General features: G+C 59.5%; 60 protein-coding genes and 1 tRNA gene (1 of these 61 cut by a window edge). 17 read left to right on the forward strand and 44 right to left on the reverse strand.

Going from position 1 to position 55,519, the window contains the following annotated elements; genetic code table 11:
* Positions 1-189: 189 nt before the first annotated feature.
* The 8 genes from tadA to V7773_RS23580 all read right to left on the reverse strand — a co-directional run bounded on the left by tadA (position 190) and on the right by V7773_RS23580 (position 8,619).
* Positions 190-687 carry a tRNA adenosine(34) deaminase TadA gene (gene tadA / locus V7773_RS23545; protein WP_336075462.1) on the reverse strand — a complete coding sequence of 166 codons (498 nt, stop codon included), beginning with the start codon at positions 685-687 and terminating at the stop codon, positions 190-192.
* Complete coding sequence (locus tag V7773_RS23550; protein WP_336075463.1) at positions 687-2,063, reverse strand: multicopper oxidase family protein; 1,377 nt, start codon at positions 2,061-2,063, stop codon at positions 687-689. The genes tadA and V7773_RS23550 overlap by 1 nt, the downstream gene beginning before the upstream one ends.
* Before the next feature lie 196 nt (positions 2,064-2,259).
* Positions 2,260-2,652: a DUF6632 domain-containing protein gene (locus V7773_RS23555; RefSeq protein WP_336075464.1), complete on the reverse strand. Its 393-nt coding sequence runs from the start codon at positions 2,650-2,652 to the stop codon at positions 2,260-2,262.
* Positions 2,653-3,036: 384 nt separating this feature from the next.
* Positions 3,037-3,555, reverse strand: a complete 519-nt coding sequence (locus V7773_RS23560) for a helix-turn-helix transcriptional regulator (RefSeq protein ID WP_336075465.1) — start codon at positions 3,553-3,555, stop codon at positions 3,037-3,039.
* A gap of 282 nt (positions 3,556-3,837) precedes the next feature.
* Positions 3,838-5,415, reverse strand: a complete 1,578-nt coding sequence (guaA, locus tag V7773_RS23565) for a glutamine-hydrolyzing GMP synthase (RefSeq protein WP_045155136.1) — start codon at positions 5,413-5,415, stop codon at positions 3,838-3,840.
* A 79-nt stretch (positions 5,416-5,494) separates the two neighbouring features.
* Positions 5,495-6,964, reverse strand: coding sequence for an IMP dehydrogenase (gene guaB, locus V7773_RS23570; RefSeq protein WP_092143865.1), 1,470 nt, complete (start codon positions 6,962-6,964; stop codon positions 5,495-5,497).
* A 268-nt stretch (positions 6,965-7,232) separates the two neighbouring features.
* Positions 7,233-7,781 (reverse strand): hypothetical protein, encoded by a 549-nt coding sequence (locus tag V7773_RS23575; protein WP_063325161.1) that lies wholly within the window; start codon positions 7,779-7,781, stop codon positions 7,233-7,235.
* A gap of 70 nt (positions 7,782-7,851) precedes the next feature.
* The gene (locus V7773_RS23580) at positions 7,852-8,619 is read right to left on the reverse strand and encodes a sulfite exporter TauE/SafE family protein (protein ID WP_336075469.1); all 768 of its coding nucleotides are present in this window, start codon (positions 8,617-8,619) and stop codon (positions 7,852-7,854) included.
* A gap of 212 nt (positions 8,620-8,831) precedes the next feature.
* Between V7773_RS23580 and xseA the strand changes: the two genes are divergently transcribed.
* The 3 genes from xseA (at position 8,832) to leuA (ending at position 13,205) form a co-directional block, all read left to right on the forward strand.
* Positions 8,832-10,211 carry an exodeoxyribonuclease VII large subunit gene (gene xseA, locus V7773_RS23585; protein WP_336075471.1) on the forward strand — a complete coding sequence of 460 codons (1,380 nt, stop codon included), beginning with the start codon at positions 8,832-8,834 and terminating at the stop codon, positions 10,209-10,211.
* 3 nt (positions 10,212-10,214) lie between these two features.
* On the forward strand, positions 10,215-11,036 hold the full coding sequence (locus tag V7773_RS23590) for a peptidoglycan DD-metalloendopeptidase family protein (RefSeq protein ID WP_092143859.1): 822 nt from the start codon (positions 10,215-10,217) through the stop codon (positions 11,034-11,036).
* 489 nt (positions 11,037-11,525) lie between these two features.
* Complete coding sequence (leuA, locus tag V7773_RS23595; protein WP_336075474.1) at positions 11,526-13,205, forward strand: 2-isopropylmalate synthase; 1,680 nt, start codon at positions 11,526-11,528, stop codon at positions 13,203-13,205.
* Positions 13,206-13,399: 194 nt separating this feature from the next.
* Here leuA and V7773_RS23600 read toward each other — a convergent pair whose 3' ends face one another.
* From V7773_RS23600 to trmJ, 22 genes are all read right to left on the reverse strand, one after another.
* Complete coding sequence (locus V7773_RS23600; RefSeq protein WP_336075477.1) at positions 13,400-13,813, reverse strand: hypothetical protein; 414 nt, start codon at positions 13,811-13,813, stop codon at positions 13,400-13,402.
* Between the two features lie 63 nt (positions 13,814-13,876).
* On the reverse strand, positions 13,877-14,671 hold the full coding sequence (locus V7773_RS23605; protein WP_092144298.1) for an amidohydrolase: 795 nt from the start codon (positions 14,669-14,671) through the stop codon (positions 13,877-13,879).
* Entirely contained in the window at positions 14,659-15,807 is a 1,149-nt protein-coding gene (locus V7773_RS23610; RefSeq protein ID WP_336075478.1) for a pyridoxal phosphate-dependent aminotransferase, read from the reverse strand. The genes V7773_RS23605 and V7773_RS23610 overlap by 13 nt, the downstream gene beginning before the upstream one ends.
* A gap of 270 nt (positions 15,808-16,077) precedes the next feature.
* The gene (gene der / locus V7773_RS23615) at positions 16,078-17,550 is read right to left on the reverse strand and encodes a ribosome biogenesis GTPase Der (protein WP_063322847.1); all 1,473 of its coding nucleotides are present in this window, start codon (positions 17,548-17,550) and stop codon (positions 16,078-16,080) included.
* Positions 17,551-17,684: 134 nt separating this feature from the next.
* Positions 17,685-18,836, reverse strand: coding sequence for an outer membrane protein assembly factor BamB (gene bamB, locus V7773_RS23620; RefSeq protein ID WP_092349020.1), 1,152 nt, complete (start codon positions 18,834-18,836; stop codon positions 17,685-17,687).
* Complete coding sequence (locus V7773_RS23625) at positions 18,829-19,470, reverse strand: YfgM family protein (protein WP_003198017.1); 642 nt, start codon at positions 19,468-19,470, stop codon at positions 18,829-18,831. The genes bamB and V7773_RS23625 overlap by 8 nt, the downstream gene beginning before the upstream one ends.
* Positions 19,471-19,510: 40 nt before the next feature.
* Positions 19,511-20,800: a histidine--tRNA ligase gene (hisS, locus tag V7773_RS23630; RefSeq protein ID WP_014336698.1), complete on the reverse strand. Its 1,290-nt coding sequence runs from the start codon at positions 20,798-20,800 to the stop codon at positions 19,511-19,513.
* A gap of 22 nt (positions 20,801-20,822) precedes the next feature.
* Entirely contained in the window at positions 20,823-21,932 is a 1,110-nt protein-coding gene (gene ispG, locus V7773_RS23635; protein WP_003185136.1) for a flavodoxin-dependent (E)-4-hydroxy-3-methylbut-2-enyl-diphosphate synthase, read from the reverse strand.
* Positions 21,933-21,935: 3 nt separating this feature from the next.
* Complete coding sequence (locus tag V7773_RS23640; RefSeq protein ID WP_336075483.1) at positions 21,936-22,955, reverse strand: RodZ family helix-turn-helix domain-containing protein; 1,020 nt, start codon at positions 22,953-22,955, stop codon at positions 21,936-21,938.
* Positions 22,955-23,713 (reverse strand): type IV pilus biogenesis/stability protein PilW, encoded by a 759-nt coding sequence (gene pilW, locus V7773_RS23645; protein WP_063322851.1) that lies wholly within the window; start codon positions 23,711-23,713, stop codon positions 22,955-22,957. The genes V7773_RS23640 and pilW overlap by 1 nt, the downstream gene beginning before the upstream one ends.
* Positions 23,714-23,725: 12 nt before the next feature.
* Entirely contained in the window at positions 23,726-24,874 is a 1,149-nt protein-coding gene (rlmN, locus tag V7773_RS23650; protein WP_063322852.1) for a 23S rRNA (adenine(2503)-C(2))-methyltransferase RlmN, read from the reverse strand.
* Positions 24,875-24,902: 28 nt separating this feature from the next.
* Positions 24,903-25,328, reverse strand: coding sequence for a nucleoside-diphosphate kinase (gene ndk / locus V7773_RS23655; RefSeq protein ID WP_003185145.1), 426 nt, complete (start codon positions 25,326-25,328; stop codon positions 24,903-24,905).
* 88 nt (positions 25,329-25,416) lie between these two features.
* On the reverse strand, positions 25,417-25,617 hold the full coding sequence (iscX, locus tag V7773_RS23660; protein ID WP_003198004.1) for a Fe-S cluster assembly protein IscX: 201 nt from the start codon (positions 25,615-25,617) through the stop codon (positions 25,417-25,419).
* Between the two features lie 13 nt (positions 25,618-25,630).
* Positions 25,631-25,972 carry an ISC system 2Fe-2S type ferredoxin gene (fdx, locus tag V7773_RS23665; protein WP_003198002.1) on the reverse strand — a complete coding sequence of 114 codons (342 nt, stop codon included), beginning with the start codon at positions 25,970-25,972 and terminating at the stop codon, positions 25,631-25,633.
* A 3-nt stretch (positions 25,973-25,975) separates the two neighbouring features.
* A complete protein-coding gene (hscA, locus tag V7773_RS23670; protein WP_336075487.1) occupies positions 25,976-27,838 on the reverse strand; it encodes a Fe-S protein assembly chaperone HscA in 1,863 nt (620 codons plus the stop codon).
* Positions 27,839-27,888: 50 nt separating this feature from the next.
* A complete protein-coding gene (gene hscB / locus V7773_RS23675) occupies positions 27,889-28,410 on the reverse strand; it encodes a co-chaperone HscB (protein ID WP_092223328.1) in 522 nt (173 codons plus the stop codon).
* Between the two features lie 8 nt (positions 28,411-28,418).
* Positions 28,419-28,742: an iron-sulfur cluster assembly protein IscA gene (gene iscA / locus V7773_RS23680; protein ID WP_030139597.1), complete on the reverse strand. Its 324-nt coding sequence runs from the start codon at positions 28,740-28,742 to the stop codon at positions 28,419-28,421.
* A gap of 24 nt (positions 28,743-28,766) precedes the next feature.
* Complete coding sequence (gene iscU, locus V7773_RS23685) at positions 28,767-29,153, reverse strand: Fe-S cluster assembly scaffold IscU (protein ID WP_003185157.1); 387 nt, start codon at positions 29,151-29,153, stop codon at positions 28,767-28,769.
* A 43-nt stretch (positions 29,154-29,196) separates the two neighbouring features.
* On the reverse strand, positions 29,197-30,411 hold the full coding sequence (locus tag V7773_RS23690; protein ID WP_063322856.1) for an IscS subfamily cysteine desulfurase: 1,215 nt from the start codon (positions 30,409-30,411) through the stop codon (positions 29,197-29,199).
* Between the two features lie 50 nt (positions 30,412-30,461).
* A complete protein-coding gene (gene iscR, locus V7773_RS23695; protein WP_003185160.1) occupies positions 30,462-30,953 on the reverse strand; it encodes a Fe-S cluster assembly transcriptional regulator IscR in 492 nt (163 codons plus the stop codon).
* 263 nt (positions 30,954-31,216) lie between these two features.
* A complete protein-coding gene (cysE, locus tag V7773_RS23700; RefSeq protein WP_072346750.1) occupies positions 31,217-31,993 on the reverse strand; it encodes a serine O-acetyltransferase in 777 nt (258 codons plus the stop codon).
* A 1-nt stretch (position 31,994) separates the two neighbouring features.
* Positions 31,995-32,765, reverse strand: a complete 771-nt coding sequence (trmJ, locus tag V7773_RS23705) for a tRNA (cytosine(32)/uridine(32)-2'-O)-methyltransferase TrmJ (protein ID WP_038856918.1) — start codon at positions 32,763-32,765, stop codon at positions 31,995-31,997.
* A 144-nt stretch (positions 32,766-32,909) separates the two neighbouring features.
* Between trmJ and suhB the strand changes: the two genes are divergently transcribed.
* Complete coding sequence (gene suhB / locus V7773_RS23710; protein WP_003185165.1) at positions 32,910-33,728, forward strand: type III secretion system regulator SuhB; 819 nt, start codon at positions 32,910-32,912, stop codon at positions 33,726-33,728.
* 309 nt (positions 33,729-34,037) lie between these two features.
* On the opposite strand, the gene V7773_RS23715 is transcribed toward suhB, so the two are convergent.
* From V7773_RS23715 to queA, 6 genes are all read right to left on the reverse strand, one after another.
* Positions 34,038-34,586 carry a glycine zipper 2TM domain-containing protein gene (locus V7773_RS23715; protein ID WP_003197986.1) on the reverse strand — a complete coding sequence of 183 codons (549 nt, stop codon included), beginning with the start codon at positions 34,584-34,586 and terminating at the stop codon, positions 34,038-34,040.
* A 117-nt stretch (positions 34,587-34,703) separates the two neighbouring features.
* Complete coding sequence (secF, locus tag V7773_RS23720) at positions 34,704-35,618, reverse strand: protein translocase subunit SecF (protein ID WP_092442203.1); 915 nt, start codon at positions 35,616-35,618, stop codon at positions 34,704-34,706.
* Positions 35,619-35,627: 9 nt separating this feature from the next.
* Entirely contained in the window at positions 35,628-37,496 is a 1,869-nt protein-coding gene (gene secD, locus V7773_RS23725) for a protein translocase subunit SecD (RefSeq protein ID WP_092143840.1), read from the reverse strand.
* Between the two features lie 63 nt (positions 37,497-37,559).
* On the reverse strand, positions 37,560-37,898 hold the full coding sequence (gene yajC, locus V7773_RS23730; RefSeq protein WP_007916913.1) for a preprotein translocase subunit YajC: 339 nt from the start codon (positions 37,896-37,898) through the stop codon (positions 37,560-37,562).
* 43 nt (positions 37,899-37,941) lie between these two features.
* The gene (gene tgt, locus V7773_RS23735) at positions 37,942-39,057 is read right to left on the reverse strand and encodes a tRNA guanosine(34) transglycosylase Tgt (protein ID WP_336075531.1); all 1,116 of its coding nucleotides are present in this window, start codon (positions 39,055-39,057) and stop codon (positions 37,942-37,944) included.
* A 14-nt stretch (positions 39,058-39,071) separates the two neighbouring features.
* Complete coding sequence (gene queA / locus V7773_RS23740; protein ID WP_028237240.1) at positions 39,072-40,121, reverse strand: tRNA preQ1(34) S-adenosylmethionine ribosyltransferase-isomerase QueA; 1,050 nt, start codon at positions 40,119-40,121, stop codon at positions 39,072-39,074.
* Positions 40,122-40,229: 108 nt separating this feature from the next.
* On the opposite strand from queA, the gene V7773_RS23745 reads away from it, so the two are divergent.
* The 5 genes from V7773_RS23745 (at position 40,230) to V7773_RS23765 (ending at position 43,966) form a co-directional block, all read left to right on the forward strand.
* Positions 40,230-40,314: transfer RNA gene (locus V7773_RS23745), tRNA-Leu, on the forward strand.
* Positions 40,315-40,602: 288 nt separating this feature from the next.
* Positions 40,603-40,932, forward strand: a complete 330-nt coding sequence (locus tag V7773_RS23750) for a hypothetical protein (protein ID WP_336075499.1) — start codon at positions 40,603-40,605, stop codon at positions 40,930-40,932.
* Positions 40,933-41,191: 259 nt separating this feature from the next.
* The gene (locus V7773_RS23755; protein ID WP_336075501.1) at positions 41,192-42,265 is read left to right on the forward strand and encodes a DNA cytosine methyltransferase; all 1,074 of its coding nucleotides are present in this window, start codon (positions 41,192-41,194) and stop codon (positions 42,263-42,265) included.
* On the forward strand, positions 42,252-43,295 hold the full coding sequence (locus V7773_RS23760; RefSeq protein ID WP_336075503.1) for a DUF262 domain-containing protein: 1,044 nt from the start codon (positions 42,252-42,254) through the stop codon (positions 43,293-43,295). The genes V7773_RS23755 and V7773_RS23760 overlap by 14 nt, the downstream gene beginning before the upstream one ends.
* A gap of 8 nt (positions 43,296-43,303) precedes the next feature.
* Positions 43,304-43,966 carry an MAE_28990/MAE_18760 family HEPN-like nuclease gene (locus V7773_RS23765; protein WP_336075504.1) on the forward strand — a complete coding sequence of 221 codons (663 nt, stop codon included), beginning with the start codon at positions 43,304-43,306 and terminating at the stop codon, positions 43,964-43,966.
* A gap of 253 nt (positions 43,967-44,219) precedes the next feature.
* On the opposite strand, the gene V7773_RS23770 is transcribed toward V7773_RS23765, so the two are convergent.
* Both V7773_RS23770 and V7773_RS23775 read right to left on the reverse strand, forming a co-directional pair.
* Entirely contained in the window at positions 44,220-44,663 is a 444-nt protein-coding gene (locus V7773_RS23770) for a hypothetical protein (RefSeq protein ID WP_336075506.1), read from the reverse strand.
* 234 nt (positions 44,664-44,897) lie between these two features.
* On the reverse strand, positions 44,898-45,257 hold the full coding sequence (locus tag V7773_RS23775) for a DUF6124 family protein (protein ID WP_336075508.1): 360 nt from the start codon (positions 45,255-45,257) through the stop codon (positions 44,898-44,900).
* Positions 45,258-45,748: 491 nt separating this feature from the next.
* Between V7773_RS23775 and V7773_RS23780 the strand changes: the two genes are divergently transcribed.
* Together V7773_RS23780 and V7773_RS23785 are read left to right on the forward strand one after the other, a co-directional pair.
* Positions 45,749-46,936 carry an S-type pyocin domain-containing protein gene (locus V7773_RS23780; RefSeq protein WP_336075510.1) on the forward strand — a complete coding sequence of 396 codons (1,188 nt, stop codon included), beginning with the start codon at positions 45,749-45,751 and terminating at the stop codon, positions 46,934-46,936.
* Positions 46,933-47,157: a hypothetical protein gene (locus V7773_RS23785; RefSeq protein WP_336075511.1), complete on the forward strand. Its 225-nt coding sequence runs from the start codon at positions 46,933-46,935 to the stop codon at positions 47,155-47,157. Before V7773_RS23780 ends, V7773_RS23785 begins: the two co-directional genes overlap by 4 nt.
* A gap of 84 nt (positions 47,158-47,241) precedes the next feature.
* Here V7773_RS23785 and V7773_RS23790 read toward each other — a convergent pair whose 3' ends face one another.
* Both V7773_RS23790 and V7773_RS23795 read right to left on the reverse strand, forming a co-directional pair.
* Positions 47,242-47,607 (reverse strand): DUF6124 family protein, encoded by a 366-nt coding sequence (locus V7773_RS23790; protein ID WP_336075512.1) that lies wholly within the window; start codon positions 47,605-47,607, stop codon positions 47,242-47,244.
* 512 nt (positions 47,608-48,119) lie between these two features.
* The gene (locus V7773_RS23795) at positions 48,120-48,686 is read right to left on the reverse strand and encodes a helix-turn-helix domain-containing protein (RefSeq protein WP_336075513.1); all 567 of its coding nucleotides are present in this window, start codon (positions 48,684-48,686) and stop codon (positions 48,120-48,122) included.
* 150 nt (positions 48,687-48,836) lie between these two features.
* On the opposite strand from V7773_RS23795, the gene V7773_RS23800 reads away from it, so the two are divergent.
* The 3 genes from V7773_RS23800 to V7773_RS23810 all read left to right on the forward strand — a co-directional run bounded on the left by V7773_RS23800 (position 48,837) and on the right by V7773_RS23810 (position 50,866).
* On the forward strand, positions 48,837-49,619 hold the full coding sequence (locus tag V7773_RS23800) for an aldolase (RefSeq protein WP_336075514.1): 783 nt from the start codon (positions 48,837-48,839) through the stop codon (positions 49,617-49,619).
* Between the two features lie 19 nt (positions 49,620-49,638).
* Entirely contained in the window at positions 49,639-50,526 is an 888-nt protein-coding gene (locus V7773_RS23805; protein WP_336075515.1) for a dihydrodipicolinate synthase family protein, read from the forward strand.
* Positions 50,527-50,599: 73 nt separating this feature from the next.
* Complete coding sequence (locus V7773_RS23810; protein ID WP_336075517.1) at positions 50,600-50,866, forward strand: Rho-binding antiterminator; 267 nt, start codon at positions 50,600-50,602, stop codon at positions 50,864-50,866.
* An 18-nt stretch (positions 50,867-50,884) separates the two neighbouring features.
* Here V7773_RS23810 and V7773_RS23815 read toward each other — a convergent pair whose 3' ends face one another.
* Together V7773_RS23815 and V7773_RS23820 are read right to left on the reverse strand one after the other, a co-directional pair.
* Complete coding sequence (locus V7773_RS23815; protein ID WP_123342658.1) at positions 50,885-51,115, reverse strand: DUF6429 family protein; 231 nt, start codon at positions 51,113-51,115, stop codon at positions 50,885-50,887.
* 153 nt (positions 51,116-51,268) lie between these two features.
* Positions 51,269-51,517: a DUF2442 domain-containing protein gene (locus tag V7773_RS23820; protein WP_336075519.1), complete on the reverse strand. Its 249-nt coding sequence runs from the start codon at positions 51,515-51,517 to the stop codon at positions 51,269-51,271.
* Between the two features lie 256 nt (positions 51,518-51,773).
* On the opposite strand from V7773_RS23820, the gene V7773_RS23825 reads away from it, so the two are divergent.
* Both V7773_RS23825 and V7773_RS23830 read left to right on the forward strand, forming a co-directional pair.
* Positions 51,774-52,967: a colicin E3/pyocin S6 family cytotoxin gene (locus V7773_RS23825; RefSeq protein ID WP_336075520.1), complete on the forward strand. Its 1,194-nt coding sequence runs from the start codon at positions 51,774-51,776 to the stop codon at positions 52,965-52,967.
* Positions 52,964-53,194 (forward strand): DUF7683 domain-containing protein, encoded by a 231-nt coding sequence (locus V7773_RS23830; RefSeq protein ID WP_063322870.1) that lies wholly within the window; start codon positions 52,964-52,966, stop codon positions 53,192-53,194. The genes V7773_RS23825 and V7773_RS23830 overlap by 4 nt, the downstream gene beginning before the upstream one ends.
* Before the next feature lie 71 nt (positions 53,195-53,265).
* On the opposite strand, the gene V7773_RS23835 is transcribed toward V7773_RS23830, so the two are convergent.
* Positions 53,266-53,631, reverse strand: coding sequence for a DUF6124 family protein (locus tag V7773_RS23835; protein WP_063322871.1), 366 nt, complete (start codon positions 53,629-53,631; stop codon positions 53,266-53,268).
* Positions 53,632-54,128: 497 nt separating this feature from the next.
* Here V7773_RS23835 and V7773_RS23840 point away from each other — a divergent pair, with 497 nt between their 5' ends.
* A complete protein-coding gene (locus V7773_RS23840) occupies positions 54,129-55,214 on the forward strand; it encodes a sensor domain-containing diguanylate cyclase (protein WP_336075522.1) in 1,086 nt (361 codons plus the stop codon).
* On the opposite strand, the gene V7773_RS23845 is transcribed toward V7773_RS23840, so the two are convergent.
* On the reverse strand, positions 55,198-55,519 hold the final stretch of the coding sequence (locus tag V7773_RS23845) for a TonB-dependent receptor (protein WP_336075524.1). Its footprint extends 2,030 nt past the window's final position; 322 of the gene's 2,352 nt are visible here — the last part of the coding sequence; its start codon lies off the right edge, out of view; its stop codon occupies positions 55,198-55,200. The genes V7773_RS23840 and V7773_RS23845 overlap by 17 nt on opposite strands.

Consider the following 55,519-nt stretch of genomic DNA (forward strand, 5'->3'; position numbering starts at 1 on the left):
GCTTTTGTGCTTTTGAGCTTTTAGGCTTTTAGGCTTTTAGGCTTTTGTGGCGAGGGAGCTTGCTCCCGCTGGGCTGCGCAGCAGCCCCCTCTCAAACTCACTCAATCAAGCTGATCCACCGCGTCGCCGGGTTCTAGGGCCGCTGCGCGCCCCAGCGGGAGCAAGCTCCCTCGCCACGGGGTTGTGTGTTCAATCTTGCGATTTGGCTCTTCGGGCCTTGAAGAACTCGCTCAACACCGCGCTGCACTCCTCGGCCAGCACGCCCCCTTCATACATCACCCGATGGTTCAGGAAACCCTGGCTGAAGAACTGCCCCTGACTCTGCACGATGCCAGCCTTGGGCTCCAGGGCGCCGTAGACGACCCGGGCGATGCGCGAATGGACGATGAGGCCAGCACACATGCTGCAGGGCTCCAGCGTCACATAGAGGGTGCTGCCGGGCAGGCGATAGTTGCTCACCGCCTGGGCGGCGGCGCGGATGGCGACCATTTCCGCGTGGGCACTGGGGTCGTGGCCACTGATTGGGCAGTTGAAACCGCGTCCGATGATCTCACCGTCCTGCACCAGCACCGCGCCCACGGGCACTTCGCCCAGGGCGGCGCCTTGTGCGGCAAGGGCCAGGGCTTCGCGCATGAAGTCCTGGTCACGGCTGCGGTCGATGATCCGGGCAGGGCGAATCTGGCGCATCAAGCCACCTCGATGGCGGCCATCAGGCCGGTTTCCATGTGGTCGATCACATGGCAGTGGAACATCCACACGCCTGGATTATCCGCCACCAGCGCCACCTGCGCCCGTTCGTTCTTGCCCAGCAAGTAAGTGTCAGTGAAATACGGCACGACCTTGTGCCGGTTCGACGCGATCACCTTGAAGCTCATGCCGTGCAAATGGATCGGATGCTGGTACTGGGTCATGTTCTTCAATTCGAAAATGTAGCTCTGGCCTTTCTTCAGCGTGGCGATCGGCCGATCGGCGCAGGTCTTGTCGGTGATGTCCCAGGCCTTGCCGTTGATTTGCCACAGGCTCGGCGGCTTGCCGTTGTCGACGTTGACCGACACCGAACCGACCCATTCGAAATTGAAGTTGAGTTTCTCGGCATTGGCCAGGTCCGGCTCGGACACCGGGTTGGGCGGCAGGGCCGGCGGCCATTGGCCCGGCGCATCCGTGTTGGCCACCGAGCGCAGCGTCCCCAAGCGAACCGGGCCATTGCGCAACGACAGCTCTTCCCCGGCCGGCGGCGCCTTGATCGCCAGGCAAATGCGCATGCCCGGGCCCAGCCAGTATTCCTTGCCCAACGGGCGCGGTTCGATGGGGTTGCCGTCCAGCGCATAGATCTGCGCTTCAACGCCTGGGATGTTGATACGGTAAGTCAGGGTGTTGTCGAGGTTGAGCAAGCGCACCCGGGTGATCTGCCCGGCCGGCAGGTCGATCACCGCCTGCGGCACACCGTTGATGGTCGCCAACCGCCCGGCCGTGCCGCCACGCGCCGCCTCACGGGGAATGCTGAACTCCACGAACTGGCCTTGCTCATCCACATGCCAGCTCTTGAGGCTCAGGGTCTGTTCATACTTGAAGCCAGTCGGCTCACGCTCTTCGATGATCAATGGTCCCACCAGCCCACGCCCGAGCTCTTCGCTGCTGTTGACGTGGGGGTGATACCAGTAACTGCCGGCGTCCGGCACGCGGAATTTGTAGTCGAAATACTCGCCCGGCAGCACCGGCAGTTGCGAGACATACGGCACGCCGTCCATCTCCAGCGGCAAACGAATACCGTGCCAGTGAATGGTGGTGGCGACCGGCAGGTGATTGATGAAGCGCACCCGCAACCACTCGCCCTGGCGCACCCGCAGCTCCGTACCCGGGGCCGACGGACCGAAAGCCCAAGCCTGGGTCTTGTGCCCGGCCACCAGCTCCACGTCCAGCGGTGCGGCGATCAGTTCATAGTCGTGACCAGCCTCGGCATCGGCGCGCTTGCCCAGCCAATACCGCGACGCACCGCCTGCACCCACACCAACGACAACAAGACCGGCCAGGCCACCGAGTATTTGGCGACGGGTAAAGGACATGAACACAACCACCTATTGAATCTGCGCGAACCGGTGGATCCGCAAAAGGCGAATACGATACACCCGCGGATGAGAAACAGTAAGGCCAGCGAAAATGAAAAAAACAAAATGAAAATGCCCTGGGGAAAGTTATCCACAGGGCATTCTTTGTGCACATCGAAGCAAGCCTTTTCGGCAGGATCAGTCCATTCGCGGGTTACGTATTGCTGCGCCGCGGCGTGAAAAAGGCCAACGCCGCCGCAACGATGAACAACGCGGGCACATCGCCCAGCAGATGGCCAACGTGGCTTGTCCCGTCCATATCGACGCCGAAGGACTGCACGGCCATGATCGCGCCGTGCACGACGCTCGACCACACGGTGAACCAGATCAGGCTCAAATGTTTCATCGGATCGCGCGACGCCATCAGCAAGAACACACCGAGTGTCGCGTAGATGCCGACGATCATCAGCGGGTACTGGGAATGGCCGCTGTGCCACGCCCAGCCGGACGGCCACAGGAGCATCAGCGGCCCGATCGCGAAGATGGCGATCAGGCCAACGACGATCAAAACAATGCGCAAGGCGGCGAGTCTTTGGGTGTCGTTCATGGCGGGCTCCTTATTGCGGCATGTGTGTCGCCGTAACTGGACGCCCGTGAGTATAGACACTACTCGGGCATGCCCCCCCGCAGGTGGCTTCGCCGCAACAGGCAGAGGGCTTCAACGGTCGACGGGCTTTCCCAGGCAATATCGATCAATCACAGCAGCACCTGCTCCGCCGTCCTCCTCGAACGCCCGCGAAACGGCATCAACGATTTCGGCCCATACCCCGACCTGTTGCAGCACAACCATTCCAGAAATGATGTCGTGCACCTGTTCCTGTCAGCTAACGGTTAAGGTTGTAAAAAAACGATTAGATAATAAGAGCCGCGCACAAAAACGATTACTCCTGACAACCGGCTCGCCAAACTGAGGAAAGGCTGAACACGGCCGTCACCCAACCAAAGCATCCAACTCTTTGGAAGCCATGCCAGGTAACCGTCGCCGTTCTTTCGCAACGTTGACCTGCAAGGCCACGCGAGCCACATCCAACACGTTCCTGGCAAGCGAATAGCTGCCCTTGGCCTGCAGCCAGGTCAGCACGTCTGCCAAATGCCAGATAGATGCACTCCCCTCATGCACGGGCGTTGGGAAGCTGCTCGGATGAGCCAACATCAGCTTGCGCATGTTCTGCCGAGATACGCCTACGATCTCGGCTACGTCGGTTAGCCCGACCAAGTCAGGAGCAACCTCGATCAGCTTGGCCGACGGCACCGCACGGCGGACGTCGCCCAGGGCGCTCAGCACGGCCTGAACCGCATCAGGAGCCTCGCGAGCGAACTCAAGCGCCAGCCGCCCCGGCTGACCAATGCCTACCAAGGCATCATCGCAGCCGGCGTTACCCAACCGCTCGACCAGTTCATCCGGGGCTTCATCAGCAAGCTGATATTTCAAGATAAAGGCAAATTCCATTGTTCAACTCCTCAGCATCACCCGTGGCATGAGTATTCGCATGACCCGCAAAGTTGTCAAATGACAACCAACACTCTTTCTCACAGTGGCACTCGGGCAACAAGGTCACGGACATGCCGTCTCGACTCTGCAACGCTGTGCCATTGCGGCTGGAGGCTTGATGGAGCTTGGAATTGGCCACAAAAATGAAAAAAGCCCTGTGAAAGTTATCCACAGGGCTTTTTTCAATGCAGGTGCAGGAGCCAATAACGGCCTTCAGCGGTCCCGATATTCAGGCTTGGCTCATTCCCACTCAATCGTCGCCGGCGGCTTGCTCGACACGTCATACGTGACGCGGGAGATGCCTTCGATTTCGTTGATGATGCGCCCGGAAACGGTTTCCAGCAGCTCGTATGGCAGGTGTGCCCAGCGAGCGGTCATGAAGTCGATGGTTTCCACGGCACGCAGGGCTACGACCCAGGCGTAACGACGGCCATCGCCGACCACGCCTACCGATTTCACCGGTTGGAACACCACGAACGCCTGGCTGACCTTGTGGTACCAGTCGGCCTTGCGCAGTTCTTCGATGAAGATGTGGTCGGCGCGACGCAGCAGGTCGGCGTATTCCTTCTTCACTTCACCGAGGATCCGCACGCCCAGGCCTGGGCCCGGGAATGGGTGGCGGTAGACCATGTCGTAGGGCAGGCCCAGCTCCAGGCCGAGGCGACGAACCTCGTCCTTGAACAGTTCGCGCAGCGGCTCGACCAGCTTGAGGTTCATTTCCTCCGGCAGGCCACCGACGTTGTGGTGGGACTTGATCACGTGGGCCTTGCCGCTCTTGGCGCCGGCCGACTCGATCACGTCGGGATAGATGGTGCCCTGGGCCAGGTACTTGATGTTGTCCAGCTTGCAGGATTCGGCATCGAACACGTCGATGAAGGTACGGCCGATGATCTTGCGCTTCTTCTCCGGGTCGGACTCGCCGGCCAGGTTGTTCAGGAACTGCTCTTCGGCGTTGGCGCGGATCACCTTGACGCCCATGTTCTCGGCGAACATGGCCATCACTTGCTCGCCTTCATGCAAGCGCAGCAGGCCGTTGTCGACGAAAACGCAGGTCAGCTGATCGCCGATGGCCTTGTGCAGCAGCGCAGCGACCACCGAGGAGTCCACACCGCCGGACAGGCCCAGCAGCACGTTATCGGTACCGACCTGGGCGCGCACCTGGGCGATGGCGTCTTCAGCGATTTTCGACGGGGTCCACAGGGCTTCGCAACCGCAGATGTCGAGGATGAAGCGCGACAGGATGCGGCCGCCCTGCTTGGTGTGGGTCACTTCAGGGTGGAACTGCACGCCGTAGTAACGGCGATCATCGTTGAACATGCCGGCAATCGGGCAGCTCGGGGTGCTGGCCAGGATGTGGAAGTCTTCCGGCATCTTGGTGACTTTGTCACCGTGGCTCATCCACACGTCCAGGCCGAACAGGCCGTCAGCGTCGACGTGGTCTTCGATGCCGTCCAGCAGGCGGCTCTTGCCGACGACGTCAACGCGGGCATATCCGAACTCACGCAGGTCGGAGCCTTCTACCTTGCCGCCCAGCTGTTCGGCCATGGTCTGCATGCCGTAGCAGATACCAAAGACCGGTACGCCCAGGTCGAACACGGCTTGCGGGCAGCGCGGGCTGTCGGCTTCGTGCACGGACTCGGGGCCGCCGGCGAGAATCACGCCTTTAGGCGCGAATTCGCGAATCGCTTCGTCATCCATGTCGAACGGATGCAATTCGCAGTACACACCGATCTCACGCACGCGGCGGGCGATCAGCTGGGTGTACTGGGAACCGAAGTCGAGGATCAGGATGCGGTGAGCGTGAATGTCGAGGGCCATGACTCATTCTCATGTAGTGAATCAGAAACAACTCGGGGCTGAATGAACAGCCCCGGTGATTAACGTTTTGCTGGAAGCCTTAACCTACGCGGTAGTTCGGCGCTTCCTTGGTGATCTGCACGTCGTGGACATGGGACTCGGCCATGCCCGCGCCGGTGATACGCACAAATTCCGGCTTGGTGCGCATCTCTTCGATGTTGGCGCTGCCGGTGTAGCCCATGGAGGAACGCAGGCCGCCCATCAGTTGATGGATGATGGCGCTCAGGGTGCCTTTGTATGGCACGCGACCTTCGATGCCTTCCGGTACCAGCTTCTCGGCACCCGCGGAGGAGTCCTGGAAGTAACGGTCGGAAGAGCCCTGGGCCTGGGACATGGCACCCAGCGAACCCATGCCGCGATAAGCCTTGTAGCTACGGCCCTGGAACAGTTCGATCTCGCCCGGTGCTTCTTCGGTACCGGCAAACATCGACCCCATCATCACGCAGGAGGCACCGGCGACGATGGCCTTGGACAGGTCACCGGAGAAGCGGATACCGCCGTCGGCGATCAACGGCACGCCCGTGCCTTCAAGGGCGGCGGCGACGTTGGCGATGGCGCTGATCTGCGGCACGCCGACACCGGCAACGATACGGGTGGTGCAGATCGAGCCAGGGCCGATACCGACCTTGACCGCGTCGGCGCCAGCTTCGGCCAAGGCCTTGGCCGCAGCGCCAGTGGCGATATTGCCACCGATCACCTGCACGTCAGGGAAATTCTGCTTGACCCAGCGAACGCGGTCGATCACGCCTTTGGAGTGGCCGTGGGCGGTGTCGACCACCACCACGTCAACACCGGCACTGACCAGGGCCGCGACGCGATCACCGGTGTCCTTGCCGGTGCCGACCGCCGCGCCGACGCGCAGACGACCTTGGTCGTCCTTGCTGGCCAGCGGGTAGGCCTTGGCTTTTTCGATGTCGTTGACGGTCATCATGCCCTTGAGAGCGAATTTGTCGTCGACGATCAGCACGCGCTCGATACGGTGCTTGTGCAGCAACTCGCGGACTTCGTCCTTGTTGGTGCCTTCCTTGACCGTGACCAGGCGCTCTTTAGGCGTCATCACTTGGCGGACGGTGGCATCCAGGCGGTTCTCGAAACGCACGTCGCGGGAGGTGACGATGCCGACCAGGTCGCCATCGTGCAGCACCGGAACGCCGGAGATGTTGTGCATACGGGTCAGTTCGAACAGATCCCGGACCGTGGCGTCAGCCTCGATGGTGATCGGATCCTTGACCACGCCAGCCTCGAACCGCTTGACCTTGCGCACTTCGGCGGCCTGCTGTTCGATGGTCATGTTCTTGTGGATGATACCGATACCGCCTTCCTGGGCCATGGCAATGGCCAGACGGGCTTCGGTCACGGTGTCCATGGCGGCGGAAACCAGGGGGATATTCAGTTCGATGCCACGGGTGAGACGGGTTTTGAGACTGACTTCGTTAGGCAGTACTTCGGAATAACCGGGCACTAGGAGAATGTCGTCGAAGGTCAGAGCTTCTTGGCTGATACGCAGCATCGCGGGGGCTCCCGAGCGGGAAAATGGAAGCGCGCCATTATACTCATGGACCCTGTCTGGCTCAATGTAAAACTCTGTCTATTATTGCCGGGCTGATTGACGGAGCTAATCACCGCGTTCCGGCCATACACCGAACCCCGTGGCGAGGGAGCTTGCTCCCGCTGGACGCGCCAGCGTCCCCTTGCGATGTCATGGCTGGAAACAGGGGGCCGCTTCGCAGCCCAGCGGGAGCAAGCTCCCTCGCCACGGGGGGGGGGTGTGCACCTCTCTACAACTCCACCCTCACCCAACTCACCGGCTGATCGAGCCAATCGGCGAATTCATCGAGAAAGTCCTGCTTGAACCCCGCCTCCAGCCAATTGTTGAAAATGAACCCCAGGTTGGAAAACCCGCAGGGCTGCAGGAACAGGAAGCCATTGATGTCGTCTTCATGACCGCATTCAGGGCAAGTGAAGTTGTCGGTGCGCGCCGGCATCCAGTCTTCCAGGCTTTCGAACAGCGCTTCGCCGACTTCCCTGCGGCACTCGGCGCAACCGGCTTCTTCGAGAAAGCCCTTGGCCGGTGTATAGATGCAGCGCTTGGTGATGATCTCCAGGCCATTGATCGCTTCACCGAACGGCAAGGCTTCGGGATGCAGGACCACCTCGCGAGCACCGGGGGCAATAGCGTGGGCCATGCGATTGCCGGTGCGCCCGCAGGTGGTCAGTTGTTCTTCGACGATATTCTTGCGCACCAGCCAGCGCACGATCGCCCGAGCCCGGGGCTCGTGGACCGGCAGGGTGGAAATTTTCGGAACGATGATGCTTTGCGAGTTCATGGCGAGGCCTGGCTGTTTCCCTGGCAGGGTCTGATCAAAGGCCGGCAGCTTAAGCCCTGGCGAGGCCAGGTCAAGCACTCAGGTAGCGCCCGATCAACGCAAGGCCGCTGGCAAGCACCAGCCAGGTGACCAGCCGCACGAATGCTTCTCGCGACATTTTCATGGTCAAGCGACGCCCTACCCACAACCCCAGCGCCATGGCCGGCAACAAACACAGCGCCAGTACCAACAAGGGTAGCTCGGCATAGACCCCGGCCACGATAAACAAGCTCAGGCGCACCACGGTGCTGCAACTGATCAGGGCACTTTGCGTGGCTCGGGCCGGGTCCTTGGGCAAGCGACTGTTCAGGTAGATGGCATATAAAAAGCCGCCACTGCCAAACAACGCGCCGAACATCCCGCCCACCGTACCCATCGGAACCGCCCACAGCGCCGACAACTGTGTCGGCCGGGTCTTGATCAGCAGGCTGTAGATCGCATAGCAACTGATGAACACCCCCATCAGCAGCAACAACAGATCGGACTTGAGGTTGAGCAGGAAAATCACCCCGAGGGTGCAGCCCAGCGCCATGCACGGCAACAACCGCAGCAGCTCCGGCCGGGACACGTCCCGACGCGATGGCAGCAAGTTGCCAAAGGCCGCGACAAAATCCAACAAGACCAGCAGCGGGACGATTTTCGACAGGGGCATGAACAGCAGCAGGATGGGCGCGGCCACCAGCGCCGTGCCGAACCCGGCAATGCCGAAGACGATGTAGGCCAGGGCAATGGCCGAGCCGATCACCAGCCATTGCGCGGGGGCAAATGCCCACTGGCCCAACCATGGGAGAAGATTCATCCGGCACTTCCTTGATGAGGAGAGCGGCGACTTTAGCCAGAGGTCGGGGGCTTATCCAGCATTTGTGGTGACAGGCCTGTCGCTATCGCGAGCAAGCTCGCACACATTTGATCTTCAGTGCGACATAGGTCCCCTGCGGGAGATTCCATGTCGCAGGGCAACCCGGTCTAATTGTCTGCACACCATTGGCGAATCCCCTTATCATGCCGCCCATGATTAAAGATCCCTTTGCCCGACTGGGCCTGGACCGTGAGGTCCTGACTGTCAGCCAGCTCAACGGCCGTGCGCGGGTGTTGCTCGAAGACGTGTTCAGCAACATCTGGGTCGAGGGCGAAATCTCCAACCTCGCCCGCCCGGCCTCCGGCCACGTGTACTTCACCCTCAAGGACAGCGGTGCCCAGGTGCGTTGCGCGTTGTTCCGGCAGAACGCCGCGCGGGTTCGCCAGGCCTTGAAAGACGGGCTGGCGGTGAAGGTACGCGGCAAGGTCTCACTGTTCGAGGGCCGTGGCGACTATCAACTGATCCTCGACACCGTGGAGCCGGCCGGCGATGGCGCCCTGCGCCTGGCCTTCGATGCCCTGAAGGAAAAACTCAGCGCCGAAGGCCTGTTCAGTGCCGAACGCAAGGTGCCGCTACCGGCCCATCCACAACGCATCGGCATCATCAGCTCGCCCACCGGCGCGGTGATCCGCGACATCATCAGCGTGTTCCGCCGCCGCGCGCCGCAGATCGCCCTGACCCTGATTCCCACCGCCGTGCAGGGCCGCGAAGCCACCGCGCAAATCGTCCGCGCCCTGAAACTGGCGGACGCCCGGGGTTTCGACGCGCTGATCCTGGCCCGGGGCGGCGGTTCGCTGGAAGATTTGTGGTGCTTCAACGAAGAAGCCGTGGCCCGGGCAGTGGATGCCTGCGTTACGCCAATCGTCAGCGCCGTAGGCCATGAAACCGACGTGTCCATCAGCGATTTTGTCGCCGACGTGCGCGCCCCGACCCCGTCCGCCGCCGCCGAACTGCTGGCGCCGGATGCCGGCGAACTGGTGCGCCGGGTCGAAAGCCTGCATCGTCGATTGGTGATGCGCATGCGCGACCGCCTGATGCGCGATCAACTGCGCCTCGAAGGCCTCACCCGGCGCCTGCGCCATCCCGGTGAACGCCTGCGCCAGCAAGCCCAGCGCCTCGACGACTTGGACATGCGCCTGCGCCGGGCCTTCGAGCGCAGCCTCAATACCCGCCGCGAACGCTTGATTCGCCTGGAAACCCGCCTGGCCGGGCAACATCCGGGCCGGCACCTGGCGTTGCTGCGCCAGCGCCTGGACAGCCTCGCCGAACGCCTGCCCCGGGCGATGCGCGAAGGCCTGAAAGCGCGACGCGTGCAGTTGCACAACCAGATGCAGACGCTGCACATCGTCAGCCCCCTGGCGACCCTTGGCCGCGGCTACAGCATTCTGCTCGACGAACGCGGCCAGGCGATCCGCAGTGCCGGGCAAACCCAGACCGGCCAGCGCCTGACCGCCCGCCTTGGCGAAGGTGAGCTGCTGGTACGGGTCGAAGACAATCACCTCACGCCGGTCACCCTTTCTTTACTGGATTGATTCATGCCGCGATATCTCGCCCCTTTGCTCTTGCTGTGCCTGGCCTTCAACGCCCATGCCGACAGTTACATCACCCGCCTGCTGAACAAACCGGTGCCCGGCGGCGTGGCCGTGGTGGACCTGGGCAGCGCCGCCAAGGCTCCGAAAGCCAGTTACCAGGGCAAGCCAGTGCTGGTGGTCAAAGAACAGGACAACTGGCTGGCGATTGTCGGCATCCCGCTGACGGTGCAGCCCGGCACGCAACAGATCAGCAGTGGCGGCGGCACCCAGCCGTTCGTGGTCGGCTACAAGAAGTACCCCGAGCAACACATCACCCTGAAGAACAAGCGCCAGGTCAACCCGAACCCGGCGGACCTCAAGCGCATCGATGCCGAGCTGGCGGTGCAACTGAAGGCCTACCGCAGCTTCAGCCCGAACATCCCCAGCAACCTGTTGCTGGACAAACCAGTCAACGGCCCACTGTCGAGCAAGTTCGGCGTGCGCCGCTTCTTCAACGGCGAAGAACGCAACCCCCACGCCGGCCTGGACTTCGCCGTGCCCGCCGGCACGCCGATCAAGACCCCGGCCGCCGGCAAGGTGATCCTCACCGGTAATTACTTCTTCAATGGCAACACCGTGTTCGTCGACCATGGCCAAGGCTTCATCAGCATGTTCTGCCACATGTCAAAGATCGATGTGAAGGTCGGCCAGCAACTGGCCCGGGGCACCGTGGTGGGCAAGGTCGGCGCCACCGGCCGCGCGACCGGGCCGCACATGCACTGGAACATCAGCCTGAACGATGCGCGGGTGGATCCGGCGATTTTCATCGGTGCGTTTCAGCCCTGAGATGTGTGCCAGGGCTACTGGCCTCGTCGCGAGCAAGCTCGGCTCCCACAGGTACAGCGCTGTTCTTAAAAGTACCTACTCCCACAGGTACAGCACTCTTTCACAAGTACCGAGCTACCCTGTGGGAGCCGCTTGCTCGCGATGGGGCCGGCAGTAGCACCGCCTCTTCCTGAATTGCCGAGCCACAAACATCGACGCAATAAAACTACAAATTTCCGAAAAACTCGCGATTAAATCTCGCAAAACCTCCCCAAAGCAAAACTTCTCTCAATTTTTCCCGACTGCTTGCGATCCTCTCCTCACGCGGTTAGGGTTGAAGGCATGAAAACCTCTCACACCCTCATTCAGCTTCGCCAGCACCGCAGCCTGTGCCTCGTCAGCGCACGACTGCCGGGCTGAATCGCGGCACCTCGTTCCGGCGCTCAAGCCACCCCATTCGAACCACCGGCAGGCCGCCTTTTCCCGGCCACGACAATAAGGATTCCCCTGATGAGCATGCTCAAAGACCCGTCTTCCAAATACCGCGCCTTCCCGACCATCAACCTGCCGGATCGCACCTGGCCGTCGAAGACCATCACCGCCGCGCCGATCTGGTGCAGCTCCGACCTGCGCGACGGCAACCAGTCGCTGATCGAGCCGATGGACGCGGTCAAGAAACTGCGTTTCTGGAAAACCCTCGTTGCGGTGGGCGTGAAGGAAATCGAAGCATCGTTCCCAGCCGCTTCGCAAACCGACTTCGACTTCGTGCGCACCCTCATCGAAGAAGGCCACATCCCGGACGACACCACCATCCAGGTGCTGACCCAGGCCCGTGAAGACTTGATCGCCCGTACGTTCGAGTCCCTGCGCGGCGCGAAAAAAGCCATCGTCCACCTGTACAACGCCACCAGCCCGTCGTTCCGCCGCATCGTGTTCAACCAGGATAAGGAAGGCGTGAAGGAAATCGCGGTGAACGCGGCCAAGCTGTTCCTCAAATACGCCGCGCAGCAGCCGGAAACCCAGTGGCAGTTCGAATACTCGCCAGAAACCTTCAGCGCCACTGAACTGGAGTTCGCCAAGGAAGTCTGCGACGCAGTGATCGAAGTCTGGAACCCGACGCCCGAACGCAAGGTGATCCTCAACCTGCCCGCTACCGTGGAAGTCGCCACCCCGAACATCTACGCCGACCAGATCGAGTGGTTCCACCGCAACATCAGCCGGCGTGACAGCGTGCTCATCAGCCTGCACACCCACAACGACCGTGGCACCGGCGTGGCCGCCACCGAGCTGGGCCTGATGGCCGGTGCCGACCGTGTCGAAGGCTGCCTGTTCGGCAACGGCGAACGCACCGGTAACGTCGACCTGGTGACCGTGGCGCTGAACCTCTACACCCAGGGCGTCAACCCGGAGCTGGACTTCTCCGACATCGACGGCGTGCGCAAAGTGGTCGAGGAATGCAACCAGATTCCGGTGCACCCGCGTCATCCGTACGTTGGCGACCTGGTTCATACCGCGTTCTCCGGCTCGCACCAGGATGCCATCCGCAAGGGCTTCGCCCAGCAGAAATCGGACGGTCTGTGGGAAGTGCCATACCTGCCAATCGACCCGGCCGACATCGGTCGCAGCTACGAGGCGGTGATTCGCGTCAACAGCCAGTCGGGCAAGGGCGGTATCGCCTACCTGCTGGAGCAGGAGTACGGCATCAGCCTGCCGCGTCGCATGCAGATCGAGTTCAGCCAGGTGGTACAGCGCGAAACCGATCGCCTGGGCCTGGAAATGACCGCACAGCAGATCCACGCCTTGCTGCAGCGTGAATACCTGCAAGCCAACACTCCGTACGCACTGGTCAGCCATCGCCTGCAGGAAGAAAACGGCAACAGCGCCGTAGAAGTGGAAGTGGCCAGCAAGGGCCAGGGCGAGACCAACCTGCACTGGCGCGGCAAGGGCAACGGCGCGCTGGAAGCCCTGGTGGCCGGCCTGCCGATTCCGGTGGAGATCATGGACTACAACGAACACGCCATCGGCGCCGGCACCAATGCCAAGGCGGCGGCGTACATCGAACTGCGAGTCAACGGCGAGCGTGCGGTGCATGGCGTGGGTATCGATGAGAACATCACTACCGCTAGCTTCAAGGCGCTGTTCAGTGCGCTGAACCGCTCGCTGAGCCAGCCGGAAGCCAAGGCGGCCTGATCTACAGCTGAAATGCAAAAAGGCCCTGGGGTGTGAACCCTGGGGCCTTTTTGTTTGGCTGATGGTTGGGTGCTGACTGTACTGGCCTCATCGCGAGCAAGCTCTCCACACTGGATCTTCAGTGGAGCCGAAATCCTGTGCCCCCTGTGGGAGCGAGCTTGCTCGCGATGGCGGCCTGTCAGACAACCAAAATGTCAGGCATGGGTATCGACAGAAACGGTCATGGCCTGCAACAACGACGCCCGCAGGGTTTGCAGCATCGCTTGGGTCCCCATGATCTGGGTCTGGATGGCCATGGCCTGCTGGGCCTTCTGCTCTTCGTTGGCCTGGCTTTTCTGGACTCGGGCCAACTGGGCTTGCTGCTGGGCCAGCAGTTTCTCGGCCTGCTCGATCTGCTTTTTCAGTTGCTCGATGATGTCCCCACCGCCGCTGGCGGGAGCGCCGGCGACATTCGCGCCACGGGTATCGACCTGCAGTGTCTTGTCTTTGTCGTCGGCGTCAGTCGATGCCGCTGGACTGACCGCTTTCTCTTCTTCAGTCCCGCGGATGGAGACTTTAGGGGCTGACAATGGATAAGGGTTTACGGTGGTTGCGCTGATACTGGTCATAGGGACTTCTCCTTGGCTGACCGGTTATCGGCATGCAACACCGTTCCTTGAGGCTGAATCGTTTCAATTCGTGAATTCGAAGCGATCGGCATCCAGGTTTGCCGGAAACCGCGTGCGATACGCCGCCAGGTCCGCTGCGTTCAAGCACACCTTGAACACACCATCCGCTTCACCGGCGCTGAGCAAGCTCTCGCCCTGGAAATCCAGCACCTGGCTGTCACCGGTATAGGCGAAACCCTTGCCGTCGGTACCCACACGGTTTACCGCGGCCACGTAGCACAGGTTCTCGATCGCCCGGGCCGGCAACAGCCGATTCCAGTGCAGACGCCGCGCCCCGGGCCAGTTGGCGGTGTATAGCAGCAGGTCGGTGTCCTCGGCGTCGCGGCTCCAGACCGGGAAGCGCAGGTCGTAGCAAATCAGCGGACGAATCCGCCAGCCCTTGAGCTCGAACAGCACCTGTCGCTCACCCGGGGTGTAGTGGTTGTGCTCCCCCGCCATGCGAAACAGATGGCGCTTGTCGTAATGCAACACTTCGCCATCCGGCCGCGCCCAGAGCAAGCGATTGCGATGGCTACCGTCCGCGGCCTGGATGATCACACTGCCGGTAATCACCGCGTCCAGCTTCGCGGCCTGGGCCTTGAGCCATTGGCGCGTCGGGCCGTTCTCCGGCTCCGCCAGGGTCTCGGATTCCATGGAGAAACCCGTGGTGAACATCTCTGGCAGGATGATCAGATCAGCCCCACGTGCCTGCTCAAGCAACGCTTCGAAATGCTCAAGGTTGGCCCGGCGGTCGTGCCAGGCCAGGGTGGTCTGGACCAGTGCAATGTCGAGGTCCGGTAACGTGCTCAGATCACGCATAGTTTTTCCGCCGCTTCGCGCAGCGTCTCCTCGCGTTTGGCAAAGCACAGGCGCACCAGGCGCTGGCCTTGGGGTGGGTCCTGGTAGAACACCGAGATCGGAATCGTCGCCACGCCATGCTCGCGGGTCATCCACACGGCCATGTCGACGTCATTCAGGTCCGGGCGAATCTGCGAGTAGTCCACCAACTGGAAATAAGTGCCGGTCACGCGCTTGAAGCTGAACCGTGACGGGGCGAGCAGATCGCAGAACAGGTCACGCTTGGCCTGGTAGAAGTCCGGCAGTCCGTTGACGTGTTCCGGATGTTCGGCCATGTAGTCGGCCAGGGCGTACTGCAACGGCGTCACGCCACAGAAGCTGACGTACTGGTGCACCTTGCGCAGTTCCGCCGTCAAGGCCGCTGGCGCCACCACGTAGCCGGTTTTCCAGCCGGTGACGTGGTAGGTCTTGCCGAACGAACTGACCACGAAGGCGCGGCGGTACAGTTCTTCATGGGCCAGGACACTGGCGTGGGCGACGCCGTCGAACACCAGGTGTTCGTAGACCTCGTCGCTGACCAGGTAGATGTCACGGTCGCGAATCAGCGTCGCCAACTGATCCAGTTCGGCGCGGCTAATCAGGGCACCACTGGGGTTGTGCGGCGAGTTGAGGATGATCATGCGCGTACGCGGGCTCAGGGCTTCGCCGAGCTTCTCGAAGTCGATGGCGAAGTCATCCAGGCCCAATGGCACGTGCACGCAGCGCCCACCGGCCAATAGAACGGAAGGCTCGTAGCTGTCATAGCTAGGATCGAAAACGATCACTTCGTCACCGCTGTGGACCACCGCCGCGATGGCACAGAAAATCGCCTGGGTCGCGCCAGGGGTCACGGTGACCTCTTGATCGGCATCGACGTTGGCGCCGTAGCTGCGGGCGATCTTCGCTGCGATCTGCTGGCGTAGCGCCGGCAGGCCGGTCATGGGCGAATATTGGTTATGGCCTTGGGCAATGTGCCGGCCAACCGCATCGCGCAGGGCCTGCGGGCCATCGAAATCGGGAAATCCCTGGGACAGATTGAGCGCACCGGTCTGCGCCGCGAGCAGGGACATCTGAGTAAAGATAGTGATGCCGACATTCGGCAACTTGCTGGTGATCATCAAGGGTTCCCTGCTCTGCACCCGGCTCTGATGCGGCGCGGGAGAGCTCGAGAATAGCCCAATCGCCGGGCATGAAAAAGGGTGCCACCAAGGGCACCCTTTTCATGTCGCCGAACGACCGTGGCGAGGGAGCTTGCTCCCGCTGGGCTGCGCAGCAGCCCCTGGGTTGTGCCTGATGCACTGCGGGGGCAGAGACATCTGGGGGGCGCTTCGCACCCCAGCGGGAGCAAGCTCCCTCGCCACACAAGCTTCCGGGCAACAGGTATTGAATCAGCGCTTGTCGCGGCGCTTCTTGTCAGCCTTCTTGTGGTGCGACATCAAGCGGCGCTTCTTGTTGACCTGGCGGTCGGTGAGCGTGTTCTTGTTGCCTTCGTACGGGTTCTCGCCGCCCTTGAACTCGATGCGGATCGGCGTGCCGACCAGCTTCAGGACGCGACGGTAGGTGTTTTCCAGGTAACGGACGTACGACTTGGGCACCTTCTCGATCTGGTTACCGTGGATCACGATAATCGGCGGGTTGGCACCGCCCAAGTGGGCGTAGCGCAGTTTGATCCGACGGTTGTTGACCATCGGTGGCGCGTGCTCGCCTACCGCATCTTCGAGGATCTGGGTGAGGCGGTTGGTCGGCCAGCGGGTCACCGCCGACTTGAACGAGTTCTGCACCGAAGCGTAGAGGTTGCCCACGCCCGTGCCGTGCAGGGCCGAGATGAAGTGGATGTCGGCGAAGTCGACGAAGAACAGGCGACGTTGCAATTCGACCTTGACGAAATCCCGTTCGCTCGGCGTCATGCCATCCCACTTGTTGATCGCGATGACCAGCGCACGACCGGCTTCCAGGGCGAAACCCAGCAGGTTCAGGTCGTGATCGACCACGCCTTCGCGGGCGTCCATCACGAAGATCACCACGTTGGCGTCTTTGATCGCTTGCAGGGTCTTGACCACGGAGAACTTTTCAACTTCTTCGTGGATCTTGCCGCGCTTGCGCACACCGGCGGTGTCGATCAGCGTGTACTTCTCTTCGTTACGCTCGAAGGGAATGTAGATACTGTCGCGGGTGGTGCCGGGCTGGTCGTAGACGATAACCCGGTCTTCGCCGAGCATGCGGTTGACCAGCGTCGACTTGCCCACGTTCGGACGGCCGATGATCGCGATCTTGATCCCGTCTTTCTCGCTTGGGCCCGGAATGCGCTTGGCTTCCTCGCCTTCGGCAACGATCTCTTCCTCGCCCTCTTCCGGCTCTTCCACGTCGTCCTTGGGGAAACTCTCCAGGGCGATTTCCAGCATCTGGGTGATGCCACGACCGTGGGCGCCGGCGATCGGGATCGCCTGGCCCATGCCCAACGGTGCGAATTCGGCGCGGGCCATGTCCGGGTCGATGTTGTCGACCTTGTTGGCGACCACGTAGGAGCGCTTGTTACGCTTGCGCAAATGCTCGGCGATCATCTGGTCGGCGGCGGTAAAACCGGCCTTGGCGTCTACCAGGAACAGCACCACATCGGCTTCTTCAATGGCGAGCAACGACTGCTCGGCCATTTTTTCGTCCATGCCATGTTCATCACCGGAGATGCCGCCGGTGTCGACCAGAATATAGGTACGCCCTTGCCACTTGGCCTCACCGTATTGGCGATCACGGGTCAGACCGGACAAGTCGCCGACAATGGCGTCGCGAGTCCTGGTCAGGCGGTTGAACAAGGTGGACTTGCCGACGTTCGGTCGGCCCACCAGGGCGATTACGGGAACCATGCGGCTCTCCACTTCGTTATTTCAGAAAATACAAAAGCCGCTGCGAGGCAGCGGCTGGTGCTCGGGGCAGTCTGTGCAAGCCCTGCAAACCTTGAGAACAAGGCCGCTTGGGGGGATTAGCCCCAAGCATAGTCTTACTTGATGGTCAGGGCTTCCAGTTTGCCGCTGTTGCCATACACATAGATCATGTTGCCCACCACCAGCGGACGGGCACGCAGGCCGTCGCTGTCGATGCGCTCACGACCGACGAAACGACCGTCCACCTGGCTGAGCAGGTGCAGATAACCTTCCAGGTCACCCACTGCAACGTAGCTGGAGAACACTTCCGGGGCCGACAGTTGACGACGGGCCAGGGAGTCGTTGCTCCACAAGGCGGTGGTGGAACGTTCGTCAACGCCTTCGACGGTGCCCGAGGACAGGCTCACGTAGACGCTGCCAAAACCCTGGGCGACACCGGCGTAGCTGGACGCATCGCGCTGCCACAACGGACGACCGCTTTCCAGGTCCAGTGCCGCCACGCGGCCCTGATAGCTGGCGACGTACAGCGTACCGCCGGACAGCAGCAAGCCACCGTCGATGTCGACCACACGCTCCAGCTCCGAACGACCTTGCGGGATCGCTACGCGCTGTTCCCAGACCGGCACGCCGTTGGAAACATCCAGGGCCACCACTTTACCGGTCGACAAGCCAGCCACCGCCAGGCGGTTGGTGACGATCGGCGCGCTGGTGCCGCGCAGGGTCAGTACCGCCGGGGTGCTGTCGTACAACCAGCGCTGGTTGCCGGTGGCGGCATCCAGGCCGATCAGGCGGTCGTCCTGGGTCTGGACCACCACCACGTCACCGTTGGTGGCCGGCGGTGCGAGCACTTCGCTGGTCACGCGGGCGCGCCATTTCTCTTCACCGCTGCTCGCGTCCAGGGCGACGATCTCGCCCTTGAGCGTGCCGATCATGACCAGGCCGTAACCCACGCCAACGGCGCCGGAAACAGGCAGTTCGAGATCTTTCTCCCATTTGACGTCACCGTTGGTACGGTCCATCGCCATGACCACGCCCGTGACGTCGCCGGCATAGATGGTGTCGCCATCGATGGCCGGCACCAGCATGTTGTAGGTTTCACCCTGGCCATCGCCGATGGAACGGCTCCACTGCTTCTGCAGCACGACTTCTTCTTTGAAGTCGGTAAGTTCGGCTGGCGGCAGTTCTTTCTTGCTGTTGCTGCTGCAACCCGCGGCCAGAATGGCCAGGGCCAGCAATGCTGCATGTTTCCACTGGATCACGTCACGCATCCCCTTTGGCCAGGTCGTCCAGCTTGATTTGCAGGCCACCGACCGCGGCTTCATCCGACAGCGCAGCCTTGGCTTTTTGGTAGGCCGCATGGGCCTCATCGGCACGGCCCAGCTGTACCAGCAGGTCGCCCTTGAGTTCTTCGCGGGTCGCCAGGAACGCCTTGTCGGCATCGCCGTCGAGCAGCTTCAAGGCGTCTTCGGCCTTGTTCTGTGCCGCCAGCACCTGCGCCAGGCGCTGACGCGCCACTTCGCCCAGGGTCGGGTTGGCCGGTTTGTCGACGATACCTTTGAGCTCGGTGGCCGCGTCGTCCAATTTGCCGCTGTCCACCGCCACCTTGGCCACGAACAGGCGACCGTACTGCGCGTAGGCAGTGCCGCCGAATTCCTTGTCCAGCTTGCCGGCCAGGTCCGCCACGCGGGCCGCGTCAGGCTTGCCGTCCGGGGTCAGGGTGGTTTCCAGCAATTGCTGGTAGAGCACCGAGGCGCCTTGCGACTGGTTGCTCTGGTATTTCTGGTAGGCCTGCCAGCCGAACACGATGACCAGCGCCAACAGGCCGCCAGTGACCAGCGGCTTGCCGTTGCGCGTCCACCAGTCCTTCAAATCCGCCAGCTGTTCATCTTCGGTACTCGACACCCCAATACTCCTTAATCGCTAAATCGGCTGTTTGACAGCTTCAACCCTGCACGACGCAGGTGGCCAGGTGTGCAGCAAGCGCATCCCAGGCAATGCTTTGTTGCTCGCCCTGGCCACGCAGGGGTTTGAAACCTACCACTTGTTGGGCCAGTTCGTCGTCACCGAGGATCAGTGCGTACAGCGCACCGCTCTTGTCGGCCTTCTTGAACTGGCTCTTGAAGCTGCCGGCGCCGGCGTTGATCTGCAAGCGCAGGTTGGGCAACTGGTCGCGGATCCGCTCGCTCAACGACAAGGCGGCCAGTTCGGCGGCCTCGCCAAAGGCGCACAGGTAGACGTCGACCTGACGGGACAGTTCTTCGGGGACCTTGTCCAAGGCTTCCAGCATCAGCACCAGGCGCTCGATGCCCATGGCAAAGCCCACGCCCGGGGTCGGCTTGCCGCCCATCTGTTCAACCAGTCCGTCGTAGCGGCCGCCAGCACATACGGTGCCTTGGGCGCCGAGTTTGTCGGTGACCCACTCGAAGACGGTCTTGCTGTAGTAGTCCAGACCACGGACCAACTTGGGATTGATCACGTAAGGGATGCCCACGGCGTCCAGGCGCGCCTTCAACCCTTCGAAGTGCGCACGGGATTCGTCGTCGAGGTAGTCGGCCATTTTCGGCGCGTCGACCAGGACTGCTTGGGTCTCGGCATTCTTGGTGTCGAGCACACGCAGCGGGTTGGTCTTCAGACGGCGCTGGCTGTCTTCGTCGAGCTTGTCCAGGTGGGCAGAAAGAAACTCCACCAACGCTTCACGGTAGCGGCCACGGGACTCGCTGGTGCCCAGGCTGTTGAGCTCGAGCTTGACCGCATCACGCAGCCCCAGCTCGCCCCACAGGCGCCAGGTCATGACAATCAGCTCGGCGTCGATGTCCGGCCCCTCGAGGTTGAACACCTCCAGGCCAATCTGGTGGAACTGGCGATAACGGCCTTTCTGCGGACGCTCGTGACGAAACATCGGGCCGACGTACCAGAGTTTCTGCACCTGGCCGCCGCCGGTGATGCCGTGCTCGAGCACCGCACGCACGCAGGCCGCCGTGCCTTCGGGGCGCAGGGTCAGGGAGTCGCCGTTGCGGTCGTCGAAGGTGTACATCTCTTTTTCGACGATGTCGGTCACTTCACCGATGGAGCGCTTGAACAGCTCGGTGAACTCGACGATCGGCATGCGGATCTGCCGATAGCCGTAGTTATCCAGCAGACGCGCCACAGTGCCCTCGAAATAGCGCCACAGGGGCGTCTGCTCGGGCAGGATGTCGTTCATGCCACGAATGGCTTGCAGGGACTTGCTCACGTGTATTCCTTAATCTTTCGACTTAACCGCGCGCGATGACCGCTGCGTCGGCTTCGACCTTTTCGGCCGCTTTCTGGCGAATCAGCCGTTCCAGCTCATCCACCAGATTGTCATTCGTCAGTTTCTGCGACGGCTTGCCGTCGATGTAAATCAGGTTCGGTGTACCGCCAGTCAGGCCGATGTGCGCCTCCTTGGCTTCGCCCGGCCCGTTGACCACGCAACCGATCACCGCGACATCCAGCGGCACCAGCAGGTCTTCGAGGCGCCCTTCCAGCTCGTTCATGGTCTTGACCACATCGAAGTTCTGCCGCGAGCAGCTCGGGCAGGCGATGAAGTTGATGCCACGGGAACGCAGGTGCAGGGACTTGAGAATGTCGTAGCCGACTTTCACTTCCTCGACCGGGTCAGCCGCCAACGAGATGCGGATGGTATCGCCAATCCCTTCGGCGAGCAGCATACCGAGGCCGACGGCGGATTTCACCGTGCCCGAACGCAACCCACCGGCTTCGGTGATGCCCAGGTGCAGCGGCTGGACGATTTCCTTGGCCAGCAGGCGGTAGGCTTCGACGGCCATGAACACGTCGGACGCCTTCACGCTGACCTTGAAGTCCTGGAAATTCAGGCGTTCGAGGTGCTCGACGTGGCGCAGGGCCGATTCCACCAGTGCCGCCGGGGTCGGTTCGCCGTATTTCTTTTGCAGGTCTTTTTCCAGGGAACCGGCGTTCACGCCGATGCGGATCGGGATGCCTCGGTCGCGGGCGGCATCCACTACGGCACGGACACGGTCTTCGCGACCGATGTTGCCCGGGTTGATGCGCAGGCAATCCACGCCCAACTCCGCCACGCGCAGGGCGATGCGGTAGTCGAAGTGGATGTCGGCCACCAAGGGGACCTTGACCAGTTGCTTGATCTTGCCGAACGCCTCGGCGGCGTCCATGTCCGGCACCGATACGCGCACGATGTCGACACCGGCGGCTTCCAGGCGGTTGATCTGGGCGACCGTGGCGGCCACGTCATTGGTGTCGCTGTTGGTCATGCTCTGCACAGCGATAGGCGCATCGCCGCCCACGGGCACGTTACCGACCCAGATCTTTCGGGATTCGCGACGCTTGATTGGAGATTCGCCGTGCATGACTTATTGACCCAACTTCAGGCGAGCGGTCTCGCCACTGGTGAACGGAGCGATGTCGACCGGCTGGCCGTTGTAGCTGACCTGCGCGCCACGGGCATAACCCAGGCGTACGGCAAACGGCGGCTTGCCATTGACGGCGGTGCTGTCGCCCTTGCGCTTGAGGCCACTGAACAGCACCTTGCCGTTGCCGTCGGTGATCTGCGTCCAGCAGTCGGCGACAAACTGGATCTGCACCTGGCCTTCACCTGCGGCTGGAGCCGGGGTCGGGGCCGCCGGAGCTGCCGGAGCAACTGGCGCGGCTGGCGCAGCGTGGGTCGCAGGCGCAGCCGCGGTTGGCGCTGGCGTGCTCGGTGCGGCAGGTGCCGTGGCAATCGGTGCAGCCGGCGCTGCTGGTGCAACTGGCGCAGGGGCTGGAGCAGCCGGCTCGGCACCCGCTTCGGCATTGGCGTCCTGGTCCTGTGGCAACGCCAGGGCGGTCTCGCCTTCGGCCTGGCCTTCGACGACAGCCTGGTCTTCCGGCTCGTCCAGCGGATGGATCTGGGTGGTGCCGTCGGCGCCTTCGACCTCGACGTGCTCAGGGTTCATGGCGACCGGCTCCTTGTTGCGCAAGGAAGCCTGGTCCTGCCACCAGACAAAACCGCCACCAATCACCGCGATCAGCAGCAACAGGCTGACAATTCGCAAAATGGTGTGGGAAACGCGAACCGGCTCCTCGATGCGCCCCAGGCTGTGCACGTTGCTGCCCTGGGCATCGGAACCGGTGTATTGATCGAATTGCTGAACCAGCACGGTCTGGTCCATGCCGAGCAACTTGGCATAGGCGCGGATATAGCCCCGGGCAAAGGTATGCCCAGGCAGCTTGTCGAACGCGCCCGCTTCCAGATTGCCGAGGGAGGCCACGGTGAGATTGAGCTTGAGGGCCACTTCGGCCAGCGACCAACCATTGCTTTCGCGGGCTTGACGCAGGGTCTCACCAGGATTTACGCGAGTCGCTGCTACAACTTCGGGATGCGCCGCTTTCATCATTGCTCCGACAGGTATTGCTGATATTCCGGCGTACCGGGATAGAGTCTTTTGAGTTGCAGGCCGTAACTTGCAGCCTTGTCGCGATCTTCAAACACATGTGCCAGCCGAACGCCGAGCAATAGACTACGTGCATTTTGCTCACTCAGCAGGCTAAAACGCTCGTAGTAGTCACGCGCGGGCACATAATGCCTGTCTTCGTAGGACAACTCAGCCATTTCCAGCAGCGCCCGCGGTTGCTGGCGGTTGAGCCGCAGCGCCTTTTCCAGTTGCTGGCGGGCCAGGTCGCGCTGGCCGAGCTGCGCAGCCGTCATGCCGAGGTTTTCGAAAACCCGCGAACGCTCAGGGTAAAGGGTGTCGGCGGCAGCCTGCTCGAAGCGCTCGTAGGCGTCCTTGTAGCGTTTCTGCTCGAAAAGAAAACTGCCGTAGTTGTTCAGGATCCGCGCGTCTTGCGGGCGGGCAGACAGCGCCTTGCGAAAATGCTGGTCGGCCAGCTCCGGCTCCATCTCGGCCTGGAACACCAGGGCCAGGGCCGCATTGGCATCCGGGTCGGAGTCGTCCAGTTCCAGGGCTTTCTTGAGCGGCACCTTGGCCCGTTCGGTCATGCCCTGCTGCAGGTAGCCAATGCCCAGCTGCACGTAGGCCACACGCGCCTCGTCGCGCCCTTTGCTGGTCCTCATCGGGTTGTAGTCACCCGACAGGACACAACCGGAACAAAGGCCGGCCAACAGCAAAACGAGCGCGAAGCGCAGGGACATAGAGTTCCTCTCTTAGTGACTGTTCGCAGCGTTTTGCACCGCATCGTCCGTGGCGTTCAACTCACGCACGGCAATGTAGCGTTCGCTGCGACGGGTGCGATCCAGCACCTGTCCTACCAATTGGCCACAGGCGGCGTCGATGTCTTCGCCGCGAGTGGTGCGCACGGTGACGTTGAAGCCAGCGTGGTGAAGCTGATCCTGGAAGCGACGAATCGCGTTGTTGCTCGGACGCTCGTAACCGGAATGCGGGAACGGATTGAACGGGATCAGGTTGATCTTGCACGGGATGTTCTTGAGCAGCTCGATCATCTCGACCGCGTGTTCGACCTTGTCGTTCACATCCTTGAGCAGCGTGTACTCGATGGTCAGCACGCGTTTTTCGCCCAGGGACGACATGTAGCGCTGGCACGACTCGAGCAGCATCTTAAGCGGATATTTCTTGTTGATCGGCACCAATTGGTTACGCAATGCGTCATTGGGTGCGTGCAGCGACAACGCCAGGGAGACGTCGATGTGCTTGGCCAGCTCATCGATCATCGGCACCACGCCGGAGGTGGACAGGGTTACGCGGCGCTTGGAGATGCCGTAGCCCAGGTCGTCCATCATCAGGTGCATGGCGGAAACGACGTTGTCGAAATTCAGCAGCGGCTCACCCATGCCCATCATCACCACGTTGGTGATGGCACGGTCGACGGTCGCCGGGACACTGCCAAAGGATTTGTTGGCAATCCACACCTGGCCGATCACTTCGGCGGCGGTGAGGTTGCTATTGAAGCCTTGCTTGCCGGTGGAGCAGAAACTGCAATCCAGGGCACAGCCTGCCTGGGACGAAACGCACAAGGTGCCGCGTTTGCCCTGGGGAATGTAGACGGTCTCGACGCAGCTGCCGGACGCCACGCGCACCACCCACTTACGAGTGCCGTCGCTGGAAATGTCCTGGCTGACCACTTCGGGGCCGCGAATCTCGGCCACAGCCTTGAGCTTTTCGCGCAGGGCCTTGCCGACATTCGTCATGGCGTCGAAGTCGTCGACGCCAAAGTGGTGAATCCATTTCATCACCTGACCGGCACGGAAACGCTTCTCCCCGATCGAGTCGAAGAATTTCTCCATTTCCGGCTGGGTCAGCCCCAGCAGATTGGTTTTAACAGTCGATGTAGTCATGGATTCACCTTCACTCTTAAGCCAATGCTTAGCGAGCGGTTACTTCAGTAGCAGCGAAAAAGTAAGCGATTTCGCGAGCAGCAGCGGCTTCGGAGTCCGAACCGTGAACGGCGTTGGCGTCGATGGACTCGGCGAAGTCAGCACGGATGGTGCCGGCAGCCGCTTCTTTAGGGTTGGTAGCGCCCATCAGCTCACGGTTGCGAGCGATAGCGTTTTCGCCTTCCAGCACCTGAACGACAACCGGACCGGAAGTCATGAAGGCCACCAGCTCACCGAAGAAACCGCGCTCGCTGTGCTCAGCGTAGAAGCCTTCGGCTTCGGCCTTGGACAGTTGCTTCATTTTCGAAGCTACAACGCGCAGGCCAGCGTCTTCGAAGCGGGTAACGATCTTGCCGATCACGTTTTTAGCAACGGCGTCAGGCTTGATGATGGAGAAAGTACGTTGAACAGCCATGGTGTAACTCCAGAAACGGTAATTTGCGAAAAATTAAACCCGCGAATTATACGCGGGTTCAGGGGTATTGCCTAACCTGCCAGGTCGATCAGTCGATTTCTTCGATCCAGAGCGCCTGGACCGCTTCCAAGACCTTCTCGCCACAACGGCCAGAGGTACTGTCGAAACCGGGAAGCTCCATGATCCAGTGCTGCAGATCGACGAAATTGACCTTCAGCGGATCCACGTCCGGCTTGGCTTCGGCCAGTTCTTCTGCGATGCGTTGTACATCATTCCAACCATAGCTCATGACAGTGTCACCATCAGTGCGGCGCTTCGGCCGCATGGTTTAGCGAATATTTCGGGATTTCGACCACCAGGTCTTCGGTGCCGACCTTGGCCTGACAGGTCAGGCGCGACGTCGGTTCCAGGCCCCAGGCCCTATCAAGGTAGTCCTCTTCCAGCTCATCGGCCTCATTCAGCGAGTCGAAACCCTCACGAATGATGCAATGGCAGGTGGTGCAGGCACAGACACCGCCGCAGGCGCTCTCGATCTCGATGTGGTTGTCATGGGCCACTTCGAGAATGGACTTGCCGGTTTCGGCCTCTACCACCATACCGTCCGGGCAATGCTCGGCGTGTGGCAGAAAAATGATCTGCGGCATCAGTTATTCCTCGATTTCATTCAGGTTGCGCCCCGCCAGGGCGGCTTTCACCGTCGAGTCCAGGCGGCGGGCAGCAAAGGCATCGGTGACGTGCGACAGACGCTTGGTCTGCTGCTCGATGGCATAACCATCGGTGCCTTTGATCAATTCGGACAATTCCTGCATTTGCAGCTCGATGACCATGCGTTCTTCAGCGTCGAGCAAACGGTCGCCGTCTGCCTCCAGGGCACCTTGCACGGCTTCGATCAGGCGCTGGGCGTCGACCTGCTGCTCGCGCAGCACCCGCGCCACCTTGTCGTCGCTGGCATGCTGGAAGGAATCCTTGAGCATCTTGGCGATTTCACCGTCGGTCAGGCCGTAGGACGGCTTGACCTGGATGCTCGCCTCGACGCCCGAACCCAGTTCGCGGGCGGAGACGTTGAGCAAGCCGTCGGCATCGACCTGGAAGGTCACGCGGATCTTCGCCGCACCGGCCACCATCGGCGGGATGCCGCGCAGTTCGAAGCGCGCCAGGGAACGGCAGTCGCTGATCAGTTCACGCTCGCCTTGCAGCACGTGGACCATCATGGCCGACTGGCCGTCTTTATAGGTGGTGAAGTCCTGGGCGCGGGCAACCGGGATGGTGGTGTTGCGTGGAATCACCTTCTCCATCAGGCCACCCATGGTTTCCAGGCCCAGGGACAACGGAATCACGTCGAGCAGCAGCAGTTCGCCGCCATCGCGCTTGTTGCCGGCCAGGGTATCGGCCTGGATCGCGGCGCCGATGGCGACCACCTGGTCCGGGTCGATTTCAGTCAGCGGCTGGCGGCCAAAGGCATCGGCAACGGCTTCGCGAACCCGAGGCACGCGGGTCGAACCACCGACCATGACCACGGCCTTGACGTCTTCGAGCTCCACGCCGGAATCGCGCACGGCACGGCGGCAGGCCTTGAGGCTGCGGGCGACCATGGGCTCGATCAGGGCATCGAAGGCTTCGCGGGTCAGCGTGGCTTTCCAGTCGCCATAAGCGACTTCAACGGTGGCGGCGTCGGTCAAGGCTTCCTTGGCGGCGCAGGCGGTTTGCAGCAGGTGGCGTTGCGCACCTGGGTCGAGGTCGGCGGACAAGCCCGCTTGCTCAATGATCCAGCCAGCGATGGCGTGGTCGAAGTCATCGCCGCCCAGGGCGCTGTCGCCACCGGTGGCCAGGACTTCGAAAACACCGCCGGTCAGGCGCAAGATCGAAATATCGAAAGTACCGCCACCCAAGTCGTAGATGGCAACCAGGCCTTCGGCATGCTGGTCCAGGCCATACGCGACCGCAGCGGCCGTCGGCTCGTTGAGCAAACGCAGCACATTCAGGCCGGCGAGCTTGGCGGCATCCTTGGTGGCTTGGCGCTGGGCGTCGTCGAAATAGGCCGGCACGGTGATGACCGCACCTACCAGCTCACCACCCAATGCCGCTTCGGCGCGCTGGCGCAACACCTTGAGGATGTCAGCGGAAACCTCTACCGGGCTTTTCGGACCCTGCACGGTTTCGATGAACGGCATGTGGGATTCGCCGCCAACGAAGCGGTACGGCAGTTGGTCGCCCAATTGCTTGACGTCGGACAGACCACGCCCCATCAAGCGCTTGACCGAGACGATGGTGTTCAACGGATCGGTGGCGGCGGCAAGCTTCGCCGACTCGCCCACTTCAACGTGATCGGCGTGATAGCGCACGGCGGACGGCAGGATCACCCGTCCCTGCTCGTCGGCCAGCGGTTCGGAAAGACCGCTGCGCAAGGCAGCTACCAGGGAGTTGGTGGTACCCAAGTCGATCCCGACAGCCAGGCGACGCTGGTGCGGTTGTGGACTTTGGCCGGGTTCGGCGATCTGCAGTAGGGCCATCGTAATCAGGACTTATCTGTAATCAGGCGTGCGACCGGAGCGGCACTGGGTTAATCGTCGAGGCGCTCTTCTAGCTGGCGCACTTCGTAGGTGAGCTTGTCGAGGAACTGCATGCGCCGCATCAGGCGTTCGGCCTGTTCGCGTTGCGCGGCATCGTTCCAGCAGGCTGCGAAGCTTTCGTTCAGTGTTTGCTGGGCGTCTTTCAAGCGTCGCTTGAATACCGCGACACCGGCCAGATCGGCGCTGTCCTGCAGGTCTTCGAGCTCTTCGCGCCATTGCATCTGCTGCAAAAGAAACTCGGGATCGTGGACCGTGACCTCCAGCGGCAACTCATGGCCACTGATGGCAAGCAGGTAACGTGCGCGCTTGGCAGGGTTCTTGAGCGTCTGGTAAGCCTCGTTGAGGTTCGCCGACTGCTCGAGCGCCCGCCGCTGCTCAGCCTCGGAGCCGTCGGCAAAACGGTCCGGATGAACACCACGGGCCAATTCCAGATATCGCGCCGACAACTGATCGAGATCCAGCTGGAAAGCAGGCTGCAACTGGAACAACGCAAAATGACAAGGAGTACCCACAAGCTGCCTCAGATGTTGAAGCTTTCGCCGCAGCCACACTCACCGCGCACGTTGGGGTTGTTGAACTTGAAGCCTTCGTTCAACCCTTCCTTGACGAAATCCAGCTCGGTGCCGTCCAGGTACGTCAGGCTTTTCGGGTCGATGATCACTTTCTGACCATGACTTTCGAACACCTGATCGTCTTCGCCCACTTCGTCGACGAATTCCAGTACATAGGCGAGGCCAGAACAGCCCGTGGTGCGAACACCCAGGCGGATACCCTCGCCCTTGCCACGCCCCGCGAGGGAACGCTGCACATGCTTAGCTGCCGCTTCTGTCATCTGGATAGCCATGAAAACTCCTTACCAATGCGCGGATCAGATCAAGCCTTTCTTCTGCTTGTAGTCGCGAACGGCGGCCTTGATGGCGTCTTCGGCGAGTACCGAGCAGTGGATCTTCACTGGCGGCAGGGCCAGTTCTTCGGCCAGCTGGGTGTTCTTGATGGTTTCGGCTTCATCAAGGGTCTTGCCCTTCATCCACTCGGTGGCCAGGGAGCTGGACGCGATGGCGGAACCGCAACCGTAGGTCTTGAACTTGGCATCTTCGATGATGCCTTGCTCGTTGACCTTGATCTGCAGACGCATCACGTCGCCGCACGCCGGCGCGCCGACCATGCCGGTGCCGACATCAGGATCCTGCGCGTCCATCTTGCCGACGTTGCGCGGGTTCTCGTAGTGGTCGATGACCTTTTCGCTATATGCCATTTGCTTCAATCCTCATCAGTGAGTCGCTCTGGTGGCGACTTCTTCAGTGCGCCGCCCACTCGATTTTCGAAATGTCGACGCCGTCTTTGTACATGTCCCACAGCGGCGACAGAGCGCGCAGCTTGGTAACGGCCTCGCAGACTTTCTGCGCGGCGTAATCGATTTCTTCTTCGGTGGTGAAACGGCCGAAGGTAAAGCGAATGGAGCTGTGGGCCAGTTCGTCGTTGCGGCCCAGGGCGCGCAGTACGTACGAAGGCTCAAGCGACGCCGAGGTGCACGCCGAACCGGACGACACGGCCAGATCCTTGAGCGCCATGATCAGCGACTCGCCTTCAACGTAGTTGAAGCTCAGGTTCAGGTTGTGCGGTACGCGGGCGATCATGCTGCCGTTGACGTAGAGTTCTTCGAGGTGCTCGACCTGCTTGAAGAAGCGGTCGCTCAGGGCCTTGATGCGTACGTTCTCGGCGGCCATGTCTTCCTTGGCCACGCGGAAGGCTTCGCCCATGCCGACGATCTGGTGGGTCGCCAGGGTACCGGAACGCATGCCACGCTCGTGACCGCCGCCGTGCATGGTCGCTTCGAGGCGAACACGCGGCTTGCGGCTGACGTACAGCGCGCCGATGCCTTTAGGGCCATAGGTCTTGTGGGCCGAAAACGACATCAGGTCGACTTTCAGCTTGGACAGGTCGATGTCGACCTTGCCGGTGGACTGGGCCGCATCGACGTGGAACAGGATGCCCTTGGAACGGGTCAATTCGCCGATGGCGGCGATGTCGTTGACGGTGCCGATTTCGTTGTTCACGTGCATGATCGAAACCAGGATGGTGTCGTCGCGCAGGGCGGCTTCAACCATGGCAGGAGTGATGATGCCGTCTTCACCCGGTTCGATGTAGGTAACTTCGAAGCCTTCACGCTCCAGTTGGCGCATGGTGTCCAGGACAGCCTTGTGCTCGATCTTGGAGGTGATCAGGTGCTTGCCCTTGGTGTGATAGAAATGCGCGACACCCTTGATTGCCAGGTTGTCGGACTCGGTGGCACCAGAGGTCCAGACGATTTCACGCGGGTCGGCATTGACCAGGTCAGCGACCTGGCGACGGGCGTTTTCGACCGACTCTTCGGCCTTCCAGCCGAACACGTGGGAACGGGACGCCGGGTTACCGAAGTTTCCGTCGACCAGCAGGCATTCACTCATTTTTTGCGCAACACGCGGATCAACCGGGGTGGTCGCAGAGTAATCAAGGTAAATCGGCAATTTCATGGACTCTCTCCTAAATCAGGCTGGCTGGCGTTCCGCGTGCTCTGCGGCAGTCATTCGACGGCGGACGCTTCAATCTTGTCCAGGTGCGGCGCCTTGCTATTGCAACGACGCTGGTCCTGACGCTGGGCTACTTCTTGCACCTCACGACGAGTTACAAGGTCAGCCAAGCTGATACCGCTTAGAAATTCGTGAATCTGCAGGCTGAGGTCGCACCACAAGTGGTGGGTCAGGCAAGTATCGCCGCCATGGCAGTCGCCAAGGCCCTGGCATTTGGTCGCATCGACCGATTCGTTCACCGCATCGATCACCTGGGCGACCTGGATGCCTTGCATGTCGCGCGACAACTGGTAGCCACCGCCCGGGCCGCGAACGCTGGAAACCAGGTTGCTACGGCGCAGCTTGGCGAACAGCTGTTCAAGGTAGGACAGGGAAATGCCCTGGCGCTCGGAGATATCGGCCAGGGACACCGGCCCGTGCTGCGCATGCAATGCCAGATCCAGCATTGCGGTCACGGCGTATCGGCCTTTTGTAGTCAGTCGCATGGACAATTACCACGGAGTTCGGAATGGGGGCGAGTATGCAATTCCCGAGTATTTAAGTCAAGTATAAGACCTAGTGCTTTACTCAGGTTTACCCGCGAAAGAGCGCGCGCATGATAGCAAAGGCTGGTCGGCGGCGACCAGCGATACCGCGTTATCGTTTATCGCGAGCAAGCTCGCTCCCACAGGGATCTGTGGTGTACACGAATTGTGCACCCACCAAAACCCCCTGTGTGCGAGCTTGCTCGCGATGAGGCCTGCCGGGTTTAGCTGGCCTGGCTCTGATCCTTGTCCTTCACACACGCGAAATCTTCCTCGCGCAGCTCAGGCAGGTCCTTGGCACAGTAATTACTGCCCAGATCCTTCAGGGCCCCGCACATCCCCTCCAGGCGCCCATCGACGGCCTGCAGGTGATCGAGCAACTGGTTGATGGCGCGGGCGACCGGGTCGGGCATGTCTTCGCCGACACCGTAGGCGTCGAAGCCGATCTTCTCGGCCATGGCCTTGCGGCGCGCGTCCTGCTCGTCATCGGACTTGACGATGATCCGCCCCGGAATACCCACCACGGTCGCGCCAGGCGGCACGGCCTTGGTTACGACCGCATTGGAGCCGACTTTCGCCCCCGCCCCCACCGTGAACGGCCCGAGCACCTTGGCGCCGGCACCGACTACCACGCCGTCTTCCAGGGTCGGGTGGCGCTTGCCTTTGTTCCAGCTGGTGCCACCGAGGGTCACGCCCTGGTACAGGGTCACGTCGTCGCCGATCTCGGCGGTCTCGCCGATGACGATGCCCATGCCGTGGTCGATGAAGAACCGACGGCCGACCTTGGCGCCCGGGTGGATCTCGATCCCGGTCAGCCAGCGGCCGAAGTTCGAGACCAGCCGCGCCAGCCATTTCCAGCCCATGTTCCACAAGGCGCCGGAGAGGCGATGGATCCAGATCGCGTGCATCCCCGGGTAGCAGGTCAGCACTTCAAAGGCATTGCGCGCCGCCGGGTCACGATGGAAAACACTTTGGATATCTTCACGCAAACGTTCGAACATTTTATTTCTTCCGCTTAATCAGCTCGCCACGGGCCGCCTTCTGGGTTTCCGTGAGGATGCCGCGCAATATATTCATCTCCGCCCGGCTGACCGAGCTTCGTCCGTACAACCGACGCAGGCGCGCCATCAAGTGTCGCGGCTTTTCCGGGTCGAGGAACTCGATGTCCACCAGGGTCTGCTCCAGGTGTTCATAGAACCGTTCCAGTTCGTCCATGGTCGCCAGTGTCTCACTGCGCGGCGACGTGACCTCGGTTTTTTCGACTTTGCTGGGCTTGCCTTCAGCCGCCAGCCAAGCCATGCGCACTTCATAACTCAACACCTGCACCGCCGCCCCCAGGTTCAAGGAACTGAACTCGGGATCGGAAGGGATATGCACGTGAAAGTGACATCGCTGCAGCTCGTCATTGGTCAGGCCGGAATCTTCACGACCGAACACCAGGGCGATCTCAAAGCCTTGGGCGGCCTCCTCGACCACTTTGGTGCCGCATTCCCGGGGGTCGAGCAGCGGCCAGGGGATACGGCGGTCGCGGGCGCTAGTGCCGAGCACCAGGTTGCAACCCACCAGGGCATCCTCAAGAGTGGCGACGACTTGAGCGTTGGCCAGGATGTCACCGGCACCGGAAGCCCGGGCGTCAGCCTCGTGATGAGGAAACAAGCGCGGCTCGACCAGCACCAGGCGCGACAGGCCCATGTTCTTCATGGCCCGCGCAGCTCCGCCGATGTTACCCGGATGGCTGGTATTGACCAGGACGACACGAATGTTCTGCAACAAGGGGGGCGCTCTCGAACACGATAAAGGGAGCAAATCTTACAGAAGCACCTACCGTTAAGCTATGAAAGCGAACACCAACCTTCTCCTCGGAAAACTTTCTGATAGAATGCGCGGCTTTCTTTAACAACCTTAGGTGACACATCCATGCAGCCCATGCTGAATATCGCGCTGCGCGCCGCCCGCAGCGCCAGTGAACTGATCTTCCGCTCCATCGAGCGCCTGGATACCATCAAGGTCGATGAAAAAGACGCCAAGGACTACGTGTCCGAGGTCGATCGCGCCGCCGAGCAAAAGATCGTCGACGCCCTGCGCAAGGCTTACCCGAACCACTCCATCCTCGGTGAAGAGACCGGCATGCACGCCGGTACTGGCATCGAAGGCGAAGAGTACCTGTGGATCATCGATCCACTGGACGGCACCACCAACTTCCTGCGCGGCATTCCTCACTTCGCTGTCAGCATCGCCTGCAAGTACCGTGGCCGCCTGGAACACGCCGTTGTGCTGGACCCGGTTCGCCAGGAGGAATTCACCGCCAGCCGTGGCCGTGGCGCCCAACTGAACGGTCGTCGCCTGCGCGTCAGCGGCCGCACCAGCCTGGACGGCGCCCTGCTGGGTACCGGCTTCCCGTTCCGTGATGACCAGATGGACAACCTGGACAACTACCTGGGCATGTTCCGCGCCCTGGTCGGCCAGACCGCCGGCATCCGCCGCGCCGGCGCTGCGAGCCTGGACCTGGCTTATGTAGCCGCTGGCCGTTTCGATGCGTTCTGGGAATCGGGCCTGTCCGAATGGGACATGGCTGCTGGCGCCCTGCTGATCCAGGAAGCCGGTGGCTTGGTGAGCGACTTCACCGGCGGCCACGACTTCCTTGAAAAAGGCCACATCGTTGCTGGCAACACCAAATGCTTCAAGGCTGTGCTGACTGCTATCCAGCCGCATCTGCCGGCTTCGTTGAAGCGTTAAGCCGCTCGGCTACAGAAAAGGCACCTTTCGGGGTGCTTTTTTTATGCCTGTACCCTCCCAGGCATGAACACATCCGTGGCGAGGGAGCTTGCTCCCGCTTGAGTGCGAAGCGCTCACAAGAAAGGTCTGCTGCGCAGCCCAGCGGGAGCAAGCTCCCTCGCCACAATGGATGCCCCCCCCCTGAACATGGATGCAGGCTGGCCCACCGCCTTCGCGAGCAAGCTCACTCCCACAAGGGGTTGGCGGTGGGTGATGGATCATGGGCACAAAAAAAGCACCCCGAAGGGTGCTTCTTTTATGGCGGTTGGATCACTGGGCCGGTTCGTTCTGCCCCAGGATCAGTTGGCCTTCCTTGTTCACCGGGATCTGGTTGCCCGGGTCGCGATCCATGCGGACCTTGCCTTCTTTGCCGTCGAGCATGTAGCGAACGTCGTAGCCTACAACCTTGTCGCTGATATCATTGACCGTGTTGCAGCGAGTCTGGGTGGTGGTGTAGGTGTCGCGTTCCTGCATGCCTTCCTGAATCTTGTTACCGGCATAACCACCACCGGCCGCACCCGCCACGGTGGCGATTTTCTTGCCGGTGCCGCCGCCGATCTGGTTACCCAGCAAGCCACCGGCTACGGCACCCAACACGGTGCCGGCGATCTGGTGCTGGTCCTGGACTGGCTTCTGCCGAGTCACGGTGACGTCCTTGCACACCTCACGCGGGGTCTTGATTTGGGTCTTGACCGGCTCCACGGCCAATACTTGCGCATACTCAGGGCCACTTTTTACCAAGCTGTAGGTGGCGACCGCACCACCGGCTGTTACACCGACAGCACCCAATACCGCACCAACCAGCATCGATTTGTTCACTTGAACCTCCTGACCATCACAAGCGGATTAATCCGCGCTTCTCCCAGCCTTGGAGCACAAAAAAAGGCGCGAGTTCAACTCGCGCCTTTTCAGCCGTGACGGGTGGAAACCGGAGCCTTACGGGCGGTCGTCCACTTCCGTTTCGGTGGCCGCTGGAGGAATCAGGTCCTCGGTGCTCAGGTTCAGCCAGATCAGCACCACGTTGGCGATGTAGATCGACGAGTAGGTACCCGCCAATACACCGACAAACAGCGCGATGGAGAAACCGAACAGGTTGTCGCCACCAAAGATCAGCAGCGCCGCGATCGCCAGCAAGGTGGAGATCGACGTCGCCATGGTCCGCAGCAGCGTCTGGGTGGTCGAGATGTTGATGTTCTCGATCAACGACGCCTTGCGCAGCACACGGAAGTTTTCACGCACCCGGTCGAATACGACGATGGTGTCGTTGAGCGAGTAACCGATGATCGCCAGCACTGCCGCCAGCACCGTCAGGTCGAAGGTGATCTGGAAGAACGACAGGATGCCCACGGTCACGATCACGTCGTGGATCAGCGAGACAATGGCGCCCACGGCGAACTTCCACTGAAAGCGGAAGGCCAGGTAGATCAGGATGCCGCCCAGGGCCATCAGCATGCCGAGGCCGCCCTGGTCGCGCAGTTCTTCACCCACCTGCGGGCCGACGAACTCGACGCGCTTGACCTGGGCCGGGTTATCGCCGCCCGCCTTCTGCAAGGCCTCGGCCACCTGGTGGCCCAGCTGCGGGTCTTCACCCGGCATGCGCACCAGCAGGTCCGTCGTCGCACCGAAGCTCTGCACGACAGCATCGCTGTAGCCCGACGTCGCCAGCTGCTCACGCACCTTGGTGACATCGGCCGGACGCTCGTAGGTCAGCTCGATGAGCGTACCGCCGGTGAAGTCCAGGCCGTAGTTCAGCCCCTTGGTGGCCCAACTGAACAACGCCAGTACGGTAAGGAACAATGTGACGCCGAACGCAACGTTGCGAACGCCCATGAAGTTGATTGTACGTAACATGGCAGCCCCTTAAATCCACAACTTCTTGAAGTCACGACCGCCAAAGATCAGGTTGACCATTGCGCGGGTCACCATGATGGCCGTGAACATCGAGGTAAAGATCCCGAGGGACATGGTCACTGCGAAGCCCTTGACCGGGCCGGTGCCCATGGCGAAGAGAATCCCGCCCACCAGCAACGTGGTCAGGTTGGCGTCGAGGATCGCGGTGAATGCCCGGCCGAAGCCTTCGTTGATTGCCCGCTGGATCGACATGCCCGCGGCGATCTCTTCACGTATCCGCGAGAAGATCAGCACGTTGGCGTCCACCGCCATACCCATGGTCAAGACGATACCGGCGATACCCGGCAGGGTCAGCGTAGCCCCCAGCAGCGACATCAGGGCCAGCAGCATCACCATGTTCACCGCCAGCGCGACGGTGGCGATGATGCCGAAGAAGCGGTAGATGGCGATGATGAACAGCGACACGAACAGCATGCCCCACAGGGATGCATCGATACCCTTGGTGATGTTGTCGGCACCCAGGCTCGGGCCGATGGTGCGCTCTTCAGCGAAGTACATCGGCGCAGCCAGGCCACCGGCACGCAGCAGCAGGGCCAGTTCCGAGGATTCACCCTGGCCGTTGAGGCCGGTGATGCGGAACTGGCTGCCCAGTGGCGACTGGATGGTCGCCAGGCTGATGATCTTTTTCTCTTCCTTGAAGGTCTGGACCGGTACGTCTTTCTCGACGCCATTGACCACTTGCTTGGTGTAAGTGGTGGTCGGCTTCTGCTCGATGAAGATCACCGCCATGCTGCGACCGACGTTGCTGCGCGTGGCGCGGCTCATCAGTTCGCCGCCGTGGCCGTCGAGGCGAATGTTCACCTGCGGACGACCCTGCTCGTCGAAGCCCGCCTGGGCGTCGGTCACCTGGTCACCGGTGATGATCAGGCCACGCTCGATCTGCGCCGCCGGACGACCGCCCTCACGGAACTCGAAACTCTCGGAAGTGGCCTTGGAAGCACCCGGCTCAGCGGCCAGGCGGAATTCCAGGTTGGCGGTCTTGCCGAGGATACGCTTGGCTTCGGCAGTATCCTGCACGCCCGGCAGCTCAACCACGATGCGGTTGGCGCCCTGGCGCTGCACGATCGGCTCGGCCACACCCAACTCGTTGACGCGGTTACGCACCGTGGTCAAGTTCTGCTTGATGGAGTATTCGCGGATTTCCGCCAGCTTGGCCGGGGTCATCGCCAGACGCAGCACCGCCTGACCATTGAGGTCGGCCGGCACAATGTCGAAATCGTTGAAGTTCTTGCGGATCAGCGCACGGGCCTGCTCGCGGGTATCTTCATCGCTGAAGCCCAGCTGAATGGCACCGTCGAGTTGCGGCAGGCTGCGATAACGCACGCGCTCTTTACGCAGCAAGCTCTTGACGTCGCCTTCGTAGACTTTCATCCGCGCGTCGAGGGCTTTTTCCATGTCCACTTCCAGCAGGAAGTGCACACCACCGGACAAGTCCAGGCCCAGCTTCATCGGGTGCGCGCCGAGCTTGCGCAGCCATTGCGGGGTGGTCTGGGCCAGGTTCAGGGCCACGACGTAATCGTCACCCAACGCCTTGCGCACCACGTCCTTGGCTGGCAGTTGGTCTTCTGCCTTGACTAGGCGCAACAGGCCGCCCTTGCCGTTTTCGGCGATGGACGCAGCCTTGACCTCGATATTGGCCGCCTTGAGCGCAGCGCTCGCACGGTCCAGATCGGCCTGGGTGACCTGCAGCGCAGTGCTTGCGCCACTGACCTGAATGGCCGGGTCATCCGGGTAGAGATTGGGAGCGGAATAAATCAGACCGACCGCCAGCACCGCCAGGATCAGTAAATATTTCCACAGAGGGTATTTGTTCAGCATCACGCCGCCCGCTTATGACGCGGGGCGCCTTGCGCGCCCCGTCGATTGAATAGAAGTTGTTACTTAGATCGCTTTCAGCGTGCCTTTTGGCAGCGTGGCCGCGATGGCGCCCTTCTGGAACTTCATTTCAACAGTGTCGGACACTTCCAGTACCACGAAGTCATCAGCCACTTTGGTGATCTTGCCCGCGATGCCGCCGGTGGTGACCACTTCATCGCCCTTCTGCAAGCTGCTGAGCAGGTTCTTCTGCTCTTTGGCGCGCTTGGCCTGTGGACGCCAGATCATCAGGTAGAAGATGACCAGGAAGCCGACCAGGAAAATCCACTCGAAACCGCCACCCATAGGGCCGGCAGCAGCAGGTGCAGCGGCATCAGCCATGGCGTTAGAGATAAAAAAGCTCATTTAGCACTCCAGTTGCAAGTATTGAATCTAGGGATCGGAAAACTCAGTCCAAAGGCGGAACAGGCAACCCGCGCTTGGCATAGAAGGCCTCGACAAAGGCGGCCAATGTACCCTGTTGGATAGCCTCGCGCAAACCAGCCATAAGCACCTGATAATGGCGCAAATTGTGGATGGTATTGAGCATACTGCCGAGCATTTCGCCGCACTTGTCCAAATGATGCAGATAAGCGCGGGAGAAGTTCTGGCAGGTGTAGCAATCGCACGTCGGATCCAGCGGCGATTCATCATGGCGATGGAACGCGTTACGGATCTTCAGCACACCGGTGTCGATGAACAGATGCCCATTGCGGGCATTACGGGTCGGCATCACGCAATCGAACATGTCCACCCCGCGGCGCACACCCTCAACCAGATCTTCCGGTTTGCCAACGCCCATAAGGTAACGAGGTTTGTCAGCGGGCATTTCGCCCGGCAGGTAATCGAGCACCTTGATCATCTCGTGCTTGGGCTCGCCCACCGACAGCCCGCCAATCGCCAGGCCGTCGAAGCCGATCTTGTCCAGGCCTTCGAGAGAGCGCATGCGCAGGTCGCGGTGCATGCCGCCCTGGACGATACCGAACAACGCCGCGGTGTTCTCGCCATGGGCATTCTTCGAACGCTGGGCCCAGCGCAACGACAGCTCCATGGACACCCGCGCCACGTCTTCATCGGCCGGGTACGGCGTGCATTCGTCGAAGATCATCACGATGTCCGAGCCCAGGTCGCGCTGCACCTGCATCGACTCTTCCGGGCCCATGAACACCTTGGAACCGTCCACCGGCGAGGCGAAGGTCACGCCCTCCTCCTTGATCTTGCGCATCGCGCCCAGGCTGAACACCTGGAAACCGCCGGAGTCGGTCAGGATCGGGCCTTTCCACTGCATGAAATCGTGCAGGTCGCCGTGGGCCTTGATCACTTCCATGCCCGGGCGCAGCCACAGGTGGAAGGTATTGCCCAGGATGATTTCCGCGCCAATGGCCTCGATGTCACGCGGCAACATGCCCTTGACCGTGCCGTAGGTGCCCACCGGCATGAACGCCGGGGTTTCCACGGTACCGCGGGGGAAGGTCAGACGACCGCGACGAGCCTTGCCATCGGTGGCGAGCAACTCGAAGGACATGCGACAGGTGCGACTCATACTGTTTCCTCGGGTCCGCGTGGCGCGGGATTACGGGTGATGAACATCGCATCACCGTAGCTGAAAAAGCGGTATCCATGCTCGACGGCGGCCTTGTAGGCGGCCATGGCTTCGGGATAACCGGCGAACGCCGAAACCAGCATCAACAGCGTGGATTCGGGCAAATGAAAGTTGGTGACCAGGGCATCGACCACATGGAACGGCCGGCCCGGGTAGATAAAGATATCGGTGTCGCCACTGAACGGCTTGAGCACGCCATCGCGGGCGGCGCTTTCCAGGGACCGCACGCTGGTGGTCCCCACCGCCACCACCCGCCCACCGCGAGCGCGACAAGCCGCCACGGCATCGACCACGTCCTGGCTCACTTCCAGCCATTCGTTGTGCATGTGGTGGTCTTCGATACGCTCGACCCGCACCGGCTGGAACGTGCCAGCGCCAACGTGCAGCGTCACGAACGCGGTCTCCACGCCTTTGGCGGCAATCGCCTCCAGCAACGGCTGATCGAAATGCAACCCCGCCGTCGGCGCCGCCACCGCCCCCAGGCGCTCGGCGTACACAGTCTGATAACGCTCGCGGTCCGAACCTTCGTCCGGGCGGTCTATATAAGGAGGCAACGGCATGTGTCCGACACGGTCGAGCAGCGGCAACACCTCTTCGGCAAATTCCAGCTCGAACAACGCATCATGCCGCGCCACCATCACCGCCTCGCCACCGCCGTCGATCAAAATCGACGAACCCGGCTTGGGCGATTTGCTGGAGCGCACATGGGCCAGCACACGATGACTGTCCAGCACCCGCTCCACCAGAATCTCCAGCTTGCCGCCGGAGGCCTTCTGGCCAAACAACCGCGCCGGAATGACCCGGGTATTGTTGAACACCATCAAATCGCCCGGGCGCAAATGCTCAAGCAAATCAGTGAATTGACGGTGAGCCATGGCACCGCTGACCCCATCCAGGGTCAACAGTCGACTGGCGCGACGCTCGGCCAGAGGGTGGCGAGCGATCAGCGAATCCGGGAGTTCGAAGGTAAAGTCAGCAACACGCATGATGGGGTTCGTCTAGCAGGGCCGGAAAGTCTAGCGGAAATATCAAAAATTCACCATGAAACGTGATTGACCAACGGTAGGCACCTCTCTATACTTCGCCGCCATTGAGCCCTGATGGCGGAATTGGTAGACGCGGCGGATTCAAAATCCGTTTTCGAAAGGAGTGGGAGTTCGAGTCTCCCTCGGGGCACCATCTTAAAAAAAGACCTTGAAATTTAAGGTCTTTTTTTTCGTCTGCAGAAAAGTCACCCGATCCATTTGTGGCGAGGGGATTTATCCCCGCTGGGTCGCGAAGCGGCCCCAACGACCAAACCTGTGGCAAGGAAGAATCTGTGGCTAGCAAGAACCTGTGGCGAGGGAGCTTGCTCCCGCTTGAGCGCAAAGCGCTCACAAAAATGTCACAGCCCCCACCGATGCTCCGCCTTGCGACGCCCAATTGATCCACCGCCCCTCCTCACCCGCTGACAAAGGATTTCACCCCATGGAATTGCTGCTGGAAACGGTCGCTCTTTACTCGCTGAAGCTGGCTTATGAGACGGAGGGGCATAGTCCGATTTTGCGGGATGATCCGTTGATGGGCGGGTGTGATCGGGAGGTGTTTGGGTTGTTGGTGCGGCGGGGGGATGTGGCAGGGATTCAGAGTGAGATTGGTCGGTGTTTGGATTTGGCGTTGGGGGCGGTGGGTGGGGTGGATACGGTGCTGGGGCGGGAGCTGGGGCGATTGGCGGCGGATTTTAGCTATGTGCAGGCGATGGAGGGGCTTCATGCTCCGGCAATCAGACTCAGGGACTTTCTGCGCGATGTTCAGTGAATGGGACGAGCGCAACAATTAAATCTGCCCTTTCTGCTTACAAATTACTCCGGTATCTATATCTAACGCTTCAGTTTTCGTATCATCATACCAAGCGACCTAACCGTAACCTTAAGAAAAGTAGGTTATCCAGCGTGCCCGACAACCGCGATGCTTTGACCAAAGCAGCACAAGATGTAAAAACTGCTTTCTTCACATGTTTTGAAAACCAAAATCTAAATGCAACTAGATTATCCGCAAAAATTGAGAGAAGTATACTTTGAGCGGCAACAGCAATATAAAAATCGCAGATCTTTTTTGTGGAATGGGAGGTTTGACGATTGGCGCTGCAGCGGCCGCTCAAGAGTTAAAATTAAAACTTGAGATCAACTTCGCATGCGACATTGATTCAGAAGCGGTTTCTTTTTACAAAAAAAACTTCGAAAGTAATCTTGAGTCATTTTATGACGGAGACATCTCAGACATAGTCTCTGACAGCTTCGCAGCAGAACAGAGCACCAACGAAGAACAAATAAGCAAACGCCATTCCGACCTTGACTTCTTATTTGCAGGCCCCCCTTGTCAAGGTCACTCAAACCTCAACAATCACAGCAGACGTAGCGATCCGCGAAACTACTTATATTTAAAAACAATAAGGTTCATACAACTATCAAAACCAAAATTTTTTTTAATAGAAAATGTCCCTTCCGTAATTCACTCATCGGAAAGCATAATCGACAAGTCTCTCGCCTTACTTGAAAGCTTTGGTTACCAAGCAAAAGAAATAGTCATAGACTTCATGCGTATCGGAATTCCCCAAAGCCGAAAACGGCATGTTATTTTTGGCTGCCTCACGGGAAATATAGATAAAATACTGAGCAACATCTATACCGACGAAAAAAAGGTTCTATCTGATGTACTAGAAGACTTACTTGACACTTCAGAAAGCGATCTTTTTAACACGGCCTCTAAAATGACGAATGTCAATCTTGCACGTGCCGAGTATCTGTTCAGCCAAAATTGCTATGATCTGCCTAATCATCTTAGGCCTAAATGCCATCAACAAGCTCACTCTTACAAATCGATGTACGGACGTATGAAATGGGATGAAGTAGCGCAAACCATGACCAGCGGCTTTGGGTCAATGGGGCAGGGTCGTTACTTGCATCCGCTGAGGAAAAGAGTTATTACCCCACACGAAGCGGCCAGGATTCAAGGCTTACCCGATTGGCTGGATTATTCAGAGGTTAAATCAAGATCTAGCTTGCAAAAGATGATAGGAAATGCGGTTCCGCCTGCACTATCAAAGCGTTTCGTACTGAGCGCCATTGGAGAACAAAATGGACTTATTTGACTCTGACACATTACAAATGATTGACGATCAGATATCAAGCTTTCAATCAGTTATTGCATACGACACAAAAGAATATGTAGTTGAAGTAATTGTTAAACGATTCAATGAGGGAAAGCTGTTTGTCCCTGACTATCAGCGTAACTTCGTTTGGCAGATCTCAAGAAGGTGTAAATTTATAGAATCAGTGCTTATGGGTCTACCGATTCCATTTATGTTCGGCGTGCAATGCTCTGATGGCCGAGTTGAAATTCTCGATGGCGCCCAGCGAATCCAAACATTAAAACAGTTTTGCGACAATGAATTAAAGTTGAAAAACTTAGAGCGTCTAGATCTACTTGACGGCCATAGTCTGAAAGATTTACCAGCTGCACAACAGAACAAATTTCTCGACAGAACGATGCGCATGGTGGTGCTACCAGAAACTCTTAGCCAGAGTGTGCGCCTAGATATGTTTGAACGAATAAATACTGGCAGCGAAGACCTTAAAGACTCTGAAATCCGACGAGGCGCGTATTCTGGACGCTTTTTCGAGTTTGTTGAAAAATGTGCAAACGATGCATTATTCAATGCTCTTTGCCCGATGTCCGAAAAATCGAAATCAAGGCGTGAAAGGGAGGAGCTAGTATTAAGGTTCTTCGCCTACAGCGACAAATATCAAAGCTTCAAACACAGCGTAAAAGATTTTCTAAATGAATACTTAGTTGAAATGAATCAGAATGATTTCTCCGAAGATCACTATCGCGATCAGTTCAACGCAATGCTGAGCTATGTAAAATCAAATTTTGAATCGGGCTTCGCCAAAACCCCTGGGGCAAAATCAACCCCACGCGTAAGATTTGAAGCCATATCTATCGGTGTAAATCTAGCTCTCCGAGAAATAACCAATCTTCATGGCATAGATGGAAATCTACTTACCGCCAGCTCAGAATTTGAATCCTTGACTACAACCCACGGAAGCAACTCCGGTCCTCGCCTGCGTGCACGGGTAGACTATGTTAAGAACTTCTTGCTTTTGGCACATAACCAATGAAACACTTCATGGACGAGTATAACAAACGAAAAACCGAGGTCACATCCTACCTCAACCTTGTTAGCTTCTTGAACGGAGACAACATAGAAATAAAAAATGACGACAACTCCATATACATTGTCACGTCAGTCGAAACCACCACCCTGAAGGCTTCATTTTTTTTAGTGCTGTATAACATCGTAGAAGCCACGGTACGAGAGGGAATACGGAGCATATACAATGCAATTAATGATCAAGGTCTGTCCTTTTCTAAATTAAATGATCGCCTGCAAGAAATATGGTGGCACTCCCATCACGAGTCAATATCATCTACTCCTAGAGACGCCTTAATCCGTAGAGTTTATGAAGTTTATTGCCTTTGCAAAACAGAAACCAGCCCTGAGTTTAGGGATTTCATAGCAGGAATATCCGGCAACCTAGATGCTGATGGAGTTAGATCTGTATGTCAGAAGTATGGGATAGAGCCAGTTGCAGACGGGCGCGACCTGAAGAGTGTAAAAAATAATCGCAACTGGCTTGCACATGGCAATAAATCTTTCTCAGAAGTTGGAAAAGACGCAACACCCTCTGAACTTCAGGAGTCTATGGCTCGTGTATTTTCATTTCTTGACGAATACGTAAATAACATTACTTCGTACATCGAAAAAGGAAGTTTTGCCAGCGGAAAATGAGCGCTTCTATGAGCACCTCCACTCCCATTGAGCAACGCTCTCCCAACTTACGTACTTCCTTCAACAAAAATCTTAGCGAAGCCTGTAGACTGAATATGAAGCAAAATTGCCTTAAAAATATTCTTAGAGAAAACAAGAGAAAACAAAAAACAAAGGGGACAAATTTATTTATAGGGAAGAATTCCCTGCACTCACGGCGAAATCGCTATTAACTGCAATATATGGATCAATCAAACCAGCACTCTTTCATCTCTTAAGAGTTTGGTGGCGGCTGAATGTAGATCACTTGTTTATCCCGGCCGACCATCAAACCGATGATAAGAAAGATCACCCCCAGGAAGAACCCAACGAATCCTAAAAACCCACTTACTAATGTGCCACCAATCGCGGCCCCTGCGGTTTCCGCGCCTGAATGAGCACCACTAATATTGGTGGCTATATGGCTACCGGTAAAAACAATACCAGCCAAGGGGAGCATGAATGCAGCGATGCCCGAGGTGACCAAAAGTCGACGCCATGCCTTGCCAGCAGTGGGAGCGGAGACAGCTATTGCGAGTGCAAGAATCCATGCTACGAAGAAAACAATTGCGCCAGCCCCTCCACCAGCTCTCGGTGATGCCGCCCCGGCAATGGCGACAACTGTCGAAACAAGAATGGCTAATATCAACCCCGCGACCAACCCTGCAAGAATCTTCATCCTGAACTCCTGTTTGCACCACGCCGAATTTGTTCGAGTCAGGTATAGCAGCAAAACGCCACTGCTGCCCTGCGAAATTTTTTCATACCTCAGCTTGCAGGGGAACGCTGCATGCATGGAGAATTCAGACCTCTTGGGGCCTCGGGTTTGCTGAGGCGCTAAGCCTCTCGGCACAAAAAAGGCCTTGCTGGGCAAGACCTTTTTCCAATCAAGGCAGCACGTAATACTGCTGCGTTACCTCACCTCAACAATATCCAAAGCCCGATTTGCCAACAGCTCACTCACCTCAATCACCTGCAAAATCCCCAACGCAACCCGCCGCCTCGACCCATCCAGATCAAACGCCAAATCACTGATCATGGCATTCACCGAAGCCAAGTTCTCACTGAGATTCGCAAGCAAACACTCAGAATCAACCCCCGGATCAATCCGTAAAATGGAGTCGGACTTGTCAGACGTTTCGCCCTTAGGCTTGGGCTTCAGGTAGTAATCCAACGCTCGTGTGGCAGCGTCGTCGATTTTCTTGTTGCGGGCAGATTGGGCACGGGACGTAGGTTCGTCTGCCGCAGGAGGATTCGGAGTAACTTTTATCATCGTCTTGCTTCCTGTAGTAGGAGCCATCACCCACTCGCTGCTAAACGATGGGAGGCAGCTGTACGCAGGTTAGCAGACCGGGGAAACAAGAAACCGGCGCGTCCGGGGACGCCCTGCGCACAGCCACCATCAAGTGCAGGATGGGGAATCCTGACTGAATGACGCCTTGCACAACTTGTTTCACCACGAGCTGCTAAACCCGATCACTGATGAGCAGTGACAGGTCTCAAACTACCGACACAACCCAAGGCGAACAAGCCGGCGGATTCTGGCGTAGTTGTAGGCAAAGGCGCAAGGCGACGTCGGCTGGCGAGTTGCGGTTGCCCAATGACTGACAGCCCAATCTGACGCTTCAGATTGCTCCGCCCCTCAATACCCTGCCCTACTTGTATTGAGGAAACCGGAACAACCACTTCAAGAAACCTCCTACACCGCGTCCCTCTCTTCCCGCGTTAGCGTCTGTCCCGCACTCACTGGACGAGACTCACCACGTGGCGACACGCAAAAAAGACATCCCCCAGGTCCGAAACCCGCCCGGCGGCGACGGGCATCACGTCACCTATCGGGACATGACGGCCACCGAACTGGCCGAGCGCGACGCTCGGCAGCGGGCTTATGAAGCCATGCTTGCCCGGCAGGCGGCCTATGAGCAAGAACGCTGGGCCACGGTGGATAAAAAGCCTTTACCCATCGTGACCGGAAGCGTGTTTGCCAAAAGCTGCAAGCTCCCCAACGGCATCATCGATTACAACAACCCCAACGGCTACGTCCCGGCCGATCTGGTCAAGCAGTACGGCGATCTCATGTGGCTCGGCGGCCGGAGCGCCGCCCCATCCGGCACGATCCCGCTCAAGCGAATCGGCGCTGGCACGGTACCCGCTACCCTGGGCAGGCTCGCGCTGGGCGGCTCGGCAACTTCTACGGCAGCCGCTGCCGGAGGCACCGTCGGCGCAGCCCTGCTGACAGGCATCGTCGCCTTGCTCTGGCCGTCCAGCCTGGGCGACAGCGCGCTGTACAGCGAGGACCAGTTACGCAACCTCAAGCAGGCCCGCAGCCGCATGCGCCTGAGCATCGAGCAGCAGGCCGATGGCAGTCTCAAGGGCTACGGCTTTTACACCGGCCAGAATCGTGATTGGGAAATGGTCGACGTTGTCCAGTTCACCCCTCGCGCCGACCAGTTCATCGCCGACCTAGGTGATGGCATCGAACTGATCTGGACCCCGGCCGCGAATCCAGCCGACACCCTAGGCATTCCCGCCTTGGAAGCCGCGCCCCAGGCACCTCACATCTGGATCTATCCCCCGACGCCGATGGCCGACAGCATCATCGTCGACCCAATCTATCCGCCGGAGTTCAGGGATTTCATTCTGGTGTTTCCGGCGGATTCGGGGGTTCGGCCGGTTTATGTTGTGGTGAGTTTGCCTCATCATGACTACCACCCAAAACCAGATTCTTTACCTGCTTTTCCAAGTGCGAAATGGGCGCCACCCAAAACCCGCATGAAAGGAGGGGGATTACGTCCTCGCTGGAAAGATAATGACAAAATAATATATGAATGGGATTTACAGCATGGTGCAGTAGAAAAATATAACAAGCGAGGAAAGCACTTGGGCGAATTCGACCATATTACGGGAGCCCAAACCAAACCAGCCGACCCAACGAGGTGGATAGAGCCATGAAACACAAAATAATGGGGGTAATGGACGGCGACGACTTCGCTTCATACGAAAAAACGCTCTGCATTGACACTCAAGTTTTAGCAAAAATAATGAGCTGGACCAAAGAAGAAGACTATTTTTACGATTACGAACTTAATACATCTCAAATTAAAGCGTTGGAATCTGAGTGCTCTATAGAACTGCCCCGAAACCTGTTGTTTTTTTTAACCAGCAGCAAATAATTGCAAGTAGGGATAGGTAATTTTTTCGGACAAGAAAGGCCTAGCTGCGCAAGACCTTTCTTGTCCTGAGGGCAAACGCCTCGGCTACCTCACCTCAACAATATCCAACGCCCGATTCGCCAACAATTCACTCACCTCAATCACCTGCAAAATCCCCAACGCAACCCGCCGTCGTGACCCATCCAGATCAAACGCCAAATCACTGATCATGGCATTCGCCGAAGCCAGATTCTCACTGAGATTCGCAAGCAAACACTCAGAATCAACTCCCGGATCAATCCGAAAAATAGAGTCCGACTTGTCAGACGTTTCGCTCTTAGCCTTGGGTTTCAGGTAGTAATCCAACGCACGAGTGGCCGCGTCGTCGAGCTTTTTGTTGCGAGCAGACTGGGCACGGGATGTGGGTTCGTCTGAAGCTGTAACTGGAGGATTCGGTGTAACTTTGACCATGGTCTTAACTCTCTGGTTGAGGCCACGACCCGTTCGCTGCTAAACGAATTGGGAGGCAGCTGTACGCAGGTTAGCAGACCGACGAGTTAAGAAATCGGCGCGCCCGAGGGCGCCCTGCGCACAGCCACCATCAAGTGCAGGGATGGGGATTCCTGTCTGATGACGCGTTGTGCGACTTAACTCGGCGAGCTGCTAAACCCGATCACTGACAATCAGTGACAGGTCCAAAACTACCGACGCAACCCCAGGCGCACAAGCCGGCGGATTCTGGCGTAGTTGTAGGCAAAGGCGCAAGGCGCTGTGGCTTGGCGGGCCTTCGTCGTTGGTGTCTGTCGGTCTTTACTGACAGACGCCGCTCGACTGGTCCGGGCAGATGCTCGATGCCGTTCAATTGAGGTTGTCGGAAGATTTGTGGCGAGGCGTTCATAGGAGGGGGCTGCTGCGCAGCCCAGCGGGAGCAAGCTCCCTCGCCACGGTGGTTTGCTTCCTGAATTGCGTTGTGAGTGGAGCCGCTAGGCGCCCTCGCCCTTTTCCGACGACTCATCGCTGTGGACCACCACCAACAACTGCGCCTGGACGTCGCCTACCGAACGCAGCCGATGGGGTTTCTGCGCGTTGAAATGCAGGGCATCGCCACGGTTCAGCAGCACGCGCTCGTTCATGAAGTCCACTTCCACCTGGCCCTCGTGCACGAACAAAAACTCCTCCCCGGTGTGCTCCTTGAACGCGTGATGGGCGGTGAATTCGCTCGCCGGATAGAGGATGAAGGGCAGCAGGCTGCGCTCGGACACTTGGTGGGCCAGTACCGCGTATTCGGAGCTGCCGCTGCTCGCCGCGAGGGATTGGCGGTCTTCGCTGCGCACCAGGCTGTAGCTGTCGAGGGAGACGCTTTCTTCGGAGAACAGCTCTTCGACTTTGACGCTCAGGGCCTTGGCGAGCTTGAGCGCCGTGGCGATGGAGGGTGTGCTCAACCCCCGCTCCACCTTGGACAGGTAGCTCTTGGTCATCCCAGTTTTTTCGGCCAGGACGTCCAGTGTCATGCCGAGTTTTTTCCTGAGCAATTTCAAGCGAATGGACATAGGTAACCAACATTTCCAGAGAAACGGACAATCTGCGATTGCAAATGACACTTTGTGTCATATAGTCTATTTAGTGTCATTAGCACCTTCCTTTCACAGCTTCCATGACGCGGATCAAGAACGGTCAAAGAACGAATCAGGAGAACGGGTATGAGCAAGACACTGGCGACGCCCAAGGACCAGTTGGTCCAGCATGCTGTTAATCAGATGCAGAAAACACTGCCGGATAATACGTGGACTGTACGACAAAAGCTGGCCCTGACCTGCCGCATCCTGTTCGAGAACGGCCACGACTCAGGGCTGGCGGGGCAGATTACCGCGCGCGGGCCGCAACCGGGCACCTATTACACCCAGCAATTGGGCCTGGGCTTCGATGAAATCACCGCCGGCAACCTGTTGCTGGTCAATGAAGACCTCGAGGTGCTGGAGGGCCATGGCATGCCCAACCCGGCCAACCGTTTTCACACTTGGGTCTACCGCGTCCGGCCGGATGTGAATTGCATCATTCACACCCACCCGACCCACATCGCCGCGCTGTCGATGCTGGAAGTGCCGCTGCAGATTTCCCACATGGACCTCTGCCCGCTGTACGACGACTGTGCCTTCCTGGAGGGCTGGCCGGGTGTGCCGGTGGGCAACGAGGAAGGCGAATTGATCGCCGGCGCCCTGGGTGACAAGCGCGCCATCCTGCTTTCCCACCACGGCCAGTTGTCCACCGGTGCCACCGTGGAAGAAGCCTGCAACATCGCCCAACTGATCGAACGCGCCGCGAAGCTGCAATTGCTGGCCATGGCCGCCGGCGAGGTGAAACCGATCCTGCCTCACCTGGGCCGCGAAGCCCACGACTGGATCGCCCGCCCCAAGCGCCACGCGGCCGCCTTCAACTACTACGCCCGGCAGACCCTGCGTCAACACGCCGATTGCTTGAACTGAACCCACCAGGAGCGAAGCCATGTCTACCCCCAACATCCACGGCATCATCGGCTACACCATCACGCCCTTCTCCACCGACGGCCAGGGCTTGGACCTGGACGCACTGGGCCGGTCCATCGACCGTCTGATCGACAGCGGCGTGCATGCCATCGCGCCCCTGGGCAGCACCGGCGAAGGCGCCTACCTGAGCGACGCCGAGTGGGACCAGGTCAGCGAGTTCAGCATCGCCCGCGTCGCCGGCCGGGTGCCGACCGTGGTCAGCGTGTCTGACCTGACCACCGCCAAGGCGGTACGTCGCGCACGCTTTGCCCAGGCGAAGGGCGCCGATGTGGTGATGGTGTTGCCGGCCTCGTACTGGAAACTGAGCGAGGCGGAAATCCTCGCGCACTACCAGGCCATCGGCGCCAGCATCGACTTGCCCATCATGCTCTACAACAACCCCGCCACCAGCGGCATCGACATGTCGGTGGAGCTGATCCTGCGGATTTTCAACGCAGTGGATAACGTCACCATGGTCAAGGAAAGCACCGGCGACATTCAGCGCATGCACAAGCTGCAATTGCTGGGCGAAGGCCAGGTGCCGTTTTACAACGGTTGCAACCCCTTGGCGCTGGAAGCCTTCGCGGCCGGGGCCAAGGGCTGGTGCACCGCCGCGCCGAACCTGATCCCGCAGCTCAACCTCGATCTGTACGCCGCCGTTCTGGCGAACGACCTGAGCCAGGCCCGGGCGTTGTTCTATCGTCAATTGCCGTTGCTGGATTTCATCCTCAAGGGCGGTTTGCCCGCCACCATCAAGGCCGGTTTGCGAACTCTTGGCCTGGAGGTCGGCGATCCGCGTCTGCCGGTTTTTCCATTGGATGAGGCGCGTAACCAGCAACTGCAGGCGATGTTGAAACAACTGCTCTGATTCAGAGTTCTAATCTTGCGACGGACAGGTGGCACCCTGACCTGTCCGCTCGCTCCATTGGGGGTCACTTGAGATGAAGACCTATCAACCGTTGAACTGCGACCTGCATGATTACCTGGAAATTGCCTGCCTGTACGGCTACACGCTGGACATCGAACTGATTGACGGCCAACGCCTGACCGCCCGTGCGATCACCACGCGTACCGCCTCCACGCGGGAGGAGTTTCTCGATGTGGAGACTGCGGAAGGTCGCCAGGAGATTCGTCTCGATCAGTTGCTGGCGATTACGCCGCGGGATCACAACGCCCGGTTTGGCAGGGTTGTGCTGGCGAGTGGGTAATCCGTTCAGACGCGCCCCTCAACGCTCTGTCCCAAATAACTTGTCGGCAAGCTGCCGACCTCGCTCCAGCCCTTCAGCCGTCAACCAGATCGATTTGTTCCTGTTTACCGGATTGCTGATCAGGCCTTGTTCATGCAATCGGTTCATGACTTCGAAGTCGAAACCTTTCCAGGCGTTGCCATCGTCGGAACTGAAGGCTGCCAACAAGGCAAGCACAGCTTCTTCTATCAATTTGTCGTCGTAATCCATGGTCGCTGCTCCACGCGTGCTTGGCTGGTAACGCCGAATCAGCATCAGCGTCTCCTAAACCCTATCTGGTCAAAGATAAGTAGAGAGTTTAGCTGTCTGGCGCGGGGGGGTGTTCCATGACGGCACGGGTTCATAAGATCCAACCGAGAGTGTCTAGGTTGGCACTACTTCACCCGCTTGCTCCAACGCCAAGCGATACAAGGTGACAGCCGCCAGTTCCAGGTCATCCCCCCAGCTCACATCGAAGCCCCATTCGCCCACTTGGGCGATGCCGAACAACGACAGGTCCTCCAAGGGCTTGAGCACCGGGAATTGTCGGATGTGTTCCCGCAGGTCAACGTCGTAGCGCTTACCGTTGGCAAACTCCACCTGCAAGGCATGTTTGCCGGGGGCAGGCTTCATGCTTCTGATTCTGGCTTTGCTGATCATGAGTCAGCGCCTCCAATTCTGTTAACTCCATACACGCTGCCGGTCCGCAGTCTGATTGCCGCCCAATGACTGACATCCCCCGCTGACGCTTCAGCTTACTCCGCCCCTCAACAGCCAGCCCGACCTGTATTGATGAAACCGGAGCAGCCACTTCAAGAAACCTCCTACATCGCGCCCCTGTCCTCCCGCGTTAGCGTCTGTCTCGCACTCACTGGACGAGACTCACTACGTGGCGACACGCAAAAAAGACATCCCCCAGGTCCGAAACCCGCCCGGTGGTGATGGGCATTACGTCACTTATCGGGACATGACCGCCAGCGAACTGGCCGAGCGCGAAGCCCGGCAGCAAGCTTATGAAGCCATGCTTGCCCGGCAGGCAGCCTATGAACGAGAGCGCTGGGCCATGGCGGCTAACAAGCCGCTACCCACCGTAACCGGAAGCGTGTTTGCCAAGAGCTGCAAGCTCCCCAACGGTATCATCGATTACAGCAACCCCAACGGCTACGTCCCTGCCGATCTGGTCAAGCAGTACGGCGAACTCATGTGGCTCGGCGGTCGCAGCGCCGATCCATCTGGCGCGATCCCCCTCAAGCAGATCGGCTCTGGCACGGCTCCCGTTGCCTTGGGCAGGCTCGCGCTAGGCGGTTCGGCGACTTCCTCGGCTGCAGTTACCGGCGGCACCGTCGGCGCTGCCCTGCTGACAGGCATCGTTGCCCTGCTCTGGCCTTCCAGCCTGGGCGACAGCGCGCTTTACAGCGAAGACCAGCTACGTCACCTCAAGCAGGCCCGCAGCCGCATGCGCTTGAGCGTCGAGCAGCAGGCCGACGGCAGCCTCAAGGGCTACGGCTTCTACACCGGCCAGAACCGCGACTGGGAAATGGTCGACGTCGTCCAGTTCACCCCTCGCGCCGATCAATTCATTGCCGACCTGGGTGATGGCATCGAACTGATCTGGACCCCGGCCACCGACCCGTCCGACGTCCTCGGCATCCCCGCCCTGGAAGCGGCGCCACAGGCGCCTCATATCTGGATCTATCCGCCGACGCCAGTAGCCGACAGCATTATCGTCGATCCGATCTATCCGCCGGAGTACAAGGATTTCATTCTGGTGTTTCCGGCGGATTCGGGGGTTCGGCCGGTTTATGTGGTTTTGAGTGTTCCGGGGGATCATAAGTACTACAAGCCCCCCTCGCTGCTTCCAGCGTTTCCAGACGCTACGATTGCTCCTTCCAAAACCTTTGTACGTGGTGGTGGCGTTAAACGTCGAAGATGGAAGGATCGTAAAGGCAAAATTTATGAATGGGACTCACAGCACGGCGCCGTAGAGCTGTACACAAAACAGGGTCAACACCTTGGCGAGTTCGATCCGATAACTGGCGAACAAACCAAACCCGCCGATCCGACAAGGAAAGTAGAAAAATGAAGCCCGTCGTTGAAATTTTTGACCAGACTACCGAAGAGCTAATACAGACCGTGGAAGTCCCAAGCGTATACATGGACCCGTTGGCCGCACTTATGGGCTGGACAAAGCCTGAAGATTTTTGCTTTGTCTACGACCTGTCACCACAGCAGATAACGACCATAGAAGAGTGGACTCACACAACCATTCATGGTGATAACCGCATCGTTCAAATCGTCTGCCTTGAATGACGAATGCGGTCATTTTTTGAATAAGGTCTTGTTAGACAAGACCTTATTCTTATACCGCCGTAGCTGAGTCGCTACCTCACCTCAACAATATCCAACGCCCGATTCGCCAACAGCTCACTCACCTCGATCACCTGCAAAATCCCCAACGCCACATGCCGCCGAGCCCCGTCCAGATCAAACGCCAAATCGTTGATCATGGCATTCGCCGACGCCAGGTTCTCACTGAGGTTCGCAAGCAAACATTCAGAATCAGCCCCAGGGTCGATCCGTAAAATGGAGTCCGACTTATCAGACGTTTCGCCCTTAGGCTTGGGCTTCAGGTAGTAATCCAGGGCACGAGTGGCCGCTTCGTCGAGCTTTTTGTTGCGAGCCGATTGGGCACGTGATGTGGGTTCATCTGTATCTGTAACTGGAGGATTCGGTGTAATTTTGACCATAGCCTTAGCTCTCTTTGGGTTGGGCTACGTCCCGCTCGCGACTAAACGATTGGGAGGTAGCTGTACGCAGGTTAGTCGACCGACGAGCTAAGAAATCGGCGCGCCCGAGGGCGCCCTGCGCACAGCCACCATCGAGTGCAGGGATGGGGATACCTGACTGATGAACGCTTGAGCGACTTAGCAACGACGGGCGACTAAACCCGATCACTGATGTGCAGTGACAGGTCCCAAACTACCGACGCCACCCAAGGCGCACAAGCCGGCGGATTCTGGCGTAGTTGTAGGCAAAGGCGCAAGGCGCTGTGGCCTGGCGAGTTGCGGCTGCCCAATGGCTGACAGCCGCGACTGACATTCCTACAGCCCACGCAAAAAATCTTTCCACTCCATCCCCTTCCGCAAAGCCCCCATCCGCTCCAGCAAAGCCCCTCACAAATCCCTACCCCGATAATGCCTTCTTTCCACCCCCCTAGCGCTACAACCGAGCACCGTGTGCCCCCATGAACCTACGCACCTTCATCCGTCGCTACTGCCTGGATTCCAGGCTCGCCACGAATGCCCTGACCCACCTGCACCGGGCGCTTTCCTCCCTGGTGCGCTACCTGGCGCAACAAGGCTTCGACGACAAGTCCTGGCCGGCCACTCGCGACGAAGGTGCCCTGGACCGTCGCCTCCACACCCTGTGCCCAGAGCTGGCCGCCACCGTGTTCAGCCATGCCCGCGAAGGCATCATCCTTGTCGACCCATTCGGCCGGGTCATCGCCGTGAACGAGGCCTTCACCCGCCTCACCGGTTACGGGCAAGACGAGGTGCAGGGCCGGGAGTTGAACTCCCATCGCATGGTGCGTCGGCTCGCGGCGTTTTATGCGCCGATGAAGAATGCGCTGGATTTCCACGGGCATTGGTCCGGTGAAATTCAGAGCCATCACAAGGATGGTCGGGAGATGACGTCGCGCATCAGCATCAGTGCCGTGCATGACCGTCACGGTAATGTGCAGCACTATGTGGCGCTGCTCAGCGACATGACGCAGGTGAAGCAACGCCTTCAGTTACTGGAGCGCGATGCCCGTTATGACGCCCTCACACAACTGCCCAATCGATTGCTGTTGGCCGAGCGGATGCGCCAGGCGCTGGGCAAGGCGCGGATTCACCAACACAAGGTGGCCATTGCGTTCATTGATCTGGACGGGTTCAAGGCGCTTAACGACAGTTACGGGCATGACTGGGGGGATCGGGTGTTGCAGATTGTCGCGGCGCGGATCAATGCGACGTTGCGTGAGGGCGATACGTTGGCGCGCCTCGGTGGCGATGAATTCGTGGCGGGGCTGGTGGGTTTGCACGCGGTGGAGGACAGCGAGCCGTTGCTCAAGCGGATGCTGGCGGCGGCCAATGCGCCGATCCTGATTGGCGCGCAAACGGTGGAGATTGCCGCCAGTATCGGCGTGGCGTTCTTTCCTGAGCATGGGCAGGAAGTCGATGGGCTGATCAGCAAGGCGGACCAGGCGATGTACCTGTCGAAAAAGGCCGGCGGCAATCGTCTGGCGTTTTGTCCGACGCGGTTTATTTCGCTCAATAGCGGAGCCTGACGGTGGTGCCGAGGGTTCTTTCGCTGCCGGTCATGACGCCATAGTCACCGGCGCCGAGCAGTGAATAGACGGCGGTGATGTAGTTGCGGTCGAAGACGTTGCGCACCCAGCCTTCCACTTCCCAGGCGCGGTCCTGGCTGCGCAGGCCCAGACGCAGGTTGGTGAGGCCGTAGCTGGGTTGATAGCTGCCTTCGCCGCCTTCGAGGGTGCCGGAGTAGCCGGTGCGGAAGCTGTAGTCGATGCCGCTGAAGGCTTCCAGCCCGTAGGGCAGCGGATGGGTGTGGTCGAGGCCGCTGCTGAGGTTC

Source organism: Pseudomonas sp. 3JA (genome assembly GCF_036961705.1).
GTDB classification, from domain to species: domain Bacteria; phylum Pseudomonadota; class Gammaproteobacteria; order Pseudomonadales; family Pseudomonadaceae; genus Aquipseudomonas; species Aquipseudomonas fluorescens_Q.

Excerpts from the sequence above, each read along its gene's own strand:
- tadA (WP_336075462.1), bottom strand. The coding sequence starts at position 687 with ATGCGCCAGATTCGCCCTGCCCGGATCATCGACCGCAGCCGTGACCAG.
- V7773_RS23550 (WP_336075463.1), bottom strand. The coding sequence starts at position 2,063 with ATGTCCTTTACCCGTCGCCAAATACTCGGTGGCCTGGCCGGTCTTGTT.
- V7773_RS23555 (WP_336075464.1), bottom strand. The coding sequence starts at position 2,652 with ATGAACGACACCCAAAGACTCGCCGCCTTGCGCATTGTTTTGATCGTC.
- V7773_RS23560 (WP_336075465.1), bottom strand. The coding sequence starts at position 3,555 with ATGGAATTTGCCTTTATCTTGAAATATCAGCTTGCTGATGAAGCCCCG.
- guaA (WP_045155136.1), bottom strand. The coding sequence starts at position 5,415 with ATGGCCCTCGACATTCACGCTCACCGCATCCTGATCCTCGACTTCGGT.
- guaB (WP_092143865.1), bottom strand. The coding sequence starts at position 6,964 with ATGCTGCGTATCAGCCAAGAAGCTCTGACCTTCGACGACATTCTCCTA.
- V7773_RS23575 (WP_063325161.1), bottom strand. The coding sequence starts at position 7,781 with ATGAACTCGCAAAGCATCATCGTTCCGAAAATTTCCACCCTGCCGGTC.
- V7773_RS23580 (WP_336075469.1), bottom strand. The coding sequence starts at position 8,619 with ATGAATCTTCTCCCATGGTTGGGCCAGTGGGCATTTGCCCCCGCGCAA.
- xseA (WP_336075471.1), top strand. The coding sequence starts at position 8,832 with ATGATTAAAGATCCCTTTGCCCGACTGGGCCTGGACCGTGAGGTCCTG.
- V7773_RS23590 (WP_092143859.1), top strand. The coding sequence starts at position 10,215 with ATGCCGCGATATCTCGCCCCTTTGCTCTTGCTGTGCCTGGCCTTCAAC.
- leuA (WP_336075474.1), top strand. The coding sequence starts at position 11,526 with ATGAGCATGCTCAAAGACCCGTCTTCCAAATACCGCGCCTTCCCGACC.
- V7773_RS23600 (WP_336075477.1), bottom strand. The coding sequence starts at position 13,813 with ATGACCAGTATCAGCGCAACCACCGTAAACCCTTATCCATTGTCAGCC.
- V7773_RS23605 (WP_092144298.1), bottom strand. The coding sequence starts at position 14,671 with ATGCGTGATCTGAGCACGTTACCGGACCTCGACATTGCACTGGTCCAG.
- V7773_RS23610 (WP_336075478.1), bottom strand. The coding sequence starts at position 15,807 with ATGATCACCAGCAAGTTGCCGAATGTCGGCATCACTATCTTTACTCAG.
- der (WP_063322847.1), bottom strand. The coding sequence starts at position 17,550 with ATGGTTCCCGTAATCGCCCTGGTGGGCCGACCGAACGTCGGCAAGTCC.
- bamB (WP_092349020.1), bottom strand. The coding sequence starts at position 18,836 with ATGCGTGACGTGATCCAGTGGAAACATGCAGCATTGCTGGCCCTGGCC.
- ispG (WP_003185136.1), bottom strand. The coding sequence starts at position 21,932 with ATGCACGGCGAATCTCCAATCAAGCGTCGCGAATCCCGAAAGATCTGG.
- V7773_RS23640 (WP_336075483.1), bottom strand. The coding sequence starts at position 22,955 with ATGAAAGCGGCGCATCCCGAAGTTGTAGCAGCGACTCGCGTAAATCCT.
- pilW (WP_063322851.1), bottom strand. The coding sequence starts at position 23,713 with ATGTCCCTGCGCTTCGCGCTCGTTTTGCTGTTGGCCGGCCTTTGTTCC.
- rlmN (WP_063322852.1), bottom strand. The coding sequence starts at position 24,874 with ATGACTACATCGACTGTTAAAACCAATCTGCTGGGGCTGACCCAGCCG.
- ndk (WP_003185145.1), bottom strand. The coding sequence starts at position 25,328 with ATGGCTGTTCAACGTACTTTCTCCATCATCAAGCCTGACGCCGTTGCT.
- iscX (WP_003198004.1), bottom strand. The coding sequence starts at position 25,617 with ATGAGCTATGGTTGGAATGATGTACAACGCATCGCAGAAGAACTGGCC.
- fdx (WP_003198002.1), bottom strand. The coding sequence starts at position 25,972 with ATGCCGCAGATCATTTTTCTGCCACACGCCGAGCATTGCCCGGACGGT.
- hscA (WP_336075487.1), bottom strand. The coding sequence starts at position 27,838 with ATGGCCCTACTGCAGATCGCCGAACCCGGCCAAAGTCCACAACCGCAC.
- iscA (WP_030139597.1), bottom strand. The coding sequence starts at position 28,742 with ATGGCTATCCAGATGACAGAAGCGGCAGCTAAGCATGTGCAGCGTTCC.
- iscU (WP_003185157.1), bottom strand. The coding sequence starts at position 29,153 with ATGGCATATAGCGAAAAGGTCATCGACCACTACGAGAACCCGCGCAAC.
- V7773_RS23690 (WP_063322856.1), bottom strand. The coding sequence starts at position 30,411 with ATGAAATTGCCGATTTACCTTGATTACTCTGCGACCACCCCGGTTGAT.
- iscR (WP_003185160.1), bottom strand. The coding sequence starts at position 30,953 with ATGCGACTGACTACAAAAGGCCGATACGCCGTGACCGCAATGCTGGAT.
- cysE (WP_072346750.1), bottom strand. The coding sequence starts at position 31,993 with ATGTTCGAACGTTTGCGTGAAGATATCCAAAGTGTTTTCCATCGTGAC.
- suhB (WP_003185165.1), top strand. The coding sequence starts at position 32,910 with ATGCAGCCCATGCTGAATATCGCGCTGCGCGCCGCCCGCAGCGCCAGT.
- secF (WP_092442203.1), bottom strand. The coding sequence starts at position 35,618 with ATGTTACGTACAATCAACTTCATGGGCGTTCGCAACGTTGCGTTCGGC.
- secD (WP_092143840.1), bottom strand. The coding sequence starts at position 37,496 with ATGCTGAACAAATACCCTCTGTGGAAATATTTACTGATCCTGGCGGTG.
- yajC (WP_007916913.1), bottom strand. The coding sequence starts at position 37,898 with ATGAGCTTTTTTATCTCTAACGCCATGGCTGATGCCGCTGCACCTGCT.
- tgt (WP_336075531.1), bottom strand. The coding sequence starts at position 39,057 with ATGTCCTTCGAGTTGCTCGCCACCGATGGCAAGGCTCGTCGCGGTCGT.
- queA (WP_028237240.1), bottom strand. The coding sequence starts at position 40,121 with ATGCGTGTTGCTGACTTTACCTTCGAACTCCCGGATTCGCTGATCGCT.
- V7773_RS23750 (WP_336075499.1), top strand. The coding sequence starts at position 40,603 with ATGGAATTGCTGCTGGAAACGGTCGCTCTTTACTCGCTGAAGCTGGCT.
- V7773_RS23760 (WP_336075503.1), top strand. The coding sequence starts at position 42,252 with ATGGACTTATTTGACTCTGACACATTACAAATGATTGACGATCAGATA.
- V7773_RS23765 (WP_336075504.1), top strand. The coding sequence starts at position 43,304 with ATGGACGAGTATAACAAACGAAAAACCGAGGTCACATCCTACCTCAAC.
- V7773_RS23770 (WP_336075506.1), bottom strand. The coding sequence starts at position 44,663 with ATGAAGATTCTTGCAGGGTTGGTCGCGGGGTTGATATTAGCCATTCTT.
- V7773_RS23775 (WP_336075508.1), bottom strand. The coding sequence starts at position 45,257 with ATGATAAAAGTTACTCCGAATCCTCCTGCGGCAGACGAACCTACGTCC.
- V7773_RS23785 (WP_336075511.1), top strand. The coding sequence starts at position 46,933 with ATGAAACACAAAATAATGGGGGTAATGGACGGCGACGACTTCGCTTCA.
- V7773_RS23790 (WP_336075512.1), bottom strand. The coding sequence starts at position 47,607 with ATGGTCAAAGTTACACCGAATCCTCCAGTTACAGCTTCAGACGAACCC.
- V7773_RS23795 (WP_336075513.1), bottom strand. The coding sequence starts at position 48,686 with ATGTCCATTCGCTTGAAATTGCTCAGGAAAAAACTCGGCATGACACTG.
- V7773_RS23800 (WP_336075514.1), top strand. The coding sequence starts at position 48,837 with ATGAGCAAGACACTGGCGACGCCCAAGGACCAGTTGGTCCAGCATGCT.
- V7773_RS23805 (WP_336075515.1), top strand. The coding sequence starts at position 49,639 with ATGTCTACCCCCAACATCCACGGCATCATCGGCTACACCATCACGCCC.
- V7773_RS23810 (WP_336075517.1), top strand. The coding sequence starts at position 50,600 with ATGAAGACCTATCAACCGTTGAACTGCGACCTGCATGATTACCTGGAA.
- V7773_RS23815 (WP_123342658.1), bottom strand. The coding sequence starts at position 51,115 with ATGGATTACGACGACAAATTGATAGAAGAAGCTGTGCTTGCCTTGTTG.
- V7773_RS23820 (WP_336075519.1), bottom strand. The coding sequence starts at position 51,517 with ATGAAGCCTGCCCCCGGCAAACATGCCTTGCAGGTGGAGTTTGCCAAC.
- V7773_RS23830 (WP_063322870.1), top strand. The coding sequence starts at position 52,964 with ATGAAGCCCGTCGTTGAAATTTTTGACCAGACTACCGAAGAGCTAATA.
- V7773_RS23835 (WP_063322871.1), bottom strand. The coding sequence starts at position 53,631 with ATGGTCAAAATTACACCGAATCCTCCAGTTACAGATACAGATGAACCC.
- V7773_RS23840 (WP_336075522.1), top strand. The coding sequence starts at position 54,129 with ATGAACCTACGCACCTTCATCCGTCGCTACTGCCTGGATTCCAGGCTC.